Annotated in this window: 59 protein-coding genes (2 of these 59 running past the window's edge); 25 read left to right on the forward strand and 34 right to left on the reverse strand. The window is 64.2% G+C overall.

Features of this window, described 5'->3' with window-relative positions:
* Window positions 1-589: the 5' portion of an aminoacyl-tRNA hydrolase gene (pth, locus tag EN874_RS27970; protein ID WP_127427958.1), read on the reverse strand. 134 nt of this gene lie to the left of the window's left edge; only the first 589 of its 723 coding nucleotides appear in the window; the start codon lies at window positions 587-589; the stop codon falls past the left edge of the window.
* A 20-nt stretch (window positions 590-609) separates the two neighbouring features.
* Window positions 610-1,254 (reverse strand): 50S ribosomal protein L25/general stress protein Ctc, encoded by a 645-nt coding sequence (locus EN874_RS27975; RefSeq protein WP_126088034.1) that lies wholly within the window; start codon window positions 1,252-1,254, stop codon window positions 610-612.
* A 376-nt stretch (window positions 1,255-1,630) separates the two neighbouring features.
* Here EN874_RS27975 and EN874_RS27980 point away from each other — a divergent pair, with 376 nt between their 5' ends.
* The 6 genes from EN874_RS27980 (at window position 1,631) to EN874_RS28005 (ending at window position 7,187) form a co-directional block, all read left to right on the forward strand.
* The gene (locus EN874_RS27980; RefSeq protein WP_127427959.1) at window positions 1,631-2,296 is read left to right on the forward strand and encodes a glutathione S-transferase family protein; all 666 of its coding nucleotides are present in this window, start codon (window positions 1,631-1,633) and stop codon (window positions 2,294-2,296) included.
* Window positions 2,297-2,531: 235 nt separating this feature from the next.
* Window positions 2,532-3,089 carry an FMN reductase gene (gene msuE, locus EN874_RS27985; RefSeq protein ID WP_126088036.1) on the forward strand — a complete coding sequence of 186 codons (558 nt, stop codon included), beginning with the start codon at window positions 2,532-2,534 and terminating at the stop codon, window positions 3,087-3,089.
* A gap of 37 nt (window positions 3,090-3,126) precedes the next feature.
* Entirely contained in the window at window positions 3,127-4,491 is a 1,365-nt protein-coding gene (locus tag EN874_RS27990) for an LLM class flavin-dependent oxidoreductase (RefSeq protein ID WP_127427960.1), read from the forward strand.
* A gap of 24 nt (window positions 4,492-4,515) precedes the next feature.
* Window positions 4,516-5,364 carry an ABC transporter permease gene (locus EN874_RS27995; protein WP_127427961.1) on the forward strand — a complete coding sequence of 283 codons (849 nt, stop codon included), beginning with the start codon at window positions 4,516-4,518 and terminating at the stop codon, window positions 5,362-5,364.
* Between the two features lie 45 nt (window positions 5,365-5,409).
* On the forward strand, window positions 5,410-6,408 hold the full coding sequence (locus EN874_RS28000) for an ABC transporter substrate-binding protein (RefSeq protein WP_127427962.1): 999 nt from the start codon (window positions 5,410-5,412) through the stop codon (window positions 6,406-6,408).
* Window positions 6,409-6,425: 17 nt separating this feature from the next.
* The gene (locus EN874_RS28005; RefSeq protein ID WP_189394143.1) at window positions 6,426-7,187 is read left to right on the forward strand and encodes an ABC transporter ATP-binding protein; all 762 of its coding nucleotides are present in this window, start codon (window positions 6,426-6,428) and stop codon (window positions 7,185-7,187) included.
* 17 nt (window positions 7,188-7,204) lie between these two features.
* Here the strand turns inward: EN874_RS28005 and EN874_RS28010 are convergent, their stop codons facing one another.
* Window positions 7,205-7,645 (reverse strand): MarR family transcriptional regulator, encoded by a 441-nt coding sequence (locus EN874_RS28010; protein ID WP_127427963.1) that lies wholly within the window; start codon window positions 7,643-7,645, stop codon window positions 7,205-7,207.
* 146 nt (window positions 7,646-7,791) lie between these two features.
* Between EN874_RS28010 and EN874_RS28015 the strand changes: the two genes are divergently transcribed.
* Window positions 7,792-8,655: an alpha/beta hydrolase gene (locus EN874_RS28015; protein WP_127427964.1), complete on the forward strand. Its 864-nt coding sequence runs from the start codon at window positions 7,792-7,794 to the stop codon at window positions 8,653-8,655.
* Between the two features lie 82 nt (window positions 8,656-8,737).
* Here the strand turns inward: EN874_RS28015 and EN874_RS28020 are convergent, their stop codons facing one another.
* A complete protein-coding gene (locus EN874_RS28020; RefSeq protein WP_127427965.1) occupies window positions 8,738-9,652 on the reverse strand; it encodes an alpha/beta hydrolase in 915 nt (304 codons plus the stop codon).
* A gap of 264 nt (window positions 9,653-9,916) precedes the next feature.
* Window positions 9,917-11,161 (reverse strand): MFS transporter, encoded by a 1,245-nt coding sequence (locus tag EN874_RS28030; protein ID WP_168247648.1) that lies wholly within the window; start codon window positions 11,159-11,161, stop codon window positions 9,917-9,919.
* 126 nt (window positions 11,162-11,287) lie between these two features.
* Here EN874_RS28030 and EN874_RS28035 point away from each other — a divergent pair, with 126 nt between their 5' ends.
* Complete coding sequence (locus tag EN874_RS28035; RefSeq protein ID WP_127427968.1) at window positions 11,288-12,172, forward strand: helix-turn-helix transcriptional regulator; 885 nt, start codon at window positions 11,288-11,290, stop codon at window positions 12,170-12,172.
* Here the strand turns inward: EN874_RS28035 and EN874_RS28040 are convergent.
* From EN874_RS28040 to lgt, 6 genes are all read right to left on the reverse strand, one after another.
* A complete protein-coding gene (locus EN874_RS28040) occupies window positions 12,169-13,104 on the reverse strand; it encodes a ribose-phosphate pyrophosphokinase (RefSeq protein WP_112098911.1) in 936 nt (311 codons plus the stop codon). The genes EN874_RS28035 and EN874_RS28040 overlap by 4 nt on opposite strands.
* A gap of 165 nt (window positions 13,105-13,269) precedes the next feature.
* The gene (locus tag EN874_RS28045) at window positions 13,270-13,881 is read right to left on the reverse strand and encodes a hypothetical protein (RefSeq protein WP_127427969.1); all 612 of its coding nucleotides are present in this window, start codon (window positions 13,879-13,881) and stop codon (window positions 13,270-13,272) included.
* 53 nt (window positions 13,882-13,934) lie between these two features.
* Entirely contained in the window at window positions 13,935-15,086 is a 1,152-nt protein-coding gene (locus EN874_RS28050) for a Xaa-Pro peptidase family protein (RefSeq protein ID WP_127427970.1), read from the reverse strand.
* Complete coding sequence (pgeF, locus tag EN874_RS28055; RefSeq protein WP_127427971.1) at window positions 15,086-15,874, reverse strand: peptidoglycan editing factor PgeF; 789 nt, start codon at window positions 15,872-15,874, stop codon at window positions 15,086-15,088. The genes EN874_RS28050 and pgeF overlap by 1 nt, the downstream gene beginning before the upstream one ends.
* An 87-nt stretch (window positions 15,875-15,961) precedes the next feature.
* Window positions 15,962-17,029, reverse strand: coding sequence for a class I SAM-dependent methyltransferase (locus EN874_RS28060; protein ID WP_127427972.1), 1,068 nt, complete (start codon window positions 17,027-17,029; stop codon window positions 15,962-15,964).
* Window positions 17,026-17,880 (reverse strand): prolipoprotein diacylglyceryl transferase, encoded by an 855-nt coding sequence (gene lgt / locus EN874_RS28065; RefSeq protein ID WP_127427973.1) that lies wholly within the window; start codon window positions 17,878-17,880, stop codon window positions 17,026-17,028. The genes EN874_RS28060 and lgt overlap by 4 nt, the downstream gene beginning before the upstream one ends.
* A gap of 130 nt (window positions 17,881-18,010) precedes the next feature.
* Between lgt and EN874_RS28070 the strand changes: the two genes are divergently transcribed.
* From EN874_RS28070 to EN874_RS28080, 3 genes are all read left to right on the forward strand, one after another.
* Complete coding sequence (locus tag EN874_RS28070) at window positions 18,011-18,313, forward strand: accessory factor UbiK family protein (RefSeq protein WP_127427974.1); 303 nt, start codon at window positions 18,011-18,013, stop codon at window positions 18,311-18,313.
* Window positions 18,314-18,628: 315 nt separating this feature from the next.
* Window positions 18,629-19,129, forward strand: coding sequence for a YbjN domain-containing protein (locus EN874_RS28075; RefSeq protein ID WP_040970944.1), 501 nt, complete (start codon window positions 18,629-18,631; stop codon window positions 19,127-19,129).
* 18 nt (window positions 19,130-19,147) lie between these two features.
* A complete protein-coding gene (locus EN874_RS28080) occupies window positions 19,148-19,507 on the forward strand; it encodes a tRNA-binding protein (protein ID WP_127427975.1) in 360 nt (119 codons plus the stop codon).
* Between the two features lie 28 nt (window positions 19,508-19,535).
* Here EN874_RS28080 and EN874_RS28085 read toward each other — a convergent pair whose 3' ends face one another.
* The 6 genes from EN874_RS28085 to EN874_RS28110 form a co-directional block, all read right to left on the reverse strand.
* The gene (locus tag EN874_RS28085) at window positions 19,536-20,417 is read right to left on the reverse strand and encodes a hypothetical protein (RefSeq protein ID WP_245513730.1); all 882 of its coding nucleotides are present in this window, start codon (window positions 20,415-20,417) and stop codon (window positions 19,536-19,538) included.
* Window positions 20,418-20,778: 361 nt separating this feature from the next.
* Window positions 20,779-21,801, reverse strand: a complete 1,023-nt coding sequence (locus EN874_RS28090; protein ID WP_127427977.1) for a glycosyltransferase family 1 protein — start codon at window positions 21,799-21,801, stop codon at window positions 20,779-20,781.
* A complete protein-coding gene (locus EN874_RS28095) occupies window positions 21,789-22,010 on the reverse strand; it encodes a hypothetical protein (RefSeq protein ID WP_127427978.1) in 222 nt (73 codons plus the stop codon). Before EN874_RS28095 ends, EN874_RS28090 begins: the two co-directional genes overlap by 13 nt.
* A gap of 37 nt (window positions 22,011-22,047) precedes the next feature.
* Window positions 22,048-23,463: an ATP-binding protein gene (locus tag EN874_RS28100; protein ID WP_127427979.1), complete on the reverse strand. Its 1,416-nt coding sequence runs from the start codon at window positions 23,461-23,463 to the stop codon at window positions 22,048-22,050.
* A 52-nt stretch (window positions 23,464-23,515) separates the two neighbouring features.
* The gene (locus EN874_RS28105) at window positions 23,516-24,235 is read right to left on the reverse strand and encodes a response regulator transcription factor (protein ID WP_059188911.1); all 720 of its coding nucleotides are present in this window, start codon (window positions 24,233-24,235) and stop codon (window positions 23,516-23,518) included.
* On the reverse strand, window positions 24,222-24,755 hold the full coding sequence (locus tag EN874_RS28110) for a MarR family transcriptional regulator (RefSeq protein WP_168247656.1): 534 nt from the start codon (window positions 24,753-24,755) through the stop codon (window positions 24,222-24,224). Before EN874_RS28110 ends, EN874_RS28105 begins: the two co-directional genes overlap by 14 nt.
* A gap of 260 nt (window positions 24,756-25,015) precedes the next feature.
* On the opposite strand from EN874_RS28110, the gene EN874_RS28115 reads away from it, so the two are divergent.
* The 3 genes from EN874_RS28115 (at window position 25,016) to EN874_RS28125 (ending at window position 27,217) form a co-directional block, all read left to right on the forward strand.
* Window positions 25,016-25,909 (forward strand): branched-chain amino acid aminotransferase, encoded by an 894-nt coding sequence (locus EN874_RS28115; protein WP_127427980.1) that lies wholly within the window; start codon window positions 25,016-25,018, stop codon window positions 25,907-25,909.
* Between the two features lie 146 nt (window positions 25,910-26,055).
* Window positions 26,056-26,364, forward strand: coding sequence for a hypothetical protein (locus EN874_RS28120; protein ID WP_126088057.1), 309 nt, complete (start codon window positions 26,056-26,058; stop codon window positions 26,362-26,364).
* Between the two features lie 211 nt (window positions 26,365-26,575).
* Window positions 26,576-27,217 (forward strand): MBL fold metallo-hydrolase, encoded by a 642-nt coding sequence (locus tag EN874_RS28125; RefSeq protein WP_127427981.1) that lies wholly within the window; start codon window positions 26,576-26,578, stop codon window positions 27,215-27,217.
* Between the two features lie 127 nt (window positions 27,218-27,344).
* On the opposite strand, the gene EN874_RS28130 is transcribed toward EN874_RS28125, so the two are convergent.
* The 3 genes from EN874_RS28130 to EN874_RS28140 form a co-directional block, all read right to left on the reverse strand.
* Window positions 27,345-27,752, reverse strand: a complete 408-nt coding sequence (locus EN874_RS28130; RefSeq protein WP_127427982.1) for a BA14K family protein — start codon at window positions 27,750-27,752, stop codon at window positions 27,345-27,347.
* A gap of 193 nt (window positions 27,753-27,945) precedes the next feature.
* Window positions 27,946-28,158, reverse strand: coding sequence for a cold-shock protein (locus EN874_RS28135; RefSeq protein ID WP_006202521.1), 213 nt, complete (start codon window positions 28,156-28,158; stop codon window positions 27,946-27,948).
* A 238-nt stretch (window positions 28,159-28,396) separates the two neighbouring features.
* Window positions 28,397-28,609 carry a cold-shock protein gene (locus tag EN874_RS28140; protein ID WP_006202520.1) on the reverse strand — a complete coding sequence of 71 codons (213 nt, stop codon included), beginning with the start codon at window positions 28,607-28,609 and terminating at the stop codon, window positions 28,397-28,399.
* A 463-nt stretch (window positions 28,610-29,072) separates the two neighbouring features.
* On the opposite strand from EN874_RS28140, the gene EN874_RS28145 reads away from it, so the two are divergent.
* Both EN874_RS28145 and EN874_RS28150 read left to right on the forward strand, forming a co-directional pair.
* Entirely contained in the window at window positions 29,073-29,465 is a 393-nt protein-coding gene (locus EN874_RS28145; RefSeq protein WP_127427983.1) for a Kazal-type serine protease inhibitor domain-containing protein, read from the forward strand.
* 188 nt (window positions 29,466-29,653) lie between these two features.
* On the forward strand, window positions 29,654-31,288 hold the full coding sequence (locus tag EN874_RS28150) for a tetratricopeptide repeat-containing sulfotransferase family protein (protein ID WP_127427984.1): 1,635 nt from the start codon (window positions 29,654-29,656) through the stop codon (window positions 31,286-31,288).
* 291 nt (window positions 31,289-31,579) lie between these two features.
* On the opposite strand, the gene EN874_RS28155 is transcribed toward EN874_RS28150, so the two are convergent.
* From EN874_RS28155 to EN874_RS28170, 4 genes are all read right to left on the reverse strand, one after another.
* A complete protein-coding gene (locus EN874_RS28155; protein WP_127427985.1) occupies window positions 31,580-31,933 on the reverse strand; it encodes a DUF1428 family protein in 354 nt (117 codons plus the stop codon).
* A gap of 106 nt (window positions 31,934-32,039) precedes the next feature.
* Window positions 32,040-32,456 carry a glyoxalase/bleomycin resistance/extradiol dioxygenase family protein gene (locus EN874_RS28160; RefSeq protein ID WP_127427986.1) on the reverse strand — a complete coding sequence of 139 codons (417 nt, stop codon included), beginning with the start codon at window positions 32,454-32,456 and terminating at the stop codon, window positions 32,040-32,042.
* A gap of 145 nt (window positions 32,457-32,601) precedes the next feature.
* Window positions 32,602-32,784, reverse strand: coding sequence for a hypothetical protein (locus EN874_RS28165; RefSeq protein ID WP_126088064.1), 183 nt, complete (start codon window positions 32,782-32,784; stop codon window positions 32,602-32,604).
* Between the two features lie 154 nt (window positions 32,785-32,938).
* Window positions 32,939-34,465, reverse strand: coding sequence for an ABC-F family ATP-binding cassette domain-containing protein (locus EN874_RS28170; protein WP_127427987.1), 1,527 nt, complete (start codon window positions 34,463-34,465; stop codon window positions 32,939-32,941).
* Window positions 34,466-34,499: 34 nt separating this feature from the next.
* Between EN874_RS28170 and EN874_RS28175 the strand changes: the two genes are divergently transcribed.
* On the forward strand, window positions 34,500-34,937 hold the full coding sequence (locus EN874_RS28175) for a hypothetical protein (protein ID WP_127427988.1): 438 nt from the start codon (window positions 34,500-34,502) through the stop codon (window positions 34,935-34,937).
* Between the two features lie 2 nt (window positions 34,938-34,939).
* Here the strand turns inward: EN874_RS28175 and uvrB are convergent, their stop codons facing one another.
* On the reverse strand, window positions 34,940-38,074 hold the full coding sequence (gene uvrB / locus EN874_RS28180; protein ID WP_127427989.1) for an excinuclease ABC subunit UvrB: 3,135 nt from the start codon (window positions 38,072-38,074) through the stop codon (window positions 34,940-34,942).
* Between the two features lie 118 nt (window positions 38,075-38,192).
* The gene (locus EN874_RS28185) at window positions 38,193-39,449 is read right to left on the reverse strand and encodes a hypothetical protein (protein WP_127427990.1); all 1,257 of its coding nucleotides are present in this window, start codon (window positions 39,447-39,449) and stop codon (window positions 38,193-38,195) included.
* A gap of 163 nt (window positions 39,450-39,612) precedes the next feature.
* Here EN874_RS28185 and EN874_RS28190 point away from each other — a divergent pair, with 163 nt between their 5' ends.
* Together EN874_RS28190 and EN874_RS28195 are read left to right on the forward strand one after the other, a co-directional pair.
* Complete coding sequence (locus EN874_RS28190) at window positions 39,613-40,656, forward strand: CapA family protein (protein WP_127427991.1); 1,044 nt, start codon at window positions 39,613-39,615, stop codon at window positions 40,654-40,656.
* An 81-nt stretch (window positions 40,657-40,737) separates the two neighbouring features.
* Window positions 40,738-41,709 (forward strand): DUF3137 domain-containing protein, encoded by a 972-nt coding sequence (locus tag EN874_RS28195; protein ID WP_127427992.1) that lies wholly within the window; start codon window positions 40,738-40,740, stop codon window positions 41,707-41,709.
* Window positions 41,710-41,721: 12 nt separating this feature from the next.
* Here EN874_RS28195 and EN874_RS28200 read toward each other — a convergent pair whose 3' ends face one another.
* A complete protein-coding gene (locus EN874_RS28200; protein ID WP_127427993.1) occupies window positions 41,722-42,216 on the reverse strand; it encodes a DUF2314 domain-containing protein in 495 nt (164 codons plus the stop codon).
* 186 nt (window positions 42,217-42,402) lie between these two features.
* On the opposite strand from EN874_RS28200, the gene EN874_RS28205 reads away from it, so the two are divergent.
* Window positions 42,403-43,023, forward strand: a complete 621-nt coding sequence (locus EN874_RS28205) for a hypothetical protein (protein ID WP_245513732.1) — start codon at window positions 42,403-42,405, stop codon at window positions 43,021-43,023.
* A 71-nt stretch (window positions 43,024-43,094) separates the two neighbouring features.
* Here the strand turns inward: EN874_RS28205 and EN874_RS28210 are convergent, their stop codons facing one another.
* A complete protein-coding gene (locus EN874_RS28210; protein WP_127427995.1) occupies window positions 43,095-43,616 on the reverse strand; it encodes a hypothetical protein in 522 nt (173 codons plus the stop codon).
* 801 nt (window positions 43,617-44,417) lie between these two features.
* Here EN874_RS28210 and EN874_RS28215 point away from each other — a divergent pair.
* Window positions 44,418-45,356, forward strand: a complete 939-nt coding sequence (locus tag EN874_RS28215; protein ID WP_127427996.1) for a diacylglycerol kinase family protein — start codon at window positions 44,418-44,420, stop codon at window positions 45,354-45,356.
* A 56-nt stretch (window positions 45,357-45,412) separates the two neighbouring features.
* Here the strand turns inward: EN874_RS28215 and EN874_RS28220 are convergent, their stop codons facing one another.
* From EN874_RS28220 to EN874_RS28230, 3 genes are read right to left on the reverse strand one after another with little or no spacing between them, the layout of a single operon-like run.
* Complete coding sequence (locus tag EN874_RS28220; protein WP_127427997.1) at window positions 45,413-46,342, reverse strand: NAD(P)-dependent oxidoreductase; 930 nt, start codon at window positions 46,340-46,342, stop codon at window positions 45,413-45,415.
* Entirely contained in the window at window positions 46,339-47,550 is a 1,212-nt protein-coding gene (locus EN874_RS28225; RefSeq protein ID WP_127427998.1) for a mandelate racemase/muconate lactonizing enzyme family protein, read from the reverse strand. Before EN874_RS28225 ends, EN874_RS28220 begins: the two co-directional genes overlap by 4 nt.
* A complete protein-coding gene (locus EN874_RS28230) occupies window positions 47,547-49,163 on the reverse strand; it encodes a GMC family oxidoreductase N-terminal domain-containing protein (RefSeq protein WP_127427999.1) in 1,617 nt (538 codons plus the stop codon). Before EN874_RS28230 ends, EN874_RS28225 begins: the two co-directional genes overlap by 4 nt.
* A gap of 192 nt (window positions 49,164-49,355) precedes the next feature.
* Between EN874_RS28230 and EN874_RS28235 the strand changes: the two genes are divergently transcribed.
* On the forward strand, window positions 49,356-49,751 hold the full coding sequence (locus EN874_RS28235; RefSeq protein ID WP_127428082.1) for an acyl-CoA thioesterase: 396 nt from the start codon (window positions 49,356-49,358) through the stop codon (window positions 49,749-49,751).
* A 115-nt stretch (window positions 49,752-49,866) separates the two neighbouring features.
* Window positions 49,867-50,070 carry a hypothetical protein gene (locus tag EN874_RS28240; RefSeq protein ID WP_127428000.1) on the forward strand — a complete coding sequence of 68 codons (204 nt, stop codon included), beginning with the start codon at window positions 49,867-49,869 and terminating at the stop codon, window positions 50,068-50,070.
* A 170-nt stretch (window positions 50,071-50,240) separates the two neighbouring features.
* On the opposite strand, the gene EN874_RS28245 is transcribed toward EN874_RS28240, so the two are convergent.
* Window positions 50,241-50,609, reverse strand: a complete 369-nt coding sequence (locus EN874_RS28245; protein WP_127428001.1) for a helix-turn-helix domain-containing protein — start codon at window positions 50,607-50,609, stop codon at window positions 50,241-50,243.
* 90 nt (window positions 50,610-50,699) lie between these two features.
* On the opposite strand from EN874_RS28245, the gene EN874_RS28250 reads away from it, so the two are divergent.
* Window positions 50,700-51,305: an NADPH-dependent FMN reductase gene (locus tag EN874_RS28250; RefSeq protein WP_127428002.1), complete on the forward strand. Its 606-nt coding sequence runs from the start codon at window positions 50,700-50,702 to the stop codon at window positions 51,303-51,305.
* A 50-nt stretch (window positions 51,306-51,355) separates the two neighbouring features.
* Here the strand turns inward: EN874_RS28250 and EN874_RS28255 are convergent, their stop codons facing one another.
* Window positions 51,356-51,751, reverse strand: a complete 396-nt coding sequence (locus EN874_RS28255) for a helix-turn-helix domain-containing protein (protein WP_127428083.1) — start codon at window positions 51,749-51,751, stop codon at window positions 51,356-51,358.
* Between the two features lie 97 nt (window positions 51,752-51,848).
* Here EN874_RS28255 and EN874_RS28260 point away from each other — a divergent pair, with 97 nt between their 5' ends.
* Window positions 51,849-52,826, forward strand: a complete 978-nt coding sequence (locus EN874_RS28260) for a zinc-binding dehydrogenase (RefSeq protein WP_127428003.1) — start codon at window positions 51,849-51,851, stop codon at window positions 52,824-52,826.
* Between the two features lie 3 nt (window positions 52,827-52,829).
* On the opposite strand, the gene EN874_RS28265 is transcribed toward EN874_RS28260, so the two are convergent.
* Window positions 52,830-53,624, reverse strand: partial view of a hemolysin family protein gene (locus EN874_RS28265; RefSeq protein ID WP_127428004.1) — the 3' portion only. Its footprint extends 519 nt past the window's final position; the window shows 795 of its 1,314 coding nt (coding positions 520-1,314); its start codon lies beyond the right edge, outside the window — the gene reads right to left on this strand; its stop codon occupies window positions 52,830-52,832.

A 53,624-nucleotide genomic window follows, 5' to 3' on the forward strand; every position in this document is an offset into this window, starting at 1 on the left:
CGTCGCTTGTCGGCACGAGCTTGTCGCGCAGCGCGAGCGTGATGCGGTTCATGAAGGAATTGTCGTCGCCCTTGGCGAGCAGGCCGGCGTCGTCGGCGATGGCGTCGAGCAACACGTCGAGCCATTCGCGGTCGGCCTTGGCGAAGTCGCCGAGCACATGGCCGTGCACCATCTCCTTGACGCCCGGATGGCCGACGCCGATGCGTACCCGGCGATAGGCGTTGCCGACATGCTGGTCGAGCGAACGGATGCCGTTGTGACCGCCCGAACCGCCGCCCACCTTCACCCTAACCTTGCCGGCGGCAAGGTCGATCTCGTCATAGAAGACGGTGAGGGCGGCAGCGTCGAGCTTGTAGAAGCGCAGCGCTTCGCCGACCGACTGTCCGGACAGATTCATGAAGGTCTGCGGCTTGATCAAGAGGACCTTGTCGCCCCCGAGCGTGCCTTCCGAAATCAGCCCCTGGAACTTCTTCGACCAGGGCGAAAAGGAATGGCGGCGGGCAATCGCGTCCGCCGCCATGAAGCCGACATTGTGCCGGTTGTTCTGATATTTCGCGCCCGGATTGCCGAGGCCTGCAAAAACAAGCATCGTCGACTCCAGGCGGAAAACTACTTCTCTTCGGCCTCAGCGGCCTCAGCTTCAGGCGCCGCTGCTTCGACAGTCTCCTCGGTCTCCGGCTTCATTGCCGCAGAGCCGGCGATGGTCGCGATGGTGAAGTCGCGATCGGAGATCACCGGCTTGACGCCGGCCGGCAGGGAAACCGCCGAGATGTGGATCGAGTCGCCGATTTCGGTGCCGGCCAGATCGACGGTGATGAATTCCGGGATCGCATTGGCCGGGCAGTGGAACTCGACTTCGTGACGCACGATGTTGAGCACGCCGCCGCGCTTGATGCCGGGCGACTTCTCTTCATTGATGAAGTGGACGGGCACGTCGACATTGACCTCGGTGTCCTTGCCGATGCGCAGGAAGTCGACATGGACCGGGAAGTCCTTGACCGGATCGAGCTGGAAGTCCTTCGGCAGGACCTGGATCTTCTTGCCGTCGACATCGATCGTGGCGATCGTGGTCAGGAACCCGCCGCCGTGGATCTTGTAGAAGAGGTCCTTGTAGTTGAGCGCAATCGCCAGGGGGGGCTGCTTGTCGCCGTAAATAACTGCAGGCACTTTACCGTTGCGGCGAACTGCACGGGCGGACCCCTTACCGACCTGTTCGCGCGCTTCGGCCTTGAGCTCGTAAGCCTCGTGGCTCATGGCATTTCCTTTCGCGTGTTATGGAGCGTTCGCGGCGGGCAAGCCCATCCGTAAACGTCGAAAGCCGTCGCGGCCTTGCACGATCTGTCCGATGCGTTTGGCGATCCAAATGCGTCTGGGGATCATGCAGGCCTGGCCGGCCTTCCTCCGCGTTGCCTCCAAGGGTGTCTACGCGGGTGGCGGCTCTATAGCGGAAGGCGGCGAGGGGCGCAACCCATTGAACCGGAAGCCTTGGCCGGACCAGCAGGTCATAGTCAACTGTCCTGTGCCAAGTTGGGTCTGGCGAGCTGCGCCGGGGTCCGTCGTGCTCGCCATGTAGCATCAGGCAGGTTTCAATCGTCCTTGGCAGGCATTCGAAGGACCTTTGGAGATCCACATGAAACTCTTGTTCAGCCGCAATCCCAATCCTCGCCTCGCAGTCGCCACGGCACGCCATCTCAAGGCGCAGATCGCGTTCGAATTCGCCTCGCCGATGGCGCCGGGGCAGGCCGAGCGCTATCGCGCGCTGAACCCCAATCTGACCTTGCCCATACTGGTCGGCCCGGGATGGAGCCTGTGGGAAGCCGACGCCATCGCCTGCCGGCTCTCGCGCGACATGCGTTCCGATTTCTGGCGCAGCGGCGACGACGAACCCGAGATGATCCGCTGGCTAAGCTGGGGCAAGGAGAACTTCGTCAGAGCCACCGACATCGTGCATTTCGAACGCGGCACGAAACAGCGTTGGGGGCTGGGGCCGATCGACAAGGCACTGGTCGAGGAGGGGCTGAGGCTGTTCCACACGACGGCTGCCATCCTCGATGTCGTGCTTTCGGAAAGGGAGTGGCTGGCAGGCAATTCCGTCTCCTATGCCGACTTCCGCATGGCGACGTTTCTCGCTTTCAACGATGTCGCCAGGTTGCCGCTCGACGGCTATCCGTCCGTCAACCGCTGGTATCGCCGGCTCGAGGACATCGATGCCTGGCGCGATCCGTTCCATGGATTGGAGGCGCCACCACTGCCACCGGTCAACAACCAGGCCGAGCCGGACCAGGCACCGATTTGAACGGTCTTTTTTTGAGGGGCCGCAGCGGCGGTCCTTCATTCCGTAGCGGAAATGGCCGATGGCCGCACCGTCCTGCCGGTGCGAGATGCCCGCACTCCGCAACCGCTGAACCATCGAACGGCGAGAGGACGCAAACTCAATCCCTCCGCCAGGCTCGTTTTGAAATCTTCTCGCTCATTTAATTCTATAAAATCGGTAGTCTTAATGAAGGAATGCCTGCGAGGAGAGACCGGAAATGACGAAAAAGCTGGTGGTGGGGATATCCGGCAACCTGACCCGGCCGTCGAAGACCAAGGCATTCATAAGCCATATTGCCGGCGAGGTGGCAGGCCGGGTGGGCGCGGCCCCGGCAGTCTTCGACATCGAGGATCTCGGTCCATCCTTTCCTCCGGCGCGGCGCCTCGGCGAACTCGACGCGACCGCCCGCGCGATCGTCGATCAACTGGTCAAGGCCGATGTGCTGGTGGCCGGATCGCCGACTTTCAAAGGCAGTTATACCGGCCTTTTCAAGCACTTGTTCGATCTTCTCGAGCCATCGTCGCTGCGTGGAAAGCCGGTCATTCTGGCGGCGACCGGCGGCGGCGAGCGCCATTCGCTGATCGTCGAGCATCAGCTGCGGCCGCTGTTCGGCTTCTTCGAAGCGCTGACCATGCCAACCGCGATCTACGCCTCCGACAAGGATTTTGCCGACGGCGTGCTGATGTCGGAAGCGATCCATGCCCGCTCCCGGCAGGCCGTTGCCGAGGTGTCCCGCTTGGTTGGCGAAACCCGGAGCGTCGGCCTCGCCGCCTGACTCCGAAGCAGTCGTTTTCCCAACGGAAGGATCAGCCATGACCAAATCCAGCCAGCCCAGACAGATCAAGCTCGGCGCCTTCCTGCCGGGCGGCGGCCAGCATGTCGCGGCCTGGCGCCATCCGGACTCGCCGGCCGACGGCGCGACCAATTTCGAGTTTCACAAAAAGCTGGCGCTGACCGCCGAGCGCGGCCTGTTCGATGCCTATTTCCTCGCCGACAACCTGACGGTGGGGCTCGGCGCCCGCGAGGGCGGCAACGCCAAGATCGCCGGGTTCGAGCCGGTGACGCTGTTCGCGGCGCTGGCGCCGCTGACCACGCATCTCGGCTTCATCGCCACCGCCTCGACCACCTATGAAGAGCCCTACACGCTCGCCCGCAAATTCGCTTCGCTCGACCTTCTGTCGAACGGTCGCGCCGGCTGGAACGTCGTGACCTCGGCCGGCGACGACACGGCGCGCAACTTCAATCGCGACGTGCAGCCCAACCATGCCGAGCGCTATGAAAGGGCGCATGAGCATGTCGAAACCGTCAAGGCGCTGTGGGACAGCTGGGAAGACGATGCCTTCATCCGCGACAAGAAGACGGGCCGCTTCTACGACAAGGACAAGCTGCACGACATCAACCACAAGGGCGAGCATTTCAGCGTCAAGGGGCCGCTCAACGTGCCACGTCCGGTGCAAGGGCATCCGGTGGTGGTGCAGGCCGGGCAGTCCGAGGACGGGCGCGGGCTAGCCGCGGCCTCGGCCGAGGTGATCTTCACCGCGCATCAGACCCTTGCTTCGGCGCAGGAATTCTATCGCGACATCAAGGCGCGCGTGGCGGCGGCCGGCCGCGATCCGGCGCAGGTGCTGATCATGCCGGGCGTGGCGCCCTTCGTCGGCCGCACCGAGGAGGAAGCCAGCGCCAAGTACCGGCAATTGAACGACCTGATCCTGCCTGAGGACGGCGTGGCGCTGCTCAACGCGCTAGCCGGCCAGACGCTCGACCTCAGGGAGTATCCGCTCGACGGGCCGCTGCCGGTAGCCAAGGAAACCGAAGGCATGAAGAGCCGGCAGGCGCTGATCCGCCGGATCGCCGACGAGCACAATTTCACGATCCGTCAGCTCTACCAGTGGGTGGCAACCGCGCGGGGTCATTATACGGCGATCGGTAGCGCCACCCAGATCGCCGATCAGCTGGAGGAATGGTTCAGCAGTGAAGCCGCCGACGGCTTCAATATCCTGCCGCCTTGGCTGCCCGGCGCGCTCGACGATTTTGTCGACCTGGTGATCCCCGAATTGCAGCGGCGCGGGCTGTTCCGCACCGCCTATGAAGGCAGGACGCTGCGCGAGAATCTCGGCCTCAGTCGGCCACTGAATCCGTGGACGGTCGCGCGTTCGACCGTGCTCGCCGCCGAATGATCCTCTGAAAGGAGAGGCAAGACGATGACTTTGCAGGACATCGAACGTCCAATCGGCATCGGCAGGCGCAATGGCGGCAACGGCTTCGGGACGGAGGCCGTGCGGCTGGCCGGTCGCGCTTCGGCGCGGATCCTGTCGCGCTATGGCGTGCTTCTAGGCTTCCTCGCGCTCTGGCAGGTGGCGGCGAGCGCCGGCTGGGTCAACGCGGCGGTGCTGCCGCCGATCGACACGATTGTCGCAGCGCTGTGGAAGGGTCTCGCCGGCGGCAGCCTGCTCGGCGACATCGCCATCAGCCTCCAGCGCGCCGGTCTTGCCTTCGCGGCGGCTGTCGTCGTCGCCATCCCGCTCGGCCTAGTGATGGGCCAGATGCGGGCGGTCGAAACCGCGTTGGACCCGATCCTGCAGCTCTTCCGCCAGACCTCGGCGCTGGCGCTCTATCCGGTATTCATCCTGCTCCTGGGCCTGGGCGAGGCCTCCAAGGTGTTCGTCATCTTCTGGGCGACGCTGTTTCCGCTGCTGCTCAACACCATCAGCGGGGTCAAGGAGGTCGACCCGAAGCTGCTCGAGATGGCGCGCGTCTACGGCGCCCGGCGGCTGACCATATTCCGACGCGTCGTGCTGCCGGGGGCCGTGCCCTCGATCTTCGTCGGCTTGAGGCTAGGGACCACCACCGCGCTGCTGCTGCTGATCGCCTCGGAAATGATCGGCGCCAACAAGGGCATCGGCTTCCAGGTGATGAATGCGCAGTACAACTTCCAGATCCCGCTGATGTTCGCGGCGATCGTCATCCTTGCCGCGCTTGGCCTGATCGCCAACCAGGCGCTGGTCAGTCTTCAGCGGCGGCTCTGCCGCTGGAGCAATACCGTCGGCTAATGAGCCAATCTTCCCTGTCATTCCTGAACCATGAAAGGCCGGACCATGACCATCACACGCCGTTCGCTTCTCCTGCGTGCCCCGCTTGCCGCCGGCATCATCGCCGCCGGCCTGCCTTCGATCGCACGCTCGCAAGCCGCATCCGTCAAAATTCGCTATCTCGCCAGCCGCGGCGGCATCTCCCCGCATGAGCTCGCCGACGAGCTAGGCTATTTCAAGGGCCTCGGCATCGAGCTCGAAAATGTCGGCTATTCCGGCGGCGGCCCGGAATCGCTGTTCGCGCTTGCCTCCGGCAGCGTCGACCTGGGTTCGGCCGCGACGCCGGCCGTGATCAACTCGATCGCCGGCGGCAACGACTTCGTCGCCGCCTATCCGAGCAACGGCATCAACAGCCAAGTGAAAAGCGTCTTCTACGTGCTCGAGGACAGCCCGATCAAATCGATCGCCGACATCGCCGGCAAGACGATCTCGGTCAACACGCTCGGCGCCCATCTCGACTATACAGTGCGCGAGGCGTTGCGTGGCGCTGGCCTGCCGCCGGATGCCGCCAAACTGGTGGTGGTGCCCGGGCCGCAGCTCGAGCAGACCTTGCGCTCGCGTCAGGTCGATGTCGCGGGCCTCGGCTACTGGCAAGCGACCTTCGCCGGCCAGCTGGTCGCCAATGGCGGCGTGCGCGGCGTGTTCAACGACACCGATGTGCTCGGCGAGATTGCCGGCGGTTTCATCGTGCTGCGGCGCGATTTCATCGCCGCCAATCCCGACGCCGCCCGCAACTTCGTCGAGCAATCGGCGCGGGCCTCAGACTGGTCGCGGCAAAATCCCGACGAGGCGCGCAAGGTGGTCGCCGACATCCTCAACAAACGCGGCGAGAATGGCGAGCTGGCGCGCTACTGGACCGGTTTCGGCCTGCGTGAGAAGGCGGCCGTCACTCACCGCGACGTCGACTTCTGGGTGGCCATTCTCGAGCGCGACGGCCGTCTGCCGAAAGGCAAGCTCAAGGCCGCCGACATCCTCTACCGCCCAGGCGAAACCAAGACCAACTGAGCATGGAGGTGCAAGCGATGGCCACGGTACGCGGCGGCGAGGTCACGATACGCGACCTGTCGAAATCCTTCAGCCTCGGCGGGCGCAAGCTTGCCGTGCTGCGCTCGCTCAGCCTCGACATTCGTTCGGGTGAGTGCCTGGTCATCGTCGGCGCCAGCGGCTCCGGCAAGACAACGCTGCTGCGCATCCTGGCCGGGCTGGAGCGGGCCGATGGCGGTGCCGTCGCCATCGGCGGGAGAGAGATCGAGGGCGTCGGCGAGGAACGGGCGGTGATCTTCCAGGAGCCGCGCCTGCTGCCCTGGCTGAGCGTGCTCGGCAACGTCGCTTTCGGCCTCGAAGTGCGCGGCGTGCCCAAGGCGGAAGCCGAGGAACAGGCGCGATTCTACATTGCGCTGGTCGGCCTGGCCGAATTCAGCGATGCCTATCCCAGGCAGCTTTCCGGCGGCATGGCGCAGCGCGTCGGCATCGCCAGGGCGCTGACGGTACAGCCCGAGATCCTGCTGCTCGACGAGCCCTTAGGCGCCCTCGACGCCATGACCAAGATTTCCATGCAGGAAGAACTGGCGCGCATCTGGAACGAGCAGAACGTCACCATGGTGGTGGTCACCCACGACCTTGAAGAGGCGATCTATCTCGCCGACCGGGTGCTGATCCTGCCCAGGGAGAAAGGCGGCGCGGCGCGGCTCATCGATGTCGACCTGCCACGCCCGCGCGAGCGCAGCGAAAGCCGTTTTGTGCGCTACCGCGAGGAGCTGCTGCGCGAGTTCGGTCTACATTAGATCACAGCACGCAAGCGTCAGCCGGCGTCGGCCAAGTCCCCTTTCAACGCATTGCGCAGCGCCTGGACCCGCCGGTTCAGGGCATCGAGCTCGTCCAGCGTCATGCCAGAGCGTTCGATCAGGGTCTCGTTCAAGCAATTGCACTGGACGAGCAGCGCCCGTCCGGCGGCGGTCAGGTCGACCTGCACCTGGCGTTCGTCGGTCTGGCTGCGGTGCCGGATGACCAGGCCAGCCTGTTCCATGCGCTTCACCAGCGGCGTGATGGTGCTCGATTCCAGGGCGAGCCGCTGCGCGATACTGCCGACCGACATGCCGTCGGCCTCGCCCAGCGCGTTGAGCACCAGATATTGCGGATAGGTGATCCCCATCTCGTCCAGCATGGGCTTGTAGGTACGATTGATTGTCATGCTGGTGGCGTAAAGCGTGAAACAGAGCTGATTGTCCAAGGGAAGAGGCACGACGCGTTCCTTTTGCCGACTGAGCACTGAATATGTACCACGGAAAATGTTATCGTGATATATATTTTTGTGGACAAGCGGGCTCGATGGCATTACGGATATCGCTATCGCGATATTGCTTATCGCGAAAATAATAGGAGATGGAGATGACTGAAGCTTCGCAGACCAAGGCCGGCTCCGGCGGCGGCACGATCACCACCAAGGACGGAACGCAGATCTACTACAAGGACTGGGGGACCGGTCAGCCGATCGTCTTCCATCACGGCTGGCCGCTGAGCAGCGACGACTGGGACGCCCAGATGCTGTTCTTCCTGGCACAAGGCTACCGCGTCATCGCCCATGACCGCCGCGGCCACGGGCGCTCCAGCCAGACGGACACCGGCAACGAGATGGACACCTATGCCGCCGATGTGGCGGCGCTTGTTTCGCATCTCGACCTCAAGGACGCCATCCATGTCGGCCATTCGACCGGCGGCGGCGAGGTGGCGCGCTATGTCGCGCAATACGGTACCGGCGGCCGCGTCGCCAAGGCGGTGCTGATCGGCGCGGTGCCGCCGATCATGCTCAAGACCGATGCCAATCCCGGCGGCCTGCCGATCGAGGTGTTCGACGGATTCCGCGCGGCGCTGACGGCTAATCGCGCCCAGTTCTTCCACGACGTTCCGGCCGGCCCATTTTACGGCTTCAACCGTCCGGGCGCGACGGTGTCGGAGGGCGTGATCGACAATTGGTGGCGCCAGGGCATGATGGGCGGCGCCAAGGCGCATTACGACTGCATCAAGGCGTTCTCGGAAACCGACTTCACCGAGGACCTGAAGAAGATTGAGGTGCCGGTGCTGGTCATGCATGGCGACGACGACCAGATCGTGCCGATCGCCGATTCCGCGCTGCTTGCGATCAAGCTGCTCAAGAAGGGCGAGCTCAAGGTCTACAAGGGTCTTCCGCACGGCATGGCGACCACCCACGCGGACGTGATCAACGCGGACCTCTTGGCGTTCTTCAAGGCCTAGAATCGTCCAGTTGGATAGACAAGGCACCCGCCGTCAGGCGGGTGTCTTTGTACTTTCATCGACATGTCCGCGGGACAAGTGCCTATCTGGCCAGAAAACCAGTGATCAGCTTGACGGTGGCGTCGGGGTTCTCCTCCATGATCCAATGACCGGAGTTGGGCACGATGCCGCCTGTGACATCGGTCGCAACAAGCCGCAAGATATCGGCCTGCGTGGTGCCGGCGGATTTTTCCCCGCCAACAGCCAGCACCGGCATGGTCAGTTTGCCGCCAGCGGCGAGCATCGCCTGGTTGTCGATCGCGTCCTGATCAAAGGCCTTGAACTGCTCGAAAGCGTCATGCATCGCATGCGGGCGTGCATAGAGTTTGGCATAGTGCTTGCGCGTGGCCTCATCGATCTTCTTCGGGTCGGCCGACAGTTCGTTATAGAAGCGGTCGAGATAGATGCGCTCGCGCCCCGCGACCAGCCGCTCCATATCCGGGCCACGGAAGTTGAAGTGCCAAAGCAGCGGGCTTTGCTTGATCTTTTCCCACTCACCTATTCCGGGCAGCGGCGCATCGATGATGACCCATTTGGTGATGCGCGTGGGATATTGCGCAGCAAGCGCATAGCCGACCATGTTGCCGATGTCGTGCGTGACCAGATCTGCCTTGTCGATCTTCAAGGCATCCAACACGCCGGCGATATCGACGGCCTGGTTCTTCTTGGTATAGCCCGCTTCAGGGTGAGCGGACAGACCCATGCCGCGCAGGTCCGGCACGACGACAGTATGGTCCTTTGCGAGCGCCGCCGCCGCCGCGCCCCACATGTCTCCGGTATCGGCAAAGCCGTGCAGCAGCACGACCGCGGGACCTTTGCCGCCGACGCGCACATAGAGGCTCGTGCCGTTGGTTTCGACGGACTGCGTCTTGAAACCCGGCGGAAAAGGAACGATGCGCGCCGTAGCCGGCAAGGTTACAAGAAGCACGCCCAACACGGCCAACACGATCTTGCGCATATCATTCTCCAGAGACATTGAGTTATCTGCGGCAGCGTCGCCCGCGCACGCGTTTCGAACACTAGAACAGTTCATCGTTTCACGGAAACTGCACGGAAACGCTGAACTCTCTAACTATTTGTTTTTACGCAATTCCAGACGGAAAACCGTTACACACTTTTCCTGGAATTGCTCTAACAGGCTTTTCACCTGGCGTGTGGGGAGGAATCGATAAGGGCGCGGCAGCTGCCATGCCCTTATTCATGTCCTGAAGATCGGTGGTTTTTAACTGGCAGCCGCGTGCGCCTTCCTAGCTTCATTCATGTTCGGCAGGAACACCGTCAGCAGGCCGAGCAAGGGCAGGTAGGAGCAGATCTGGTAGACGAAGTCGATGCCCTTCAAGTCGGCGATGACGCCGAGCACCGCGGCCGCGATGCCGCCCATGCCGAAGGCGAAGCCGAAGAAGATGCCGGCGATCATGCCGACGCGGCCGGGCACCAGCTCCTGCGCGAAGACGACGATGTTGGAGAAGGCGGACGACAGGATCAGGCCGATCAGCACTGTGAGCACCAACGTCCATTCCAGATTGGCGTAGGGCAGGGCCAGCGTGAAGGGCAGCACGCCGACGATCGAGAACCAGATCATCGCCTTCTGTCCGTAGCGGTCGCCGAACGGACCGCCGAGCAGGATGCCGAGCGCCGAGGCGCCGAGAAACAGGAACAGCATCACCTGCGACATCTGCACCGAAACGCCGAACTTATGGATGGCATAGAAGGTGTAGTAGCTGGAGAGCGAGGCGATATAGGCGTTCTTGGTCAGCACCAGAAGCGTCAGCACCGCCAAAGCCCACATGACCTTGCTGCGCGGGAAGGGCGAGACATGGGCCGCCTGCTTGCGGGTGGCCATCGAGGCGCGCAGCCGGCTGTACCAGCCGCCGACCTGCCACAGCACGACGATGCCGATCAGTGAGCCGACGGCGAACCAGGAAATGCTGGTCTGGCCGAGCGGCACGACGATGAAGGCGGCGAGCAGCGGTCCCATCGCCTGGCCGAAATTGCCGCCGACCTGGAACAGCGACTGCGCCAGGCCGAAGCGGCCGCCGGAGGCGAAGCGGGCGATGCGCGAGGATTCCGGATGGAAGATCGCCGAGCCGATGCCGATCAGCGAGGCGCCGATTAGCAGCAGCCAGTAATGGCCGGCATGCGCAAGCACCACCAGCCCGACCAGCGACGAGGCCATGCCCCAGGGCAAGGAAAAGGGCATCGGCCGCTTGTCGGTGACCATGCCGATCACCGGCTGCAGCAGCGAGGCCGTCACCTGGAAGGTGAAGGTCAAAAGGCCGATCTGCCAGAAATCGAGACCGTAATTGTCCTTGAGCAGCGGATAGATAGCCGAAAGCAGCGACTGCATGATGTCGTTGACGCAATGGCAGAAGCTCACTGCGAGAATGACGGTGAAGGCCGTCGCTTGCGCCGAGATGTTGCTTGCCGTCACCGGTGCGGCGACGGACGTGGCTGTCGTATCGGTCAAGGCAATGCTCCGTGGTCTTTTTGGCGGCAAGCCGCAGGCAGTCTTGGGATGCTTGCCTTATAGTCTGCTTGAATGGCGACTTCTTTCGTGGTTTGGTCCAATAGTTTCGCAAGTGGGCCACATCCGATGCCGCACGGACGGGAAATCTTCAGGGGTGACGCCGCCGAGCTCGGCCGGCTGCACGAAAGCCGCTGGCAGTGGCTGGAAGAGGCGGTCGGACCGGCAGTCGCGCTGCCGACCGAATATCCCGACGGCTACCACGTGCCGCGGCATCGCCACAACCGCAGCCAATTGCTGCATGCGCTGGTCGGCGTGGTGCTGGTGACGACGAAGCACGGCCGCTGGATGGTGCCGCCCGACCATGCGATGTGGATACCGGCCGGCATCGAGCACTCCGTCGAGATGCTGGGCGACGTCTCGATGCGCTCGGTCTATGTGGTGCCCGACGCCATTCCCGGACTGCCGGAGGGACTTCGCGTCGTCGGCATCACCGAATTGATGCACAGCCTGATCGTGGAATCGGAGAAGCTGCCGCAGGGCGGCGAGCTCGAAGGACGCGCCGGGCTGATCATGGGGCTTTTGCTGCACGAGATCCCCAACCTGCCGGAACGGCCGCTCGGCCTGCCTTTCCCGTCGGACCCGAAGCTCGCTGCGCTCTGCCGGCGCTTTGTGGCGGCACCGTCGCCGCATGCCACGATCGACGAATGGGCGGATGCCGCGGGCATGAGCCGGCGCTCCTTCACCCGCGCCTTCCATCGCCAGACCGGGCTGTCGCTGTCGACATGGCGCCAGCAGGCCTGCCTGTTCGCCGCGCTGCCGAGGCTCGCCGACGGCGAACCGATCACACGCGTGGCGCTCGACCTCGGCTACGACAGCGTGCCGGCCTTCATCACCATGTTCAAGCGCATGTTAGGCGCCTCGCCGCGCGGCTATATGCGCGGCGCGCGCGAGGCGGGCGAGGGGACAAAGCGGCTGAGCGGTCCGGTCCGTACCGGAACCGCCGCGGTTTAGTCGAACAGGCTCGAGACCGATTCCTCGGTGGCTGTGCGCGAGATCGCCTCGCCCATCAGGTCGGCGATCGAGATGACGCGGATGTTGGGCGCGTCGAGCACGGCCTGGCTCGGCTGGATGGAATCGGTGATCACCAGTTCCTGCAGCTTCGAGCCGGCGATGCGGGCGACGGCGCCGCCCGAGAGCACGCCATGGGTGATGTAGGCGGTGACGCTGGTCGCGCCGTTGGCGAGCAGCGCATCGGCCGCGTTACAGAGCGTGCCGCCGGAATCGACGATGTCGTCGATCAAGAGGCAGTCCTTGCCGGCCACGGCGCCGATGATGTTCATGACCTCGGATTCGCCGGGGCGCTCACGGCGCTTGTCGACAATGGCGAGCTGAGCGTCGAAGCGCTTGGCCAGCGCGCGCGCCCGCACCACGCCGCCGATGTCGGGCGACACCACCACGACGTTGCCGAGCTGCTTGTACTTCGCCTTCACGTCGCGGGCCATCACCGGCACCGAGAACAGATTGTCGGTCGGGATGTCGAAGAAGCCCTGGATCTGGCCGGCATGCAGGTCGAGCGTCAGCACGCGGTCGGCGCCGGCGCGGGTGATCATGTTGGCGACGAGCTTGGCCGAGATCGGCGTGCGGCCGGAAGCGCGGCGGTCCTGCCTGGCGTAGCCAAAATAGGGGATGACCGCCGTGATGCGCCTTGCCGAGGAGCGCATGAAGGCGTCCATCATGATGAGCAGTTCCATCAGGTGGTCGTTGGTCGGATAGGAGGTCGACTGCAGGATGAAGACATCCTCGCCGCGCACGTTCTCCTGGATCTCGACGAAGATCTCCTGATCGGCGAAACGCCTGACGCTGGCCTTACCCAGCGGAATGTTGAGATAGCGAGCGACCGCTTCGGCCAGCACCCTGTTGGAATTGCCCGCGAAAAGCTTCATGCACCGTTCCTGGTGAAGGATGGAGAGACCAGAGAGACTCTCATGAGCCTTTTATGCGGGCTTTTAGCGGCCCGCGCCGGTATTGCAAGCCTCGTGATCGGGAATCCTTCGACAAGGCGCAACAAAGGCCTGCTGCATCGCAAGCCGGCAACACAACAGACCGCACTAGCCGGCGCCACCGCCGCCGAGCCACGCCGTGAACTGGTCGATCGTCTGATCGGCGATCGCCTGCATGGTCGCGGGCGCGACCGACGACCAGCCCTCGGCGCTGCCGACGGAAAGCGCCTTCTGCTGGCCGTTGATGCGATGAAGGCGGTTGCCCGACGGGTCGTAGACGTCCCAGACATAGATGACGGTGGTGTCCTTGCCCTCGGTCATCGTCGAAAAATAGCCTTTCAGCACATGCGTCGCTGTCTGGTCGGTGCTGCCGACGAGCGTCACGCCGCGCTGCCTGGCGCGCGCCTGCAGTTCCGCCGTCAGCGGCGCCGCGGCCTCCACGGAGGCGCCGACGATCGGCGCCACCTGCAGGCGGGTCTTGGCAAGGGCGGCGGTCTGGGCCGGCGTGGCGGATGCCGAGGCTGCCGCCGTCGCCGCGGGAGCCGGCGAGGTCGTGGTCGGTGACGTGGTGGCCGATGTGCCCTGCGTGGCCGGCAGAGCCTGGGCCGAATCCGCCGGCGGCTTGACCGCGGAAGGATCGAGGACGTCCTTGGCGTTGGTGCAAGCGGCAAGCGCCAGCGCCGCAAGCAATGACACGGTCGTCACCTGCGATCGTCTCATTTGCCTGAAAACTCCCTGCTGACGACGCCCCCGCGTGAACAATCATTATGGATTCACTGTACGATCAAGTCGAGATCATGGCGGGAGAGCGGCTTCGGCGCCGATTCCGTGGTGAGGTAGGTGCGGCCAAGCGTCATCGCGGTTTCGGTTTCGGAATCCATGATGATCATGTGCGCGAACAGCGTCATATTGGGCGCGATCGGCTCCGGATTGCCCTGGTAGAACATCGGCATATCCATCCAGGATGGCGTGAAGCGGGCGCCGACCGAGTAGCCGCAGGCATTCAGCCGGTGCTTGGTCAGATTATGCGCCTCGAGCGTGCGGGCATGCGCGTCGAAAACGTCACCGAAACTGTTGCCCGGTGTCATCGCCTTCTCGACCGCGAGCAGCGCGGCGCGGGCAGCGTCGAACAGCTCCTGATGGCGCTTCGAGACCTTGCCGGTCAAAACCGTGCGCATCATCGGAGCGTGGTAGTGATGGAAGACGCCCGCCCATTCGAGCGTCAGCTGGTCGTTCTTGGTAAGCTTGCGGCGCCCGGCCTTGTAGCGGCAAAGCAAGGCGTCGGCGCCGGAACCGATGATGTACTCGTTGGCCGGATAGTCGCCGCCGCCGGCAAAAACGGCACCTTGCATGGCGGCAAGGACAAGGCCCTCGTCGCCGCCCTGCTTGATCAGCGGCAAGGCGGCATCGAGCGCATCGTCGGAGAGACCTGCCGCCTTTTCCGCCTTGGCGATCTCGGCCGGGCTCTTGAAGAGCCGCAGCCGGCCGACGATGCCGGACGCATCGGCGATCTGGCCGAAGGTCTGCAGCTGCTCGTCCACGCGGCGGCCATTGTAGGCGGTCAAGCCATGCGTGTCGTATTCGACGCCGATGCGGGCGCCAAGCAGATCGAGGTCGTTGAGCAGGTTGCGCAGGTCGATCGCGGGATTGGCGCCGTCGCGATCGGTCCACAACATGATGTTCTCGATGGTCGAGGTGTGGCGCGCTTGTCTCAGGTCGGCCGAGCGGGTGAGCAGCACCATCGAGCCGTCGGCCTTCACCACCAGGCACTGGAAGAAGCAGAAGCCGAACGTGTCGTAGCCGGTCAGCCAGTACATGCTCTCCTGCGCGAACAGAAGCACGGCGTCGAGCTTCTTCTCGGCCATCTCGATCAGCAGCCGGTCGCGCCGCGCGTCGAATTCCGAACGTTCGAAATGCAGCGCCATTACTCTTTCTCCAGAACGATTGCCGAAACCTGGCGCCCGTAATCCGCTTCCTTGCGGTGAGTGGTGCGCCGGTAGGAATAGAAAAGATCTTTTTCCGCGTAAGTGCAGCGGCCGAGGCCTTCCGCGGTCACGCCGGAGCTCAGCAGCCGGTCGACCGTATATCGGTTGAGGTCGAACATCGAGTGGCCGGGACTGGCCGACGGCCTGAAATAGCGCTGATTGCCGGCGTCGGCCTCGACGAAGCGGGCGACGAATTCGGGCCCGACCTCGTAATTGTCGGGACCGATGGAAGGGCCGAGCACGGCGACGATGCGCTCGCGGCGGGCGCCGAGACCTTCCATTGCGGCGATGGTATTTTCCAGCACGCCGGTGAATGCGCCTTTCCAGCCGGCGTGTGCCGCGCCGATGACACGGGCTTCGGCGTCGGCGAACAGGACCGGGCCGCAATCGGCCGTCGAGGCGCCGACGGCGATCCCTGGCCGGTCGGTGACGATGGCATCGGCCTTGGGGCGAGGGCACGCGAAAGGCTCCCTGGCGATGACGACATCGGGGGAATGGACCTGGTGCGCGGTGAGGAGATGATCCGCCGGCACGCCCATCCAGTCGGCAACACGGCGACGGTTCTCGGCGACCAGTGTTTGATCGTCACTGGAGCCCGTGCCGATGTTGAGGCCCTGGTAGATGCCTCCGGAGACGCCGCCAATACGGGTGAAGTAACCGTGACGGATGCCCTGGGCCCTCTCAAGCAGAGGCGAGCGTACTGGATCGGGTCTGGTCTGATTCAGCATGGATGGGTTTGTTGTCCGCGCGGGCCGTTTCGTCAAGGCGAGTTTCAGGCGAGTGGCAGGACCAGCTTGCATGGTCGGCTGCCGATGTCAGCCCGTTTTCGCCGCCGGCTTGATCGTCATCACCTTGAACAGCTTACCCATTGCATCGGGGCCGGCGAGGCGTTCGACGGCGTCGGAAATCGTCTGCCGCTCGCTGTCGTCGGCCTTTGCGCCGAGTGCGCCGGCGCGCTCGAGCAGACCCATGCCGAGCAGGAATTCGCCCTGCGTGGTCAGTTCCGCGTCGAGGCCGCGCGCGCGGGCGCCTGCGGCAAGCGCCGCGAAATCGACATGCGCGGTGAGATCGGCCTCGCCGGGATTGGCCAGCACGTCTTCGTGACTATGCCTGCGCAGGGCCTGCAATGTGTCGCCGATGCCGGGCTGAAGATGGCCGTAGTCGACGAACAGCCCGGCGCCGCCATGGCCGGCGATGCGCTCGGCAATCGCGGCCATCAGCGCAGCGCGGGCCGGCGCCACCTCGACGATCGCGCCTTGCGGCGCGTCCGCCGCGCCCGACGGCAGCAGCGTCGGGTCAACGGAGCCGGCGCCGGCGAAGAAGTGGAGATTGTCGGCCTCGTCGAGGCCGACCATGCGTTCGCGCCAGCCCGAGCCGACATAGACGAACTGGCGGATCGGCACGGCGTCGAACAGCTCGTTGCCGACGATGAACAGCGGCTGCCGCGGCAGCGTGTCGATGGTCTGGTGCCAGCTCAGCGCCGAGCTCTGGCCGGCAAGCGTCGCTTGCTGGATTTCGGTCAGGCGCGGACTGGTCTCGACCATGGCAAAGGAAGCGCCGGCGGCAAGCGCCGGGTCGAGCCGCGACCAGACGCGCAGCATGTCCTTCATCAGGGTGCCGCGCCCGGGGCCGATCTCGGCGAAGGTCACGGGAAGCGGCCGGCCGGCGCCCTGCCAGGCCTGGTAAAGCCAGACAGCGACGAGCTCGCCGAACATCTGGCTGACCTCCGGCGCGGTGACGAAGTCGCCGGCGGCGCCGAAGGGCTCGCGCGTGGTGTAATAGCCATCCTCGGGATCGAACAGGCAGAGCGCCATATACTCGCTGACCGGGATCGGCCCCACGGCGCCGATCAGGCCGACGATGCGCTCCTTCAGCCGGGTCATGCCGGTTGCGGTTGCGTCATCGGCTTTGCCGTCGCCATCGCCCAGATGCCGGCGAGCACCATCGGCGAGGAGAGGATCATGCCCATGGTCAGCCAGTTGGTGCCGAGCAGATAGCCGAGCTGCTGGTCGGGCTCGCGGAAGAACTCGACGAAGATGCGCGACAGGCCATAGCCGCAGATGAAGGCGCCGCCGACGAAGCGCGGCGTCTTCAGCTTCAGCCGCGAATGGGTGAGGAAGCGCAGCACCAGGAACAGCACAAGGCCTTCGAGCAGCGCTTCATAGAGCTGGCTGGGATGGCGGGTAAACGGGCCGCCATTGGGGAATTCGATCGCCCAGGGCACGTCCGACGGGCGGCCCCAGAGCTCCGAATTGATGAAATTGGCCACGCGCACCAGCCCAAGGCCAACCGGCACGCCGGCCGCGACGACGTCGAACAAAGTCCAGGTGTGGATGCCGCGCTTGAGCGAAAACAAGGTCATGGCGAGGATGACGCCGAGCAGCCCGCCATGGAACGACATGCCGCCCTGCCAGACCGCAAAAATGTCGAGCGGATGCGCGATGTAGCGCGGCAGGTCGTAGAAGAGCACGTAGCCGGTGCGCCCGCCGAGCACCACGCCGATCGCTGCCCAGACGATGAAATCGTCGAGGTCCTCGGGCTTCATCGGCAGCTTGCCGTCCGGCCAAAGGCCGGGGTTGGTGGCCAGCCGCTTGGCATACCACCAGGCAAAGAGGATGCCGACGATGTAGCCGACACCATACCAGTGCACCGCCAGCGGTCCGATATTGACGATGACTGGATCGATGTTGGGGAAGGGCAGGGAGGCCAGCGGCAGCAGGAAATATTCGCTCAAACGGGGTCTCCCGGGCACGGTCGCGTAGGGCGCGGACCATGCGGCAGGGTTTTGGCGGGGTCAAGGCAAGGGCGCGCTTGCATTCCGTGGCGAGCGCCACTACGTCAAAATCAGCAAGCGAGGATCTGCCATGTCGAACGGACCGAACCGCATTCTCGATGAATTCGCCAAGCTGATGACGGACGCGGCGGGGGCCGCCCAGGGCGTTCGGCGCGAGATGGAGACTGCTTTTCGCAGCCAGGCCGAGCGTCTGCTCAACTCCATGGATGTGGTGCAGCGCGAGGAGTTCGAGGCGGCGCGCGAGATGGCCGTCAAGGCGAGGGAAGACAACATCCAGCTTGCGGCGCGCGTCGAGGCGCTCGAGGCGAAGCTCGCCGAAGTGACCGGTCAGACCGCACCGGCGGCCGCGGCGAAGCCCAGATCAAAAAAATAATCGTAAACTTTTCCACAAAGCGCGATCCGAAAAATCGCTTTGCCGTGAATCGCTTACCGGCATTGCATGAATCTTTTTGACAGCGCCTTTCCACATGCGAATGACGCAGTGCGAAAAATTGGGCTGTTCACGCGACTCCCGATCAATAGACTGAATTTGTTGCATGATTCGAAGCAGGGTCATGCGCCGGGCGGTGGGGTCCGGTCTGGGGTCTTTGCGTTTGAGAAGTTCCTGGCCGTCCGAGTTCTAGACAAGATTGTTCGTCGTGTGTGCCCCGCGGAGCGTGTGGCGCTCCCCTGAACACAGGAAGCATCCATGGAACTCCTCGAACTCGAATTCTCCCGCGAAATCCACCCGGTGGATGTCATCGAGCAGGTGGCCCACAACAATGACTGGTCCTTCGAACGCGCCGGCGACGACGAGATCTCGATTTCGGTGACCGGCAGCTGGACCGACTATCACGTCTCCTTCTCCTGGATGGAGGATTTCGAGGCGCTGCATCTGGCCTGCGCCTTCGACATAAAGGTGCCGGAAACGCGCGCGCTCGAAGTAATGCGGCTCCTGTCGCTGATCAATGAGCAGATGCTGTTCGGCCATTTCGACCTGTGGGAGCAGGAAGGCGCGATCATGTTTAGGCAGTCGCTGCTGCTTGCCGGCGGGGTCGAGCCTTCGAGCCAGCAGGTCGAGGTGCTGCTGTCCTCGGCGCTCGAAGCCTGCGAATGCTATTTCCAGGCCTTCCAGTTCGTCGTCTGGTCGGGTACATCGGCCAAGGACGCGCTGTCCAGCGTGCTCTTTGAGACCCATGGAAACGCCTGAGCGAAGCCCACACCGCCAATGAGTTCCAGCAGCGAGCGCAAGCCCGAGATCGGCTTTGCCGATTTCGACCGTGTCGACATCCGTGCGGGCACGATCGTCGAGGCCGAGCCTTTCCCGGAAGTGCGCAAGCCGGCAATCAAATTGAAGATCGATTTCGGCCCGGCCATCGGGGTGAAGAAGTCATCGGCGCAGATCACCAAATACTATGCGCCGGAGACGCTGATCGGCCGGCAGGTGTTCGCGGTGGTGAATTTCCCGCCGCGCCAGATCGGCCCATTCATGTCGGAAGTGCTGACGCTTGGCTTCCCGGATGAAGAGGGCGCCGTCGTGCTCGGCGCCATCGAGCGCAAGGTGCCGGACGGCGGGCGATTGTTCTAAATCAGCGAGCAGCCCCCGGCAGGCGCCGTCACTGCGCCGCGGCCGGCCGGATTGAAGCGATAGCTGGGGGCCGAAACGCGCCGAGAATGGTTCCGACCGTTGCGGCTGACAGCACGAGATGCAGGCCGTCGAACGGCGAGGCCAGTCCGAAATGCATCAGCATACGGTTCAAGAAGGAAGGCGACGCGCCATCCGCGGGAATCAGGATCAAGCCTACGGCCAGGCCCAGCCCATATTTGAGTATGGCAACTATTGCGAAAACGATGAACATTATGGCGACGAAACGCAGACGATTGCCGTCGAGCGCACGCCAGCACCCGACTGGATCAAACGATCCCGTCCAGAGAAAATCGCCGACAAAGAGATATGCCCAGGCAAGTATGAAACCGCCCACAAGCATGTTGAAGATTCCCCTCGCCATCGCCCAGGACGCGACGTCCTCGGGGCTGAGCGGCAGGTCATGCGTGGCCAGCAGGCCGGCAACAAACAGTCTGTGCTCGCCGGCGACCGCAAAGCCGCAAAAAAGCTGCACGGCCGCAAGAAGCAACGCAGCCAGAAGAATCCGTTGGCCGAGCTCAAAGCGCACACCCGGGATAGCGAAGCGTTTGACACGTTCAATGCCGCGCCGAACAACGATATGGCCGCGCTCGGGCGCGTTTGCCATGCGATCCAGGACGAATGCAAAGACCATCGCCGAGAACGGCGCGGCAACAATGGCGGAAAGCCAAGTCCTGTGGGCGAAGCCTTGCGATAGGAGCCAGGTAGGCACCTGCTCCGGATCTGCAAAAAGAATAAGGACAAGCACGGCCAGACAGAGCGTCGCCAGAAACCAGGGAAACCAGGCGGCCACGAAGAGCGGCCAGGCATTCGCGCGGCAATAGCCGAACACCCTCGCGACCGTCTTGCCCATGCGCAAGACGCGGCGCTTCCGCGATACGGCAGGCAACTCGTCCAGCGTTGAAATCGGCGTCAACCCCGCAGCGAACTACACACGCAGAATAATGCACCGTAAGGCACTGTTGCACAAGCTGTCGCAAGAAGCGCGTTCACAGGGACTAAAGCTCGCCGGCGAACGATCTCTCAACATTTCAAAAAATTCACGCGGAAGACTTGCCCAAAGCCACTGACAACGTGTCGAAGCTCCGGATTTCCTGAGGAGATGAACGCGTGGGCGGCATTGAAGAGGCCAACAACTGCCGCCGGAGCGCTGTCGATTGTTTTGGCCTTCGTCATCCACGCGGAGCGGACGCGCAGAGCCGTGGATGCGGGTGTCAGGCCGCCAGCTTGCGCGGCATCCCCAGCGCTTCCTCGACCACGTCGAGGAACATCTCGGCGCAGGCCTTCCAGCTGTAGCGCATGGCGCGCTGGCGCGCCTCCGCGCGGTCGATATGGAGGGCCTTGAGCGCGGCCTCGCCCAGGTCCTCGGACACGGCCCCGCCAACGCCGTCGCCGACGATGTCGATCGGTCCCGTCACCGGATAGGCGGCCACCGGCGTGCCGCTGGCCAAAGCCTCGATGATGACGTTGCCGAACGTGTCGGTGCGGCTCGGAAAGACGAAGACGTCGGCCGAGGCATAGATTTCCGCCAGTTCGTCGTTCGGGCGGTGGCCGAGGAAATACACGTTCGGATAGCGGGCCTTGAGCTTCGCCAGTTCCGGTCCTTCGCCGACCACCACCTTGCTGCCGGGGAGATCGAGGTCTAGGAAGGCGGTCAGGTTCTTTTCGATCGCGACGCGGCCGACGCAAAGGAAGACGGGGCGGGGGAAGCTCGTCTCCTTGCGCTTGTCCGGCCGGAAATGATCGGTGTCGACGCCGCGCGTCCAGGGTCTCAGCTTGTTGAAGCCGCGCGAGGCAAGGTCGTCAGCCAGCGACTGCGTGGCGACAAGCGTGCCTTGTCCGGAATTGTGGAAGTCGCGCAGCCAGTTGTAGGCCCAGCTCTCCGGCACCGGCAGGCGGGCGCTGAGATATTCGGGAAATCGCGTGTGATAGCTGGTGGTGAAGGGGCGCCCGGCCTTGCGGCAATAGCGGCGCGCCATGATGCCCAGCGGTCCTTCGGTGACGATGTGGATATGGTCGGCCTTGCGCGCATCGATCAGGCGCGCGACATGACCTGGGGTCGTCAACGCGAGCCGAATGTCCGGATAGGTCGGCAGCGGCAAGGTGCGGAAGATGTTCGGCGTCAGGAAATCGACCTGGACGTCGTAGGATTTCAACGTTTCGGTCAACCGCTCCAGCGTGTGGACCACGCCGTTGACCTGCGGCCGCCATGCATCGGTGACCATCAGGATTCGCATGACGACCCCTTGGAGAGGTTCTTGAGCGCGGCCGCGCGGTGGCGGGACGGCAACCAGGCAGCAGCTCGCGCCTCGCTCCAGCGCACCCGGGCAGGTGTGGGATCGAAGCGGGGCGGCATGGCCGAATCGATAAAGGTCGCGCGCTTCATGCGCGCTCTTGACCATGATTTCATGACGAGCGGATGAAGCTGTAATTTTTGATTGAGCATGATCTCGTCCGAACCTTCGGTTCGGGATCATGCTCGATTATGCGGGAACCTTGATCACGGCGCGCAGGCCGCCAAGCGGGCTGTCTTCGAGCATGATGTCGCCGCCGTGGCTGCGGGCGATGTCGCGAGCGATCGACAGGCCGAGACCGGTGCCGCTGGCATCGAGGTTGCGCGCCTCGTCGAGCCGCAGGAACGGCTTGAACACCTCTTCGCGCTTGTCGGGCGCGATGCCGGGGCCGTTGTCATCGATGGTGACGGTCAGCGAGCCGCGACTGTGATCGGCATGGACCTCGACCGCTTTGGCATAGCGGAAGGCATTACCGATGACGTTGGACATCAGCCTGGCAAAGGCGTTCGGCCGCACATGCACGGTCGGATCGCCGGTCAGTGTCGTCGACAGCTTGCATTTGCGCAGCCGCGCCTCCTCGCCAAGCTTCTGGAAATAGGCATCGAGATCGAAGCGGCCGGTGTCTTCCGCCGCCTCGCCGCGGGCAAAGGAAAGATAGCCTTCCAGCATCGATTGCATGTCGTCGATGTCCTGGTTGAGGGCGGCTTTGGTTTCCGATTTGCCGCCGGCCAGCGCCAGCTGCAGCTTGAAGCGGGTCAGAATGGTCCTGAGGTCGTGGCTGACGCCGGTCAGCATGGCGGTGCGCTGCTCGATCTGGCGCTCGATGCGCTCGCGCATCTGGATGAAGGCGAAGCCGGCGCGGCGGACTTCCTCCGCGCCGCGCGGCCGGAAATCGCGCGGCATCGGTCGCCCCTTGCCGAAGCTTTCGGCGGCTTCGGCAAGGGTGAGGATCGGCCTGATCTGGTTGCGCAGGAAGGGGATGGCGATCATCAACAGCACCAGCGAGGTGCCGACCATCCAGATCAGGAAGATGTGGGTGTTCGAGGCATAGGCCTGGCTGCGGCGCACGAAGACGCGCAGCACCTTGCCTTCGAGCTGGACGCGGACCTCGACGACGTTGGAGTTGCCGACGGTGTCGATCCAGAAGGGGCGGTTGATCTGCCTGGTGATCTCCGACGACAGCGCCGTGTCGAGGATCGAGAAAAATGGCTTAGGCCCGGGCGGCGGCAGCGGATCGGGCGGCAGCAGATCCACTTTCAGCTGCATGCGGTCCTGGGCGATGCGGATGATGTTGGCGTAGTCGGCGTCGTGCGGATAGGTCTCCATCATGTCGATGATGGCAGCGATGTCGGCGATCGTCGCCTGCGACAGGCGCTGGGTGACCGTCTGCCAGTGGCGCTCCATGAAGACGAAGGCGACAACCGACTGCAGAAGGATCATCGGCGCGATGACGATGATGAGGGAGCGGGCATAAAGCCGCTTCGGCATGTAGAGCGCGACCAGGCGCCAGAACCGGTTCCAGGCGCGCGGCATCGCTCTTAGCGTCCGCAATGCGAGATCGCCGAGACCGCCTCCTTTGGGCTGTTCCAGTTGCGTGGTCGCCATTCGCCCTTCCGCTCGTCGACGGCCGTTGAGCAAACGGCCGGCGAGGAGCATTTTATTCGACGCTGAGCCGATACCCAATACCGCGTACGGTCTGCAGCCAAACCGGATTGGAAGGATCGCGCTCGATCTTGCGGCGCAGCCGGTTGATCTGGACATCGATGGTGCGCTCGCCGACATCCGATTCGTCGCCGACAAGTTCGTGCCGCGGTATGGTTTCGCCCGCACGCGCCGCGAAGATCGCCAGGATCTCCTGCTCGCGGTCGGTCAGCTTCAGCGCCTCGCCGCCGCGCTTCAGCTCGCGCTTGGCGATCTGGAACGTGTAGGGGCCGAAGACGAGCTGCTCGACCTTCGGCGTCGCCGCAGGGCCGCCGCGGCGCAGGATGTTGTTGATGCGCAGGATGAGCTCGCGCGGATCGAAAGGCTTCGGCAGATAGTCGTCGGCGCCGGCCTCGAGCCCGGTGATGCGGCTGTCGGTCTCCGACAGCGCCGTCAGCATCAGGATCGGCACGTTCTTCTCGGCCCGCAGCGCCTTGGTGAGGTCGACGCCGGTTTCGCCAGGCATCATGACGTCGAGCACAAGCAGGTCGAAGTCGAGCCCCGCGAGCTTGCGCCGGGCCTCGCCGGAATTGCCGGCGACGGTGACCCGAAAACCGTTCTCGGACAAATATTGCTTGAGCAGATTGCGGATGCGGGTGTCGTCATCGACCACCAGCAGATGCGGCGCATCATCGCCGGGCGCCGCCGGATGATCAACCTTCTCAGTGGTCTCCATTTTTCTTCCCCGATGTTTGCGCAGGCACAATGTTGATCTGCGCTCTTAGTTCCGGATTGACCATCGCCTCCAGGAACCTTTCGATGGAGGCGCGTTCGGTGGTTCCGGAATCCTCCAATGCAGCACGGATGCGGCGCGACTGTGGCCGCGCCAGCGCCAATGCCAGCGCGCGGCCCTTGGCGGTCGGATAGAGCTCGCGCTGCCGACGGTCGCGCGGACCTTGCACCTGGACAATATGGTCCGTGTCGATCAGCTGCTTCAACACCCGCGCCAGGCTCTGCTTGGTGATCTTCAGCACATCAAGCAACTCGGCAACCGTGAGTCCCGGCCTGCGGTTGACGAAATGCAGCACGCGATGATGGGCGCGGCCGAAGCCGTAATCGGCAAGGATCTGGTCTGGATCGGAGGTGAAGTCGCGATAGGCGAAGAAAAACAGCTCGATGATGGCAAAGTCGATGCCGTCCTCATCGGAGATCGCCGTCCTGATCGGTTTTCCGGTTGCGGGGCTTCGATCCGTCATCATTTCTCCCTGCCAAGCGGGAATTATGTCAGTACTGTTGACGTAATTTCCCGGCAATGATAATTTTTGACAAGCTTTTCGGCGGATTGCGAACGAAAAGGCAAGCGGAAGCTGTTTTTCCGGAACTTCCTGAGTTTGCCAAGGATTGAATATCCGCCTAGGTTTCCAGGTACCGGCGGCGTTTCGGACCCTGTGGCGCGGCTGACGCGAAACGCCATATGACACAACGATTTGCGGGCGTCCGCCCGCGGGAGGTTTCCATGGCATCCGTTCCTTTCGACCAACTGGACGGCTTCATCTGGATGAACGGCGAGTTCGTCAATTGGGCCGACGCCAAGATCCATGTGCTGACCCACGGCCTGCACTATGCCAGCGCCGTCTTCGAGGGCGAGCGCGCCTATGGCGGCCAGATCTTCAAGCTGACCGAGCACAATGAGCGCCTGCATGAATCGGCGCGCATGCTCGGCTTCAAGATTCCCTATTCGGTCGCCGAGATTGACGAGGCCTGCCGCACGCTTCTGAAGAAGCAGGGTTTCCAGGACGCCTATGTGCGCCCGATCGCCTGGCGCGGCAGCGAGCAGATGGGCGTCTCGGCGCAGAACAACCGCATCAACTGCGCCATCGCCATCTGGCAGTGGCCGAGCTATTTCGACCCGGCGCAGAAGCTGAAGGGCATCCGTCTCGACATCGCCGAATGGCGCCGGCCCGACCCGCGCACCGCGCCGTCGAAGTCCAAGGCCGCCGGCCTCTACATGATCTGCACGCTCTCCAAGCATGCGGCCGAGGCCAAGGGCTATGCCGATGCCATGATGCTCGACTGGCGCGGCCAGGTAGCGGAGGCCACCGGCGCCAACATCTTCTTCGTCAAGGACGGCAAGATCCATACGCCGACGCCCGACTGCTTCCTCGACGGCATCACCCGCCGCACCGTGATCGGCCTGGCCAAGGACCGCGGTTTGGAGGTGATCGAGCGCGCCATCATGCCGGAGGAACTCGAAGGCTTCGAGCAGTGCTTCCTCACCGGCACGGCCGCGGAAGTCACTCCTGTTTCGGAGATCGGACCGTACCGATTCGAGGTCGGCGAGATCGCCAAGACGTTGATGAACGACTATTCTGCTGCAGTGCAACCAAAGCATGCCATCGCCGCAGAATAGCGATAGTCACAGCTTTTTTGTGCAATAGGGGCGGTTTTCGGGCCGCCCCTTTTATTTAAGCGCCTGTGCATTTGACTTTGGAACCATTCAGCGTCTCATGATGGCGTCGGCCCGACGAGGCTGGCGGCTATGGAGGGACTAAGTACATGGATACGAACACGCTCGTCGCTATCGTTGTACAAGTGATTGCGGGTGTAATCGGTGGTCAGGCAGTTGGGGTGGCGCTGAAGCAGGCAGCGATGGGCCAGCTGACCAAAATCCTTGCAGGCGCGATCGGCGGTGTTGGCGGAGCGGCCATTCTCGGCAGCCTGCTCGGCGGCGGCACGGTCGATCCGGCAGCGGCCGCGGCGGCGGCCGGCAGCGCGTTCAACCTGCCGAACCTCGCCGGCGGCGTTGGCGGTGGTGCGATCCTGACCGGCATCATCGGCGCGGTCATGAACGCGATGAAGAAATAGGCCGGATACCTTTCGGGCCTGCGCCATGGGCGGCTATGGCCGCCCATTCTTTTTCAATCATTTTCTGGCGGCTGCGGCCGCCCATTCTTTTTCAATCATTTTCTGGCGGCCGCGCCGCCCATTTCTTTTCGAGGATCATTCGCTCCGGCTGGACGGTGGACGCAGTCCGCCGTGTTCTCTACATCATGGCGACACTTCGAAAGGGACAGCCATGGGTCAGCTCAATGCCGGCATCGTGCCGGTCACGCCCTTCCAGCAGAACTGCACCATCCTGTTCGACATGGACGACAGGAACGGCGTCGTCGTCGATCCCGGCGGCGATGTCGACAAGATACTGGCAGTACTGAAGGACAATGCGATCACCGCGCAGGCGATCTGGATCACCCACGGCCATATCGATCACGCCGGCGGCGCGATGGAACTGAAGGACGCGCTCGGCATCGACATCATCGGCCCGCATGAGGCCGATCGGCCGCTGCTTGCCAACCTCGAGAACCAGGCCAGGCGTTTCGGCCTTACCGACCCGGTGCGCAATTGCGTTCCGGACCGTTTCCTCAGTGAGGGCGAGACGGTCTCGTTCGACGAGCATGTGTTCGAGGTGCTGCATTGTCCGGGGCACGCGCCGGGCCATGTTGTCTACTACAACCGCGCGGCCAAGTTCGCCCATGTCGGCGACGTGCTGTTTCGCGGCTCGATCGGTCGCACCGATCTGCCGGGCGGCGATCACGCCGCGCTGATCGCCTCGATCAAGGACAAGCTCCTGCCGCTCGGCGACGATATCGGCTTCATCTGCGGCCACGGTCCGGGCGGCCGGTTGGGCGAGGAGCGCCGCACCAATCCTTTCCTGGTCTGAGCTTCACAGGCAAAAGAAAAGCGCCGCTGAGAGGCGGCGCTTTTGCCTGGGACAGGGAACCCAAAGATTTGTTTAGACGCAATTCCGAACGGAAAACCGATCCACACTTTGCCTGGAATTGCTCCGGTTAGTTGGCGACGCAGAAGTGCTGCTCGCCGTCATTGCCGGTGAAGGTGCCGGTGCCCGAGTTGAAGGTGCGGTAGCGGTCCGAGCAGTACTCGTACCAGTCACGGGTCCACGGCTCGGCATAGCGGTCGGCATAGACGACGCGCGGCTGCACGTAATAGCGGCGGACGGGCCGGTCGACATAATAGCCGTCATCATAGGCCGGATCGTAGTATCTCGGCCCGGGGTTGCTGAGCGCGCTGCCGATCAGGGCGCCTGCCGCAAGCCCGACAACGCCGGCAGCAATGGCGTCGCCATTGTGGTGATGACGATGCCAGCGCCAGTCGTCAGCATTGGCCGCCGAGAAGGTGGCCAAAGTGGTCGCGGCAATGCCGGCGGTCAGGATGGCGGTCTTGAGAATTCGGTTCATTTTCGGTCTCCTTCGCGCCGGCCCGCGTATTTTCAGGGGATGCGGGTCGGCTTTAGCAAAGGTTAATAGAAGACCGTGGCTGAACGGAGGCTGAACGGAATTGGGCAAACGATTTCGCGGCTCGAACAAAATTGCGAGCTCTGCGGGGGCGTCCCGCCTGCTCAGCCTCCGTCGGATCCGTCTTGAGCCGGCTTTAGCCGATAGACAGATTGACGGCCTTCGGACCCTTGCCGCGCTTATCCGGCTCGGTGTCGAATGTCACTTTCTGCCCATCCTCAAGACCGGGAAGGCCCGACGCCTGCACGGCCGAAATATGGACGAAGACATCCTTCGCGCCATCGTCGGGCGTGATGAAGCCGAAGCCCTTGGCATGGTTGAAGAATTTGACGGTGCCGGTCTGCGGCATGGGAAACTCCTTTGATCCCATCATGTCAGTCTCGGGCCGGCAAACTGCCCGAGAGGAAATTTGTCCTTTATTTTAGCGCTATCGGCAAGAGAAAGTTTTCGCCTGCCGATCGCGCTATTTGCCGGACAAAAAGAGGGCGCGACGGAACCGTCGCGCCCTCGAAACGCAAGCTTCTTGCGAAGCCAATTCATGGACCTGCCACGCTATTCATCAGCTGAGAACAGGCAGCTTCGCCTGCTCAGGCAGCGCGCAGGTTGACCGCCTTCGGGCCCTTGCCCATGCGGTCCGGCTCGACGTCGAAGGTGACCTTCTGGCCGTCGACGAGCGTGCGCAGGCCCGAGGCCTCGATCGCGGAGATGTGGACGAACACGTCCTTGGCGCCGCCGTCAGGCGTGATGAAGCCGAAGCCTTTGGTGGCGTTGAAGAACTTTACGGTGCCGGTCTGGGCCATGGGGAAACTCCTTCACCCGTATCAGTCTCGTGGGCTCGCCCGCGGCATCGCGCCTTGGGCCAGTCCAGATGGTTGCTTCGGCAGTCATGCATCCGCGCATGGTCAAAGCCCCCGCCGAAAAACGGGGCCGTCAGAGATTCACACTATCGGGGAAAGGTCGTCCAAAACGTGCCGCTCTCCGGGTCGCAAATGCCCGAACGGCAAATTTATTACACGGAAACGTGATAGTTGCAAGATAGGGCCGCGGGCGGCCCTCGGCGCGTCCAACGCAAGGCATCGATAGACCCGGCGCCATGACCGGTCATCGGCCAGAAAAGAGCCAGGCATGGGCCAGCGCCGGAGCCAGTCCGCAACGGACTTTCGGCTCGGATAATGCACAAGCCGGGGTTGCGTTCGAACCCAAAATGGCGAGGATTGCGCAAGTTGGCGCGGTCGCGCCTGAGCGAGGATCGGAGCGGGCCCTATGCGATTTCTTGCGGCAATCGTCTCGCGGCAGGGCCTTGTCGCCCTGCTCCTGTCCGCCTTGTTGGCGGCCTGCACGGTCGTGGTCGACGATGGACCGCGCCCACGCCCGCCGAGACCGCATCCGCAGCTCTGCACCATGCAATACGAACCGGTCTGCGCCCGGCGCGGCGGCGACCGCCAGACCTTCGCCAATGCCTGCCAGGCGGAGAGGGCAGGGTATCGCATCGTGCGCGGCGGCCCTTGCCGCGGTGGCGGTGGCGGCGAGCAGACCTTCTGCACCCGCGAATACGCGCCTGTCTGCGCCAGGCGCCACGGCGAGGTTCGCACCTTCCCCAATGCCTGCGAGGCCCGCGCGGCGGACTATCGCATCATCGGCGACGGGCCTTGCTAGGGAGGCCGGGTTTATGTTCCGCTTTGCGGGCAATCCGTCGGTGCGCCAAGCGCACCCTTGAATCTCCCGCCCGCTTGGCTTAGGTCCGGCGGACCAACAAGCACGGCAGGTTTCCCATTAACAGAGATCAGAGAAGAGCGGCGAACGCGGGCGGCAAGCCAGGGTCGGCAAGTCCGCTCGATCCCTATGTGCAGCGGGCGCTGCAACTGCACCAGGCAGGGCGCCGCCAGGAAGCGGAATCGCTTTACCGGCAGGTGCTGGGGCAGCAGCCGAACCATGCCGCCGCGCTGCATTTCCTCGGGCTTCTGCTGCACCAAACCGGCCGCAGCGACGAGGGGCTCGACTTCATCGAGCAGTCGGTGACGCTGCAGCCCAGGAACGCAGATTTCCTCAACAATATGGGCACGGTCATGCGCGACCTGGGTCGCGTCGCCGCAGCCGTCGATTTCTTCCGCGGCGCGGTGGATATCCGCCCGGAGCAGCTTGCCGCTCGCGACAATCTCGGCTCGTCGCTGAAGCAGCTCGGCCAGTTCGAGGCCGCCGAGGAGATCTATCGCGGCACCATCGGCCGCAATCCGTTCCATGTCCGCGCCCGCATCGGCCTGGCCGAAACGCTGCAGGAGGCCGGGCGACTGGACGAGGCGATTGCGCTCTTCCGCGAGTCGCTGTCGATCCGGCCCAAGGATGCGGAGCTGCTCTATGGGCTCGGCGTCGCCATGATGGAGAAGGGCAAGCTCACCGAAGCCGCCGATCTTGCCCGCCAGGCGGTGGCGATCGCTCCCGCCATGGCGAAGGCCTGGCTTCTGCTGACCCAGGTCAAGCGCCAGACCGAGCGCGACCCAGAGCTTGCGAGCATGGAGGCCGAGCACGCCAAGGCGCCGCAGGACAGCCTTGCGCGCATGCAGCTTTCCTTCGGCCTCGGCAAGGCCAATGACGACCTGAAGGACTATGGCCGCGCCTTCGACTATTTCGCCGAGGGCAACACGATCCGCCGCAAGGGCATCGACTACGACCCGGTGCGGACGCGCGACGAGTTCGAGGCGATGAAGACGGTCTTCGACAAGGCCTTCTTCGAGAAGCACAGGCCGAGCGACATTTCCGACGATACGCCGATCTTCGTCGTCGGCATGCCGCGTTCCGGCACGACCCTGGTCGAGCAGATCATCGCCAGCCATCCCCAGGTCTTCGGCGCCGGCGAGCTCAGCATCCTGAAGACGGCGGTCGGCAAGCAGTTTCCGATGAGCATGCCGGGCGGCTTCCCCTGGGGGATCGCCGACACGCCGGACAAAGCCTTCGCCGAAGCGGGGCAGGCCTACCTCGACATGCTGCACGCCCGCTATCCGGGCTCCCGCCATGTCACCGACAAGATGCCGGGCAACTTCCTGCTGGTCGGCTTCCTGCACATGATGCTGCCGAAGGCCAAGATCGTGCATTGCGCGCGCGACGCGGCAGCCACCTGCCTGTCGATCTTCAAGGTGCATTTCCGCGGCGACAGCCACCGCTATGGCTACGATCTCGGCGAGCTCGCCGATTTCCATAACCTCTACGCCGATATCATGGCGCATTGGCACAAGGTGCTGCCCGGCGTCGTCCACGATGTCCGCTATGAGGATTTCGTCGCCGACCAGGAAGGGCAGACGCGGGCGCTGATGGCGCATCTCGGCCTGCCCTGGGACGACAAGGTGCTGTCCTTCCACGAGACCGATCGGCCAGTGCGCACGGCCTCCGCCGCGCAGGTGCGCCAGCCGATGTATCAGGGCTCGGTCGACCTGTGGAAGCGGTATGGCGACAGGCTGAAGCCGCTGCTCGATCGGCTGAATTAGCACACCGGCCACTGATTGGCCGACGCCTCTCAGCTTCGTCATCCACGGGCGGAGCGGGAGCAAAGCGGACGCGCAGACCCGAGGATCCATTCCGTGACCTCGCGCGAAAGGTAAGGCAGCGCAGAAAAGAGGTCGTTCTGCACCGCCGTGACGCTTATAAGTAACGGAATGGATCCTCGGGTCTGCGCCGCGTCGCTTCGCTCCTTGCTCCGCCCGTGGATGACGACCTGACGAGCATCTCGGCCAATCGCAAAGAATTGCGACCTGCCGACACCAGCGTTGTCTCGCTCCTCAAAGCTCGATGAACGGCTGGAAGCCGCCGAAGATCATTCGCTTGCCGTCGAACGGCATTGTCGGCCAATCGGCTTTCAACCGCTCGTCGGCCATGATCTTGGCCATGACGGCGTCGCGGCTTTGCCTGTTTTCATAGACGACCCAGGCGAAGACGACGACTTCGTCATCCTTGGCCTGGACGGCGCGCGGGAACGAGGTGATCTCGCCATAAGGAACGTCGTCGCCGATGCATTCGACGTAGGCGAGCGCGCCGTACTCCTTCCAGATGGCGCCGGCCTGTGTGGCCATTTTCTTGTAGTCTTCGAGATTTGCCTTCGGTACTGCGAGCACGAAGCCATCGACATAGGACATGGTGAACTCCTTTTGCTGAAAAACGAGCGCCGGGTCGGCGGGGGTACAACCCGGCGCGGGTGAGCGCGTCGACCCTGCAAAGGGCGACGCCTGCTCGCTAGGAAGCCTATTTCACCGGCGCGTTCATCGCCCAGGCGACGCCGAAGGGATCCTTCACCTGGCCCCAGCGGTCGCCCCAGAACATCACCTGGAGCGGCGTGACGACTTCGCAGCCGGCGTCCACCGCGCGCTGCCACCAGGCATCGATGTCGTCGCTGCCGAGATGGAGCTGCAGCACGTAGCCCTGCGCCGCCTGATGCGGATGGCCGTGCTCGGGATAGGCGTCGCCCAGCATCAGCGTCGAACCGTTGACGTAGAGATGGATATGCATGGTGCGGCCCTTGTCGTCCGGCGGATAGGCAAAGACTTCATCGGCACCGAACGCCTTCTTGTAGAACTCGGCAGCCTTGATGGCCCCGTCGACCTGCAGATAGGGGGTCAATCCGCCAAGCACTTTGGCGCGGGGTGGGCTCTGGTCGGTCATTTCACGTGTCCTCTTCACCGGATGATTTTGGCGTTGCGATCAAAAGACGGACGAGACGACCGCAATCCTACACGGCTCGCAGAATTTTTAGACAGCCGAGCAACCGCCGAAGCGGGTGACCGTCGCACCGGTCGATCGGCCACCCTCAAATGACCTTGCTCGAGAAGGTGGCCGTGCGGCGGCTGTTCGGCGTATCGAGAATTTCCGGAAAGCCGATGTCCTTGCGCAGGTCGGCCGGCAGTGAAAGCAGGATGCGTTCGCTGCGGTAGCGGGCGCGCGCGGCGGCATATTGGGTGGCGATGCGGCCGATGGATGACAGGATCGACATGACGAACTCTCCCTGGTTGATGCCGACATCATCGTGTTGGCATTCCTAGGACGAGAGGTGCCGCGGCGATCCGACAGACCGCTTGAATTTTTTTCGCGCGTGTTTCCCGACGGCCGGAAGGCCTGCCCCGTTGCGGGCCGGCATCGTCGCGGTCTCAGCGCTCCGTCTCGGCGACCAGATGGAAGAACTCTTCCGGGCTGTCGACTTCGATCAGTCGCCGTTTCTCGATCAGCCAGAAGCGATTGCCGACCGCGCGGATGAAGGAGCGGTCGTGCGAGGCGATCAGGCAGCTCGCATGATGCTTCAGCAGCTCCTCTTCCAGCGCTTCCTGGCCGTCGATGTCGAGATGGTTGGTCGGCTCGTCGAGGAGATAGAAGTTGGGGTTGGTGAGCCTGAGCACCAGCATCATCAGCCTCGATCTCTGCCCGCCCGACAACGCGGCGATCCTTTTGTCCTGCATTTCGATGGCGACGCCGGCGCCGGCGAGAAGCGAACGGGCGCGCTGCTCGCCGACCTCGAAGCGGCGCGAGACCATCGCCAGCGGCGTGTCGTCGCCGCCGATGCCCGACAGCGCCTGGTCGCTGTGGCCCAGCACGGTCGATGGCGTCACCTTGACGTTCGGCGCCGTCCCCGGCTCGGCGATGGCGGTACGGATCATCGCAATGAAGCGCGACTTGCCGACGCCGTTGCGGCCGAGCAGCACGATGCGGTCGTCCTGGCAGATGTGGCGCTTGCCGGTCCTGAACAGCAGCGCGCCGTCGGGCGTTTCCACGGCTGCATCGTCCAGCGTGATCAGCACCTTGGCGTGGGTGCCGCGGTTCGCCAGTCGGATCGCGCCGGCCGAGCGCTCGCGATGCGCCTGCACCGCCGCGTCTTCCAGCCTCTCGGCTCGTTCCTTGAGCTGCTTGGTTTTCACCGTGAGCAGATCGCTGCCGGAATTGATGCCGAGGTTGTTGAGCTTTGCGGCCTGCTTGCGCAACTGCTGCGCCACCTTCATGTCGCGTTCGAACTTGCGCGCCGTCGAAGCGTCGATTTCATCGAGCGCCTGCCTGGCGCGCGAATAGGGCAACGAGAACACCGGCGGTTCCTCCGGGCGCAGGAACAGTGTGCGGTTGGTGGCGGCGTCGAGGAAGGCGCGGTCATGGCTGGCGACGATCACCGGCACCTCGCGCGGCAGCGCGTTGAGCCAGGTTTCGAGCTGGCTGATCCTGGCGAGGTCGAGATGATTGGTCGGCTCGTCGAGCAGAAGCACGTCCGGGTCGGTGACCCAGACGCGAGCGATCAGCGCCAGCCGCTGCCAGCCGCCGCTCAAGGCCCGCATCGGCCGGTCGCGCATGTCCTCGGGCACGTCGAGCGAGTCGAGGACCACGTCGACGCGCCAGAGCTCGCTGTCGCGCTGCCCGGGCGGCAAGGCATCGGCGACCACCTGATGGAAGCCGCGGTCGAGCAGCGCATCGGGGACCGACTGCTCGACATGGCCGACGCGTAGGCCGCGCGACCGGGTGATGGCGCCGGTGGTGGCGTCCAGCTCACCGGCCAGGCATTTGAGCAGTGTGGACTTGCCGCGGCCGTTGGCCGCGACGATGCCCAGCCGATCGCCGGCGCCGATGGTAAGGTCGAGGTTGGAGAAGAGCGGCGCACTCAAGGTGACGCCGAGGGATTTGAGGCTGATCAGGGCCATTTCGATTTCTCTGGTCTTGCCGGAGGCCGGCTTAATGCACTTTGACGGCGCGCCGGCCGGCCATCAGGCCAAGCTCAGCGGCACCACGAAGGGCAGACCAAAAATCGAAGCGGGGAAAATTCCCGGACCGTCCTGGTCAGCCCTGCAAGCAAGCTCGCAGGGCACAGACAGGGCCGCGCTGACGGTGGTGATCGATAGACACGCAGCCCTCCTTTCCAGACGTTCGATTGGGTACACCGCAGGAGGGCAGGAGGCAAGACCTCAGTCTGCCTTAGCAAAGATGGTCAGAAAGGTGTCGGCAAGTCATCTTGCGCCCGAAAATTCATACTACAGCGGGCTGTATGTCGATGAGGACAACCGCTTGGCGCTCGTCGATCCGGGCCTCAGGCCGGAAGACATGAAGCCCAGTTGCTCCTGCTGCACGCATACATTCAACGGCGAGCCATTCACCCGAGAGTACGAACCAATTTAAGGCTACTTCCCCGGCCGTCCTGTCTTCCCCGGCCGGCGCTTTTGACGGCGCTCGTCGCCCGGGTCTTCGTAAGAGCCGATGCCCGAGCGTTGGCGGACAATGGGTTTGTCGTCGCGTTCCTTCGCGCCCCCCTCTGTCCTGCCGGACATCTCCCCCACTTGGGGGGAGATTGGCTGTGGCTTCGCCGGCTTCTTTCCCTCGACCGGCTTTTCCGTCCGCCGCACCGTCATTTCGTCGAGCGAGTTCTTTCGGAACAGGGGCCTGGTGCGGTCGCCGGGAACGCCGAAATCGGAGCCATGCGCCTCCTGCGCCGACTGCTTCTTGAACAGCGAGCGCGATACGGCGCCGGCAGGAGTCGCCATGTCGGTCCCGGGCCCCATGTCGTCGATCGACGGTTTGGCGAACAGCGGCTTCTTCACCGGTACGGCGCCGTCGGCGCCCATGTCGTCGAGATGCGGCTTGCGGAACAGGTTGGGCCGGGCGGCCCTGGCCGCTTCGTCAGCGGCGCGCGCCTCGTCGAGCCTGCGGAAACGCTCCTGTTCCTCGGCTGTGCGATGCCTGGCCACGCCCTTGTTGTGCTTGCCCTTCTCGCGGCCTGATGCAGGACTTTGGCTTTCCACCTCGCGCGCCAGCGGGTCGTCGGAGATGGCAAGCTCCATCTCGCGCAGCCGCTTGATCTCGTCGCGGACTCGCGCCGCCTTCTCGAAGTCGAGATTGGCGGCGGCATCGCGCATCTGCTTGTCCAGCGCCTCGAGATGGGTTTTCAGGTTGTTGCCGATCATCGCCCCGGCATCGTCGGTGAACTGCGAGATGTCGGCGCGCACGTGGTCCTTCTCGTAGACCGAATCGAGGATGTCGGCGATGCGCGACTTGACCGATTCCGGCGTGATGCCGTTGGCCGCGTTCCACTCCATCTGCTTCTCGCGGCGGCGATTGGTTTCGGCCATCGCCCGCTCCATCGAGCCGGTGACCTGGTCGGCATAGAGGATGACCTTGCCGTCGACGTTGCGGGCGGCGCGGCCGATGGTCTGGATCAGCGAGGTTTCCGAACGGAGGAACCCTTCCTTGTCGGCGTCGAGGATGGCGACGAAGCCGCATTCGGGGATGTCGAGGCCCTCGCGCAGAAGGTTGATGCCGACCAGCACGTCGAAGGCGCCGAGGCGCAGGTCGCGCAGGATCTCGATGCGCTCAAGCGTGTCGATGTCGGAATGCATGTAGCGGACGCGGATGCCGTTCTCATGCAGATATTCGGTGAGGTCCTCGGCCATGCGCTTGGTCAGCACCGTGACCAGCGTGCGGTAGCCGAGCCTGGTCGTCTCGCGGATCTCGCCGACGACATCGTCGACCTGGCTCTTGGCCGGGCGCACCTCGACCGGCGGGTCGATCAGACCGGTCGGGCGGATGACCTGCTCGGCGAAGACGCCGCCGGACTGCTCCAGTTCCCAGCCCCCGGGCGTCGCCGAGACCGCCACCGAGAGCGGCCGCATGGCGTCCCATTCCTCGAAACGCAGCGGCCGGTTGTCCATGCAGGAGGGAAGACGGAAACCGTATTCGGCCAGCGTCGCCTTGCGCCGGAAGTCGCCGCGATACATGCCGCCGATCTGCGGCACGGTGACGTGGCTTTCGTCGATGAAGATCAGCGCGTTGTCCGGCACATATTCGAACAGCGTCGGCGGCGGCTCGCCCGGCTGGCGGCCGGTGAGGTAGCGCGAATAGTTCTCGATGCCGGCGCAGGAGCCGGTCGCCTCCAGCATCTCCAGATCGAAGCGAGTGCGCTGCTCGAGACGCTGCGCTTCCAGAAGACGGCCAGCCTTTTCAAGCTCTTGCAGGCGGTGCTGCAGCTCTTCCTTGATCGACTTGATAGCCTGATTCAAGGTCGGGCGCGGCGTCACATAGTGCGAATTGGCGTAGATCTTGACGCTCTTCAACTCGCCGGTCTTCTGGCCGGTCAGCGGATCGAACTCGGTGATCGCCTCGATCTCGTCGCCGAACATCGAGATGCGCCAGGCGCGGTCCTCCAGGTGGGCGGGGAAGATCTCGATCGTGTCGCCGCGCACGCGGAAGGAACCGCGCACGAAGTTGACGTCCTGGCGCTTGTACTGCTGGGCGACGAGATCGGCGAGCAGGGCGCGCTGGTCGAGGCGGTCGCCGACCTGCATCTGGAAGGTCATCGCCGTATAGGTCTCGACCGAGCCGATACCGTAGATGCAGGAGACTGAGGCGACGATGATGACGTCGTCGCGCTCCAGCAGCGAGCGTGTCGCCGAGTGGCGCATGCGGTCGATCTGCTCGTTGATCGAGGATTCTTTCTCGATATAGGTGTCGGTGCGCGGGACGTAGGCTTCCGGTTGGTAGTAGTCGTAATAGGAGACGAAATACTCGACCGCGTTTTCCGGGAAGAATTTCTTGAACTCGGCATAGAGCTGCGCGGCCAGCGTCTTGTTCGGCGCCAGGATCAGGGCAGGGCGCTGTGTCTCTTCGATCACCTTGGCCATAGTGAAGGTCTTGCCGGAGCCGGTGACGCCGAGCAGCACCTGGGTGCGGTCGCTCTGGTCGACACCTTCGACGAGGTCCTTGATCGCGGTCGGCTGGTCGCCGGCCGGCTCGAAATCCGACACCATCTTGATGGCGATGCCGCCTTCCGACTTTTCCGGCCGGGCCGGGCGGTGCGGCGTCCAGAGCTGGCCGTCCTTGTGTAGCGGATTGCCGGATTCGATCAGCGCCGACAGCGCCGCGACCGTGGCGGTGACGCCGCTCGAGGAAACCGACTCGGCGTCCTCGAGGCTGATGTCGAGGCCGGCCACCGGGTTGAGGCCGGCTGCCGCGCGTTCCTTCGCCGACGCCGCGCCGCCCATCGAGGTGCCGCGCGCCGTGCGCCCGGGCGCGGAGGAGCGTTCGGGTATCTTCTTCGGCGTCTTTGCCTTCGGCTGCTTTTCGGCCTCTCGCTCGATCTGGCCGGCCCAATCGGAGATCGAGCCGGTCAGCGGCGCGCCGGAGAACTCGCTCTGTCGCGCCTCTGCAAAGCCGCCGGGCTTCAGCGGCTCGGCGGCGTCGAGGAATTCGGTCAGCGGGCTGCGCCGTTTCGGCGCGCCCTCTTGCGCCGGCGAGGGCGTTTTCTTGTCGGTGCGTTTGGCCATGGCCCGAATATGGGAGGACTCGGCCGAAATGGAAAGAGCGGAGTGACGAGGCAAGCGCCCGACGCTGATGCTGCTGACAGGGGGCTGTCAGGAGCCGTGTCGGGCCGCAAAGCGATCGTCAATTGAACCACAGCGCGAAGGTCAAGAATCCGGCGCCGCCGAACTCGCGCTGGATCTGGTCGAAGTCCTCGCTGGTCAGGATCTTGCCGGTTTCGAGATAGGGCGCGATCGCCGGGCCGGTGATCGACAGCACCAGGTCGAAGGGCTTCGGCTCGTCGAAGAAACGCTTCATGTTGAAGCCCTTGCCGGCGATGCGGAAATGCGGCAGCAGCACGCGGCCTTCGAGCAGGTCCTCGGCCATATCGAGCGTGGCAAGCCAGGCCGTGACCTGTTCCTCGCCGACCGCGAGGCCGGTGAGCTGGTTCTGGCCCTTCTGCTGCGGGCCGGGCAGCCATTCGCGGTCGTTGTCGGTCTCGGCGCGGATCGCTTTCCAGTCCTCGCGCGACAGCCGGATCATCTCCAGCAGATGGCGGCGCGCGGCTTGCCGGCGCTCCGGCTCGACCACCGGCCAGTTGACGAGATGCACCAGCGAGATGAAGTCGGCGAAGCGCCATTCCGAGGCGAAGATGCTGCCGCTCATGCCGCCGTCCGGCGGCACCAGCGTATCCTGCAAAGGCAGTTTGGCGCGCGGGAACAGCATGTGGAAGGAGCCGTCGAACATGGTCCTGAAATCATGCGCCAGCCAGAAGTCGGCCTGGGCCATCAGGAACTCGGCATAGCCCTGCAGCCAATAGCCGTCGGCGCGGTCGAAGCGGAAAGTCAGCTGCAGCGCGGCATCGCTCGTGTCGACGCTGCCGCGTGAGAGCGAGGCCATGATCGCGGCGATGCTTTCGTCGGGCGCGATGTTGCCGTCCTCGTTGAGATCGATGCCGGCATGGGTGAGGTCGACCGCCACGCCGATATCGGCATCGCCCGGCACGGAGCCGAGCGTGGCGGCGGATTTCTCCAGCCGGTCGCGGAAGGCGACCAGGATGGCGCGGAATTGTTCGTAGGTGAGCGGCTCGGGATCGGGATTGTCCGGCACGGGAAGCCGCATCAATGGCAGCATGAAGGATTGCGGGCTCTCGAAACCGTGGCGGTGGAGACCGCCGGCGAGGATTTCCAGGGCAGTGAAGAATTCGCCGGCGCCGGCCGCATAGGCCGATGCCGGATCGCCTGGTGCTGCCGCCTCGAGCGCGGACAAGGCGGTGTTCCGCTCCGCAACGGATTTGGCCTCGAACAGGGCTTTTGCGGCTGCCGGCATTTCCGCGGCGACCGACGAAATCGGCAGGCAAAGAAACAAGGCGGCAACCATCAGGCCGGCTATGCGCGTCATCGTCGTCCTCCACTCACAGTGCGGCAACCATACACCTGTTTAGTCGACGGCGCCGCCTGGCCGCGGTGGAGTTGCGGCTGGCGATCAACCGGCAGCCGCCGTGCGACCGGCTTCAACCGATCCGAGGAACGGTCTACACACAGGGCAAACGATTGGGCGTCGCGTGTCGAACTATCCGCTTTCCTACAAACTGTCGTGGCTGCCGCGTTTCCTGAAGCCGTCGTTCGGCGGCGACAGGAGTGGCTTTGCGGCGACGGCGGCGACACTCATGGAGCCGCTTCCGGCGCGGACGGTGCGACTTGCCTTCATCGGCGACATTTCGGCGGTCGCCAATCGCTCGGCGCCCGAGTGCGATCCGGCGATCGCGGCGCTGCTCGCTTCCGCCGATCTGGTGGTCGGCAATTGCGAAAGCCCGATCGTCGAACGGCCGAGCGCGGTCGTGGGCACGCGGCTCGGCTCGCATCATGCGATGACCGAACGCTTCCTGGCGGACGTGCTGGCGGCCGTCGGGGTAGCCCGCGGCAAGCTGGTGCTGTCGCTTGCCAACAATCATGTGCTCGACCAAGGCGTTGCCGGCTTCGAGGAGACGGCCGCGGCGCTGAAGCGGCTCGGCATTCGCACCATCGGCACCGCGGCCGGCGGGCCGGTCCAGCGCCACGCAGCCGGGCCGCTGACGATCGGCTTCGCCGCCTTCACGCTTTGGCGCAACGCTGGTGAAGCCGAATTCCGGGCGCGGGTTTCCATGGGGAGCGATGCGGCTGAATGGTCGCGCGGCGCAGGCATCGATCTCTTGTGCGCCGTGCCGCATTGGGATTGGGAGTTCCGCCACTTTCCGCGGCCGGCGACGCGGGCGCTCGCGAGACGGCTGGCGAGCCAGGGCGTCGGACTGATAGCAGGCCACCATGCCCATGTCGTGCAGCCGGTCGAGCAGATCGGCGACACGCTCGTCGCTTATGGCTTGGGCGATTTCCTCGGCACAGCCTTTGCCAGGCAGCCATGGCCCGGGCGCATCGGCTCGATCCTCGTCGTCGACGTCAGCGCCGACCCCGCCACTCCCGGCACGATTGCCGGCTACCGGCTGCATTTCTTCACACGCCTCGCCAAAGGCGGCCGTGAGCGGCTGGTGCCGGTGCAGTCACTGGGTGGAGCGATCGGACAGCGGGTTGCGACTCGCCTGGACGCGATTTTTCCGGACCAAGAGGGCTGACTGCCGATCATCGCGAGCGCTGGCGACTTCTGTGCAAAAGCCGCTATCATATGCGGCATCTGCCGGTGTCCGGGGGTGGCCATGGAAGCAGCGGATTTCATGCCGAGCGAAGCCGATATCGCCGGCATCAGGCACAATATCGAGGCCTACGAGGCGAGGCGGGCTTCGGCGCAGAAACAGGTCCGCTGGCGCGTGCCGCTGTTTGTCGGCCTGGTTATCGTCTTTGTCGGCCTCGTCGCCTGGCTGTTCAACAGCGCCGCCGACCCCAACGAGCAGTGGTTATCGACGCCGCATGTCTTTCTCTACCTTGGCGGCTTCATCGTCGCGGTGCTGCTCTATTTCCAGGCGCTCAGGCCGGCGACCCGGCTGCAGCAGTCCTTCCGCGACGCGCTCCTGCCGATCATCTTCGGCTTTGTGCGCGATGTGCGCTACCAGCACGGCGTGCGGCCGAACTCCTTCGACAGGATGCCGCGCGAAACCGTCGGCGCTTTCAGCCGGCAGAGTTTCGACGATATCATTTCCGGGCGCTACGAGGATTTTCCCTTCGAGCTTTACGAGGCGCGGCTCTGGGAAGGCTCCGGCAAGAGCGAGACCACCGCCTTCAAGGGCGTCATCGTCGCCTTCGAAACCATCGAGCCGTTCCCGGGCACGCTGGTTGCGGCGCGCAAGGCCGGCAAGGTGGTGCATTTCTTCCGCGGCATGTTCGCCGGCAAGATGCAGGAGCTGTCGTCCGGTGTCGCCGAACTCGACGCCACCTATGAGTTCCGCACCGACAATGTCGAGGCAGCCCGGCCGCTGGTCACCGGGCGATTGGCGCAGGCGCTGACCTGGCTCGGCGAGACGTGGCCCTATGACCAGGCCCGGGTGGCGCTGAGCGGCAGCGACGGCTTCCTGCTGATGCCGTGGTCGAAGAACTTCTTCGAGCTGCCGGATATCTCCGTCCCGATCGACTACAACACGCATGTCGCGCCGATGATCGCCGATCTCGGCGCGATGCTGGCGACGGCCGCGCTGGTGCGCAAGATCGGGGCGAAGGACGAAGCGGCCGAATAACGCGCTACGGCGTCAGCAGTCGAAGCCGAACTTGGTGCGAAGATAATCGGCCTCTTCCTTCGACATCTTCTTGAACATCACGCAGACGGTGAAGCTGCCGACCTGATGTCCGTCCCTGGTGTATCCCCAGTCGGAAATATCATCCCTGGTGAATTCTATGTTCTGGCCGAGCACGACATTGTGTACCTCGGCCGGCTGGTTCGACAGAATCCCGACGAATCCGGTTTCGGTGCGGCGGAAGGGTACGACCCAGAAATGTTCGGTGACGTTGCCATCTTTCACCTTGACCTTCAGTTTGAAACGGGAGGCGCCAGGCGGGGGAACATCGGCCAACTTCAGGAACTCGTCCAGGCTGGCAAGCGCCTGCTCCGTCGCCGCGGCCATTTCCGGATCGCCGGTGGCAAAGATGGTGACGCGGTCGTCATTTGAATCCGTGGCCTGCGCCCTGGCCGTCCCCGAGCACAATACGAGAGCCAGGCAGACCATGGCGCGAACGGCGAATGTCATGGAAAGGCGTCCCCCAACGGCTCGAACGATGCTTGTCATCTTCCCGCATCGGGTCGGAATTATCAACCTAAGCGCGAGCGATGCGATGGTTGCCTGCCGTGAATCGGGCCGGAATTGTTTTCCTTGACCTTCTGCCGTGCCATCAAGGCGTTCGGCGAAACCGCGTGGAGAGGACAGGACATGCGAATGAGGCTTGCTGCCGCGGCGCTCGCGATGATGATGCTTGGCGCGGCGTCGGCTCGCGCCGAAGATCTGAAGGCGTTCAAGCTGACGATCGACGGCGTGGCGGTCGACATCGATCCCGGCGAGGACGCGAACGTGACCTTGCCCGGCGGCAAGACGGCAAAGGTGAGGCTCGACCGCAACGACTTCGCCACCTTTTCAGGCGGCACTTTTTCCTTTGTCCACCCGAGCAGCATCTCCGTCACCGAGACCGATCTCGGCGACGGCATCACCCAGTACCTGGCGGCGTCGGCCCTCGGCACGATCGTCGTGGTGCAGGAATACGGCAAGATGAATCCGGTGTCGCTCAACCAGCTGATCCTGCAGGAGATGACGAAGGAATCGGTTCAGGCTGGAGGAAGGCTGACGCAGGAGCCGACTACCCGCAAGCTCGCCGACGGCACGCGACTTACCGGCATCAAAGCCACTGTGAAGACAAGAACCGATAGCGCTGATTTCGAGATCGTCGGCTTCGGCCTCGCCGATCAGGGGCTGCTGTTCATCACGCGCATCGGCGATCAGGAGACCGCAACCGAGCAGCCGATGATCGACAAGTTCTGGGAGACCTTGAAGGTCAAGCTGTGAGGCGTGTTGAGATTCAGGGTCATGCCGGCCTGCAAATGCTGGACCTGAATCTCAGCACGCCTTGGACTGTTTCACAGGCCGCTCGGCACCAGGCCTGCCAGCCAGTCTGCCGACCGCTTCGCCAGGTCCACCGTCGCGGTGGCGGCGCGGCCGAGATCGGTCTTGACCACGGCGTAACCGGCCTTGGTGCGATAGAGCACGGCGCTGCCGCCATCGACCGCGGCCTCGAAGGCGACCGGCCGCGCGGCTTCGGTCTCGCTGGCCGTCACCGTCGCGCCGACCGGGACGCTCGGGCGATGGCTGAGCTCGGGCGGCAAGGGGGCGATGGTTTCGACGACGCGGTTCGCCGGCTTCAGCTCAGGCCCGGATGCTTTCGCGGCGAGCTCCGAGGTCGGCGCCGAGCCCTTGGTGCGGCAGATGCCGGACACCAGCGGATAATTGAAATTGCGCTGGTGCAGCGTCTGGCTCTTCATCGCCGCTTCGCAGTCGGCGATCGTCGCCCATTTGGCCGGCGTCTCGCCGATATACTCGCAGAGCTTGGCGTCGCAGTCGCAGCCGACGATGGTCATGGCGACAAGGGTGGTCTTGATCACGGTCCTGTCCCTCCGAATTCGTTCCCGGGCCGATCAATCGCCGGGGAACAAGGCGGGATTTGGCCGCGATTGTGAATTGTGCATGACGGCGCGTTACGGAAGGTTGTCCAGGCTTCGACTGTGGCGGGAAAGCATCAGTTTCACGCGCTGGCGAAGGTGCAGGCCGCGCGGCAAAGCCGGTGGACGGCCCAAAAAGACAGTCGGCGCTGGGATTTCTCCCAGCGCCTCCCTGTCAGATCAGGACCCGGTTACGGCAGCAACTTCCGTAAGGTCGTCGCGCCAGGCCGGCCTTGATTTTGACGGTCCTGCCAGTCGTCACCCGAAGGCAACGCCCGTTCCAGACCACGCCGCTCTCCACCCTTGCGGGCTTCGCCCAGCGTGCCATCGAAGGTTTCACCGCCTTCATGGCCAGCATCGGTCCGCCGTCGGCGTTCGCACGCTTTCCGCGGCCCCGCCGACATCCGTCCCTCCAACAGGCGAACCTGCTTTCGTTCCGGGCCGTGCGGGCCTCAGGAAATCCGCCTTGCGCTTCTGCCTTTCGGCTGGGGCGTTCGGCAGCCGCCTGAGATGGGTTCAACGTACGCCGGGTAAGGGTTTTGCGGAATAGACCCGGACCTGTGGATAGCGGGATTATCGGGGACCGATGCGACAAGGCCCGGAATTTTGCGGCCAAAATCCTTAGACAGCCCGCCCCAGATTTCCACGGCCCTTTGGACGATGGAGCCTTGCCCCGCCAACCGGCCCGCGTTTCAATGCCGGCAAAGGATGCGGGCGGCTGCATCAGCCTCGGGGGAGGTCAGATTGAAGGTCGGGGTGGTTCTCAATCCGATTGCGGGAGGGGGCAAGCTCAAGCGGCATTGGCCCGAGATCGCCGCGTCGCTCAAGAAGCATTTCGGCGATTTCGACATGCGGGAGACCCAGACCAGCGGCGACGCCGAGCGGTTGGCGATCGATCTCGCCGCCAATGGCTGCGACCTGGTGATTGCCGCCGGCGGCGACGGCACGGCCAGCGAAGTGGCGGACGGGCTGCTGCAGGCAGAGCACGAGACCGGCCGGGCGAGCGAGCTCGGGCTTCTGCCCTGCGGCACCGGCATCGACTTCGCGCGAGGCCTGGGCCTGCCGGACGGAATAGAGGAAGCGCTGGCGCGCATCGCCGGCGCCAGCGCGCGGAAAGTCGATGCCGGACGCATCTGCTATATCGATGACCACGGCGCGCTGGCCAGTCGCCACTTCATCAACATCGCCAGCCTCGGCCTCTCCGGCGCCACCGATCGCGCGGTCAATGCGGACAAGCGCAAGGGCAGGGTCTCAGCCAAGGCGCTGTTCTTCTGGCGCACGGTGCTCGAGTTCCTCCGGTACCGCTTCCAGGACGTCAGGATCACCATAGACGACGGCGAGCCGGTCGAGGCGCGCGTGGCGCTGGTGGTGGTCGCCAACGGAAAGTTCTTCGGAGGCGGCATGATGATCGCGCCGGACGCCGATCTGTCCGACGGCCAGTTCGACATCGTCATCCTGCGCGCAGCCGGCAAGCTCGGGCTGATCCGGGACATCCGGCTGCTCTACGGCGGGCGTCACCGCAATCATCCGGCGATCACCATCCTGCGCGGCCGCAAGGTGCTGGTCGAGCCGCTGGGCGATGCGGAGAAGAACGGGGCGCTGGTCGATATCGACGGAGAATCTCCAGGCCGGATCCCCGCAACCTTCGAAATCCTGCCTGGCGCACTGACGTTGAGGTGTTGAATCAACGGATTCAACGTCTGATTCCGCGGGCGGAGCTAACCATATGAAACAGTTGGCTAAAGTTCTGCCTCCAGCCTGGCCGAAAAGCCCGGCGCGCGAAGCTCCGTGCCGACCGCATCCTCCAGAAGCTTGACGACCTGGGTCGACCAGGCGCCACCGCCATACTCCTGTCTGCCAACCTCGAAAATCTTATTGACGAGTGGTGCCAGCTGAAGTGGCACGCGGAAATCCCTGGCCATGGCAAGCGCGAAACCGAGATCCTTCAGCGCCAGATCCATGGTGAAGCCGATGTCGTAGGAGCCGTTCAGGATGAGCTGGCTTTCGGTCTCGTGGACAAAGCTGTTGCCGGAGGAGGCGACGATCGCATGGTAGGCCTGGGCGAGGTCGAGCCCGCCCTGCTTGGCCAGCATCAGCGCCTCGCCGGCGGCGACGAGATGGATGAAGGCCAGCATGTTGGTGATGACCTTGATCACGGCCGCCGAACCGAGCGGACCCATCAGGAACGATCTTGCGCACATCGCCTCGATCGCCGGCCGGTGCCGTTCGTAGAGCGCGGCGTCGCCGCCGACCAGCGCGGTGATTTTTCCTATTGCCGCCAGATGCACGCCGCCGGTGACCGGACATTCCAGCGTCTCGATGCCTTTCGCCGCAGCAAGAGCTGCCAGCCGCACGATCTCGTCATGGCCGTTGGTCGACATCTCGATCCAGCTGCCGCCGGCGGGCAGGCCTTCGAGCAATCCGCCGGAACCGGCGAGCACCGTTTCGCTCACCTTCGGCGAGGGCAGGCAGGTGATGGCACTGCCGGCGCGCGCGGCCGCCTGCGCAGGACTTGTTGCCGCCGTGGCACCGAGCGCGACAAGCCGCTCGACCGCCGCCGGGTCGCGATCGAAGACGGTGACGGCAAAGCCGTTGCGCAGCAGGCTGGCGGCAAGGTTGCCGCCGAGATGGCCAAGGCCGATGAAGGCGTAGGCGAGGCGCGCGGTCACGGCACCAGCGGCGTCTGCATCATCTGCAGGTGCAGGTCCTTGCCGCTATAGGGGTGCGCGTCGCAAACCTCCTCGTTGAGCTCGACGCCGAGGCCGGGCTCCTTCGACGGGATGACGTTGCCGCCCTGCCACTCGATCTTCTTCTTGAGCAGGGTGGCGTGAAAACCGTCCCACTGCTTCAGCGATTCCAGGATGAGGAAGTTGGGCAGCGTCACAGCAAGCTGGATGTTGGCGGCGCCGACGATCGGGCCGCAATAGCAATGGGGCGCAACCTGGATGTGGTAGGCCTCCGCCATGGCGGCGATCTTCTTGGTCTCCAGGATGCCGCCAGAGCGGCCGAGGTCCGGCTGCAGGATGGTCGCGGCGCGGTTCTCTATGACGCGGGCGAATTCAAACTTCGTCGTCAGCCGCTCGCCGGTGGCAACCGGAATGGAGGTTCCGCGGGCGACCTCAGCCATCACCTCGGGCATGTCCGGCGGCACCGGTTCCTCGAACCACAGCGGGTCGTAGGGCTCGATGGCACGGGCGAGGCGCAGCGCGCCCGAGGCGGTGAACTGGCCGTGCGTGCCGAACAGGATGTCGGCCCTGGTGCCGACGGCCTCGCGGATCGCCTTGATCATGCGCGCCGAGAGGTCGATGTCGATGAGGCGCGGCTGGTGGCCGTCATAAGCGGTGTAAGGGCCGGCAGGGTCGAGCTTCACGGCATTGAAACCCTGCTCGACATATTCGAGCGCGCAGGCGGCGGCCATGTCGGGATCGTTGTAGACATTCTTGCCGCGTGCATCCTCGGAATGGACGCTGCCGGCATGCGGGTAGAGATAGGTGTAGGAGCGCAGCGTCTCATGCACCTGGCCGCCGAGCAGCTTGTAGACAGGCTTGTCGGCCTCCTTGCCGATGATGTCCCAGCAGGCCATTTCGAGCGCCGAGAAGCAGCCCATGCCGGAAACGTCGGGGCGCTGGGTGAAGCCGGAGGAATAGACGCGGCGGAAGAGGTTCTCGACGTCGTGCGGGTCGCGGCCGATCAGGTAGCGCCCGGCCATGTCCTCGATCATCCTGGCGGTGACATGCGCCGAGAAGGTGGCGTTGTAGGCCTCGCCGTAGCCGACCACGCCGCCGTCGGTGGTGAGCTTGACGAAGATGAAATACTTGCCGCCGATGCCGGGCGGCGGGTTGCCGACAACCCAGGTCTTGACGTCGGTGACTTTCATTTCTGATCCTCCAGAATCAGCTCGGCGCCCTTCCATCCGGTGAGGATCGAAGCGGCGTTGGTGTTGCCCGTGACGTTATCGGGAAAGATCGACGCGTCGATGACGCGCAGGCCTTCAATCCCATGGACCCGAAGCCGTGGGTCGACGACGGCGCGCGCGGTGTCCGGCCCCATGCGACAGGTCGAGACCGGGTGGTAGACGGTGCCCGAACGCTTCCTGAAATCCTGAATCAGATCGGCATCGGAAGTGACTGACGGACCAGGCAAAACCTCTTCCTCGATGATCTCGGCCATGGCCGGCATCGCGGCGATTTTCCTGACGAACTTCACCGCCGCCAGCATCTCGTCGACATCTGCGTTGGTGGAATAGGCGTTGGCAGTGATCTTCGAATAGTCGCGCGGATTGCTCGAGCGGATCATGATCTCGCCGCGGCTCGACGGCCGGCAGTTGGAAAGGCCGATCGAAAAGCCCGGCCATGGATCGGGCGTCAGGATCGGGCGCTCGCCGCCCTTCGGAATGACGGTCGAGAAGGCCTGGAAATAGAGCTGCATGTTCGGCCGCGCCATCGACGGGTCGGTGCGGAAGAAGCCGCCGGCATTGTTCATCGACAGCGACAGCGGGCCGGAGCGCAAGAGGATGTATTGCAAGCCGACCAGGAGCTTGCCCCACCAGGGGCGCAGGATCTGGTTCAGCGTCGGCAGCTTGCCCTTGAAGGTGTAGTTGATGCCGACATGGTCCTGCAGGTTCGCGCCGACATTGTCGTTGGCATGAACGACGGGGATGCCGAGACCGCCGAGAAGCGCCGACGGGCCGACGCCGGAGAGCTGCAGCAATTGCGGCGAGTTGATCGAACCGCCGGAGAGGATCACCTCGCGGCCCGCGCGGACGATATTCCTTTCGCCGTTCTGCTCATATTCGACGCCGACGGCGCGCTTGCCCTCGAACAGGATTTTCGTCGCCAGAGCGTTCATCTCGACGCGGACGTTGTCGCGCTTCATCGCCGGACGCAGGAAGGCGCGGGCGGCCGACATGCGGCGGCCGTTGCGGGTGGTGATCTGGTAGATGCCGACGCCCTCCTGGGTGGCGCCGTTGAAGTCCGGATTGAACGGCAGGCCGGCCTGCTGGGCCGCCGCCAGGTAGCGTTTGGTCAGCGGATGAACGGCGTTCGAGCAATCGGTGATGTGCAGGGGGCCGCCGACGCCGCGCCACTGGTCTGCGCCGGCCTCGTTGTCCTCCAGCGCCTTGAAGGCGGGCAGCAGCTCGTCATAGCTCCACCCGGGATTGCCGGCGGCGGCCCAGGCATCGAAATCCTCGCGCGCGCCGCGGATGAAGACCATGGCGTTGATCGAGCTTGAGCCGCCGAGCAGCTTGCCGCGCGGCCAGTGGTCGGCATTGTTGCCGAGGCCAGGATCGGGCTCGGCCTTGTAGTTCCAGTTGACCACCGGATCGAAGAAGGTCTTGCCGTAACCGAGCGGCATCTGAACGTAGAAGCGGCGGTCGGTTCCGCCGGCTTCCAGCACCAGCACCGAGAAGCGGCCCGAGGCCGACAGCCGTTCGGCGAGAACCGAGCCGGCCGAGCCGGAGCCGACGACGATGAAGTCATAAGTCTGCATAGCGTGCGTGCGGGCTCCGAAATCCGGGGCCTAGCCTAGACATTGCCGGCTCACGTCGTCGCCGGGGCTTCCGGCATGGCTTGTGAAAAATGCGACCGGTGCCGTGGCGCGCATTTCGCTTTCAGCAAAGCTTGCGACATGGCAGCCGCGTTGGTACGGCTTCAGGAAGAGCAGCGGTTGAAGGACCTTAACATGGTGCATTATGCGGACGGACGGCCGATCGGCGACCTGACATTGAGGACGCTCGCCATGCCTTCCGACGCCAATGCGGCAGGCGACATCTTCGGCGGCTGGGTGATGGCGCAGATGGACCTTGCCTGCGGCATTCGCGCGGCCGAGCGCGCCAAGGGCCGCGTGGTCACGGCAGCGGTCAAGGAAATGTCCTTCGCCAAGCCGATGAAGATCGGCGACACGCTCTGCATCTACACCCATGTCGAGCGCGTCGGCCGCACCTCGATGACGCTCAAGGTCGAGGCCTGGGCGCAGCGCTATCTCGCCGACCTGATGGAGAAGGTCACCCATGCCGATTTCGTCATGGTGGCGCTCGACGGCGAGGGCAAGCCGAAGCCGGTTCCAGCCGAAGGCTGACGCAGTCGATTCTCCAATCCCGGGCATTTTGTAACAACGCCCGCGCGGGTCAGGCGCTTCGCGACATCCAGTGGTTGCCTTCACCCCTCACTTTGCAGGCGTTGGAGGAAAGACAATGCGTCAACACATGCTGAACGGCTGGCTGGTGGCAGCCCTCATCGCGCTCACCTGCCTGCTCGGCATAACTGCCTATGCCGAGGTCAAAAAAGATCTTCCGCGCGTTGCCTGCACGCGTGGCCAGACGCCCCTTGGCGACCGGGCAGCGGGGCTCGGTCCCTGCACTACCATGTGCTGCGGCAACGCGAGCCGAAGCGCCTGACGGACTGCCGGCGGAAGACGATCATCGGCCGAACGGCGGCGGCGCGCCGGTGGGCGCGACACGGCGGCCGGAAATCGGTGGGCGTCGTCAAGATTGAATGCAGCATAGAGGCATGACGCGAGCGGGCCGGCGTTCCGCGACAACCCGCAATCGCTTGAGCCGTAAGGATTTCAGGCCTTTTTACTGTCGAATTTCGCGCGCGCTGCTTGGACTCGGCTGGTGTTCTTGCGCGCCCATTCGCCGAGCGCGCCGACCGGCACCAGCAACTCGTGGCCGAGCTCGGTCAACTCGTAGTCGACGCGCGGCGGGATGGTCGGAAACACCTTGCGCGTGACGAAGCCATCGCGCTCGAGACCGCGCAAGGTCGTGGTCAGCATCTTCTGCGAAATGCCGCCGACGGCGGTGCGCAATTCGTTGAAACGCATCGCCCCGTTGCCCAGCTTGCCGACCACCAGAACCGTCCATTTGTCGCCGACCCTTTGCAGGATCTCCGACACGGCGCGGCAATCCTCGGTGTTGAGCGGGTGCCTCAGTAACAAAAACGTGCCTCCTTGCGCGCCGATTTGTCAGTATCACATATAGCGCCGGTATCCAAACGATACCAGAAATTCCCGCAAGGAGAGCCCCTTATGTCCAAGCCCAAAATCGCCATTGTCGTCGGTTCGACGCGCGCCGCCCGCTTCGCCGATGTGCCGACGCAGTGGATCGCCAAGATCGCCAAGACACACGCCGACATCGACGTCGAGATCGTCGATCTGCGCGACTTCCCGCTGCCCTTCTTCGACGAAGTCGCCTCCTCCGCCTGGGCGCCGTCGCAGAACGAGGTGGCGCAGCGCTGGCAGAAGAAGGTCGCCGAGTTCGACGGCTTCATCTTCACCGCCGCCGAATACAATCACGCTCCGACCGCCGTGCTGAAGAACGCCATCGATTACGCCGCCAATGAATGGAACAAGAAGCCGGCCGGTTTCGTCGGCTACGGCAGCGTCGGCGGTTCGCGCGCGGTTGAACACCTTCGCCTGGCCGCCGTCGAGCTGCAGATGGCGCCGGTCAAGTCGGCCGTCCATATCGCCTGGGGCGATTTCCTTGCGGTACGTCAGGGCGAGAAGAAGCTTGAGGACATCGAGCACCTGAACCAGGCCGCTGCCGCACTGGTCAACGACGTCGCCTGGTGGGCGAAAGTGCTGAAGACGGCTCGCGCCGCCGACGCAATCGCCAGCGAAGCCCAGGCCGCCTAAGCCGTTACATCCTCCCAAATATCATCTTCCGGGGCGGCGCTTGCGCCGCCCTATTTGTTTGCGGAAACCTGATCCGGCTGCCTTGGACGGATGATGCAGTCGGCCAGCCGATGTTTTTCATCGAGCGCGTCCGCATGGTGCTGTCCCCATTGGCAAAGCGCCAAAAGGATCGGCTCCAGACTGAGGCCGAGAGGCGTTGCGGAATATTCGACGCGGGCCGGGACCTCGGCGAAGATCTCCCGGCTGACCAGACCGTGCTCCTCCATCTCGCGCAACTGCTCGATCAGCACCTTTTGAGTGATGCCGGGCATCAGCGCCTTGAGAGCCGACAACCGCCGCGGACCATCGAAAAGATAATAAAGGATCACCGCCTTCCAGCGGCCAGAGATCACCTTCAAGGCGCGCTCCGCCGGCAACATGGGCAGTTTCTTGATTGAACGGGCCATGGTCACCTCCTGGTGAGCAGCGGACAAATCTGTGTCTAGAAGCGACAGCGCAGATAGTGGCAAAGGGCGGCCGATGCCATAGCGATGGGAGTCTGCCATGAAAGCCGTCCAGTTCAGCCGCTTCGGCGGTCCCGAAGTGCTGCAAGTGGTGGACGTTCCCGCGCCGTCCGCTGGCGTCGGGGAGGTCCTGGTCAAGGTTGCGGCCGCGGGCATCAATTATTTCGAAGTGCTGATGCGGGCGGATCGCTACGCGGTCACGCCGGGCCTGCCGATGCTCCCCGGCGTCGAGGCCGCCGGCACGGTCGAGGCGGTCGGCGAGGGCGTGGATGCGCGGTTGCTGGGAAGCCGCGTGGCGGCGCCGCTCTTTGTCTCGGAGCGGCCTTTCGGCGGTTATGCCGAGTATGTGACGATCAACGCCAGCCTGGCGACGCCGTTGCCGGAAGCGCTGTCCTTCGAGGAAGCGACGGCCTTGATGGTGCAAGGGCTGACGGCTTTCCATCTGCTCAGGCAAAGCCCGCCCGCCAACAAGGCGGTGCTCATTCCAGCCGCCGCCGGCGGCGTCGGTTCATTGCTCATCCAACTGGCGAAAGGGCAGGGCGCCGGCAGCGTGATCGCGCTGGCCGGCGGCAAGGCCAAGCGTGACTTGGTCCTGTCGCTTGGCGCCGATGCCGCCATAGATCATCAGGCGGCGGATTGGGCGGCCGAGGTCAGAGATGTCGCAAAGTGTGGCGTAGACACGATCTACGACACGGTCGGTGGCGCGATGACGAAGGAGTTTTTGGATGTGCTGTCGCCCGGCGGCGAGCTCGTGTTCGCAGCGCTCGGCCGTCTCGCGCTTGGCACCGCTGAATTGGAAGCGATGATTGGCCGCAACCAATCGCTCAAGGGCTTCGCACTGCTGCCGCTTTTGTCCCCCGACATATTGAAGGCGAGCCTGTCCGAAGTTTTCGGACTGGCGGCGAGTGGGAAACTGCGGGTGACAATCGGCGGCCGCTTTCCACTCGATCAGGCCGGCGAAGCACACCGCTTGGTCGAGGAGCGCCGCTCGACCGGCAAGGTCGTGCTGGTGCCCTAAACCTTATCGGCGCGCCATCGGGCGGTGGCCGTCCGGCAGGCGGGTGGCGATCAGCTTGTCGATGCGGCGGCCGTCGAGGTCGACCACCTCGAAGCGCCAGCCCTGGGCGTCGACGCATTCGCCGGTGGCGGGAAGGTGATGCAGATGCGACAGCACATAGCCGGCCACCGTCTCGTAGTCGCGGTTCTCCGGCAGATCGATGCCAAGTGTTTCGGCCATCTCGTCGGCCTGCATGTAGCCGGCGAGCAGCCATGAGCCGTCCTCCCGCTTGACGGCGTTCTCCTCCTCGCCGGCCTCGAGATCTGAGCGGAAAACGCCGGTGATCGCCTCCAATATGTCGGCCGGCGTGACGATGCCTTCGAAATGGCCGTACTCGTCATGGACGAGCGCCATCGGCACGTTCGATTCCTTCAGCTTCTGCAGCACGTCCAGCGCGTCGGCCTGGTCGTGCACGATGGGTGCCGCGCGCACGTGCTGGCGCGGCTCCAGCACCTTGCCGCCAAGGATCGTCGCCAGCACGTCGCGCGTCTGGACGACGCCGACCATGGCGTCGACATTGCCGTCGCCGGCGGGCAGCCGCGAATGCTGGGTTTCCATCAGCAGCCGCCTGATGGTCGCCTCGTCGGATTGCAGGTTGATCCAGTCGACCTCGGTGCGCGGCGTCATCACGGCGCGCACCGCGCGGTCGCCGAGCCGCATGACGCCGGCGATCATGCGCCGCTCGTCGGATTCGATCGTACCGTGATGCTCGGCCTCGGCGACCAGCATCTTGATCTCCTCGTCGGTGACCTTCTCTTC

The sequence above is a fragment of the Mesorhizobium sp. M1D.F.Ca.ET.231.01.1.1 genome (genome assembly GCF_003999155.2).
Taxonomy (GTDB): Bacteria; Pseudomonadota; Alphaproteobacteria; order Rhizobiales; family Rhizobiaceae; genus Mesorhizobium.

Excerpts from the sequence above, each read along its gene's own strand:
- EN874_RS28100 (WP_127427979.1), bottom strand. The coding sequence starts at position 23,463 with ATGGCGACCACGCAACTGGAACAGCCCAAAGGAGGCGGTCTCGGCGAT.
- EN874_RS28090 (WP_127427977.1), bottom strand. The coding sequence starts at position 21,801 with ATGCGAATCCTGATGGTCACCGATGCATGGCGGCCGCAGGTCAACGGC.
- EN874_RS28160 (WP_127427986.1), bottom strand. The coding sequence starts at position 32,456 with ATGACCGACCAGAGCCCACCCCGCGCCAAAGTGCTTGGCGGATTGACC.
- EN874_RS28085 (WP_245513730.1), bottom strand. The coding sequence starts at position 20,417 with ATGGGCAAGACGGTCGCGAGGGTGTTCGGCTATTGCCGCGCGAATGCC.
- EN874_RS28135 (WP_006202521.1), bottom strand. The coding sequence starts at position 28,158 with ATGCCGCAGACCGGCACCGTCAAATTCTTCAACCATGCCAAGGGCTTC.
- EN874_RS27980 (WP_127427959.1), top strand. The coding sequence starts at position 1,631 with ATGAAACTCTTGTTCAGCCGCAATCCCAATCCTCGCCTCGCAGTCGCC.
- EN874_RS28255 (WP_127428083.1), bottom strand. The coding sequence starts at position 51,751 with ATGGCCCGTTCAATCAAGAAACTGCCCATGTTGCCGGCGGAGCGCGCC.
- EN874_RS28120 (WP_126088057.1), top strand. The coding sequence starts at position 26,056 with ATGGATACGAACACGCTCGTCGCTATCGTTGTACAAGTGATTGCGGGT.
- EN874_RS28125 (WP_127427981.1), top strand. The coding sequence starts at position 26,576 with ATGGGTCAGCTCAATGCCGGCATCGTGCCGGTCACGCCCTTCCAGCAG.
- EN874_RS28075 (WP_040970944.1), top strand. The coding sequence starts at position 18,629 with ATGGAACTCCTCGAACTCGAATTCTCCCGCGAAATCCACCCGGTGGAT.
- EN874_RS28225 (WP_127427998.1), bottom strand. The coding sequence starts at position 47,550 with ATGAAAGTCACCGACGTCAAGACCTGGGTTGTCGGCAACCCGCCGCCC.
- EN874_RS27995 (WP_127427961.1), top strand. The coding sequence starts at position 4,516 with ATGACTTTGCAGGACATCGAACGTCCAATCGGCATCGGCAGGCGCAAT.
- EN874_RS28015 (WP_127427964.1), top strand. The coding sequence starts at position 7,792 with ATGACTGAAGCTTCGCAGACCAAGGCCGGCTCCGGCGGCGGCACGATC.
- EN874_RS27990 (WP_127427960.1), top strand. The coding sequence starts at position 3,127 with ATGACCAAATCCAGCCAGCCCAGACAGATCAAGCTCGGCGCCTTCCTG.
- EN874_RS28035 (WP_127427968.1), top strand. The coding sequence starts at position 11,288 with ATGCCGCACGGACGGGAAATCTTCAGGGGTGACGCCGCCGAGCTCGGC.
- EN874_RS28040 (WP_112098911.1), bottom strand. The coding sequence starts at position 13,104 with ATGAAGCTTTTCGCGGGCAATTCCAACAGGGTGCTGGCCGAAGCGGTC.
- EN874_RS28165 (WP_126088064.1), bottom strand. The coding sequence starts at position 32,784 with ATGTCGATCCTGTCATCCATCGGCCGCATCGCCACCCAATATGCCGCC.
- EN874_RS28000 (WP_127427962.1), top strand. The coding sequence starts at position 5,410 with ATGACCATCACACGCCGTTCGCTTCTCCTGCGTGCCCCGCTTGCCGCC.
- EN874_RS28115 (WP_127427980.1), top strand. The coding sequence starts at position 25,016 with ATGGCATCCGTTCCTTTCGACCAACTGGACGGCTTCATCTGGATGAAC.
- EN874_RS28050 (WP_127427970.1), bottom strand. The coding sequence starts at position 15,086 with ATGGCGCTGCATTTCGAACGTTCGGAATTCGACGCGCGGCGCGACCGG.
- EN874_RS28070 (WP_127427974.1), top strand. The coding sequence starts at position 18,011 with ATGTCGAACGGACCGAACCGCATTCTCGATGAATTCGCCAAGCTGATG.
- EN874_RS28175 (WP_127427988.1), top strand. The coding sequence starts at position 34,500 with ATGCACTTTGACGGCGCGCCGGCCGGCCATCAGGCCAAGCTCAGCGGC.
- EN874_RS28195 (WP_127427992.1), top strand. The coding sequence starts at position 40,738 with ATGGAAGCAGCGGATTTCATGCCGAGCGAAGCCGATATCGCCGGCATC.
- EN874_RS28060 (WP_127427972.1), bottom strand. The coding sequence starts at position 17,029 with ATGACCCGGCTGAAGGAGCGCATCGTCGGCCTGATCGGCGCCGTGGGG.
- EN874_RS28155 (WP_127427985.1), bottom strand. The coding sequence starts at position 31,933 with ATGTCCTATGTCGATGGCTTCGTGCTCGCAGTACCGAAGGCAAATCTC.
- EN874_RS28260 (WP_127428003.1), top strand. The coding sequence starts at position 51,849 with ATGAAAGCCGTCCAGTTCAGCCGCTTCGGCGGTCCCGAAGTGCTGCAA.
- msuE (WP_126088036.1), top strand. The coding sequence starts at position 2,532 with ATGACGAAAAAGCTGGTGGTGGGGATATCCGGCAACCTGACCCGGCCG.
- uvrB (WP_127427989.1), bottom strand. The coding sequence starts at position 38,074 with ATGGCCAAACGCACCGACAAGAAAACGCCCTCGCCGGCGCAAGAGGGC.
- EN874_RS28005 (WP_189394143.1), top strand. The coding sequence starts at position 6,426 with ATGGCCACGGTACGCGGCGGCGAGGTCACGATACGCGACCTGTCGAAA.
- EN874_RS28020 (WP_127427965.1), bottom strand. The coding sequence starts at position 9,652 with ATGCGCAAGATCGTGTTGGCCGTGTTGGGCGTGCTTCTTGTAACCTTG.
- EN874_RS28080 (WP_127427975.1), top strand. The coding sequence starts at position 19,148 with ATGAGTTCCAGCAGCGAGCGCAAGCCCGAGATCGGCTTTGCCGATTTC.
- EN874_RS28205 (WP_245513732.1), top strand. The coding sequence starts at position 42,403 with ATGAGGCTTGCTGCCGCGGCGCTCGCGATGATGATGCTTGGCGCGGCG.
- EN874_RS28235 (WP_127428082.1), top strand. The coding sequence starts at position 49,356 with ATGGTGCATTATGCGGACGGACGGCCGATCGGCGACCTGACATTGAGG.
- EN874_RS28145 (WP_127427983.1), top strand. The coding sequence starts at position 29,073 with ATGCGATTTCTTGCGGCAATCGTCTCGCGGCAGGGCCTTGTCGCCCTG.
- EN874_RS28200 (WP_127427993.1), bottom strand. The coding sequence starts at position 42,216 with ATGACATTCGCCGTTCGCGCCATGGTCTGCCTGGCTCTCGTATTGTGC.
- EN874_RS28045 (WP_127427969.1), bottom strand. The coding sequence starts at position 13,881 with ATGAGACGATCGCAGGTGACGACCGTGTCATTGCTTGCGGCGCTGGCG.
- EN874_RS28170 (WP_127427987.1), bottom strand. The coding sequence starts at position 34,465 with ATGGCCCTGATCAGCCTCAAATCCCTCGGCGTCACCTTGAGTGCGCCG.
- EN874_RS28185 (WP_127427990.1), bottom strand. The coding sequence starts at position 39,449 with ATGACGCGCATAGCCGGCCTGATGGTTGCCGCCTTGTTTCTTTGCCTG.
- EN874_RS28140 (WP_006202520.1), bottom strand. The coding sequence starts at position 28,609 with ATGGCCCAGACCGGCACCGTAAAGTTCTTCAACGCCACCAAAGGCTTC.
- EN874_RS28095 (WP_127427978.1), bottom strand. The coding sequence starts at position 22,010 with ATGCTCAATCAAAAATTACAGCTTCATCCGCTCGTCATGAAATCATGG.
- EN874_RS28110 (WP_168247656.1), bottom strand. The coding sequence starts at position 24,755 with ATGACGGATCGAAGCCCCGCAACCGGAAAACCGATCAGGACGGCGATC.
- EN874_RS28230 (WP_127427999.1), bottom strand. The coding sequence starts at position 49,163 with ATGCAGACTTATGACTTCATCGTCGTCGGCTCCGGCTCGGCCGGCTCG.
- EN874_RS28105 (WP_059188911.1), bottom strand. The coding sequence starts at position 24,235 with ATGGAGACCACTGAGAAGGTTGATCATCCGGCGGCGCCCGGCGATGAT.
- EN874_RS28250 (WP_127428002.1), top strand. The coding sequence starts at position 50,700 with ATGTCCAAGCCCAAAATCGCCATTGTCGTCGGTTCGACGCGCGCCGCC.
- EN874_RS27975 (WP_126088034.1), bottom strand. The coding sequence starts at position 1,254 with ATGAGCCACGAGGCTTACGAGCTCAAGGCCGAAGCGCGCGAACAGGTC.
- EN874_RS28240 (WP_127428000.1), top strand. The coding sequence starts at position 49,867 with ATGCGTCAACACATGCTGAACGGCTGGCTGGTGGCAGCCCTCATCGCG.
- EN874_RS28130 (WP_127427982.1), bottom strand. The coding sequence starts at position 27,752 with ATGAACCGAATTCTCAAGACCGCCATCCTGACCGCCGGCATTGCCGCG.
- pgeF (WP_127427971.1), bottom strand. The coding sequence starts at position 15,874 with ATGCTGAATCAGACCAGACCCGATCCAGTACGCTCGCCTCTGCTTGAG.